General features: G+C 38.8%; 46 protein-coding genes, 2 pseudogenes and 2 riboswitches. Of the genes and pseudogenes, 31 read left to right on the top strand and 17 right to left on the bottom strand.

All coding sequences use genetic code 11. From position 1 onward, the window contains the following. The first annotated feature begins 480 nt into the window (after positions 1–480). The 4 genes from guaA (at position 481) to BT1A1_RS02905 (ending at position 4,196) form a co-directional block, all read left to right on the top strand. Entirely contained in the window at positions 481–2,001 is a 1,521-nt protein-coding gene (gene guaA / locus BT1A1_RS02890) for a glutamine-hydrolyzing GMP synthase (RefSeq protein WP_034768072.1), read from the top strand. Between the two features lie 279 nt (positions 2,002–2,280). After that, positions 2,281–2,472 carry a hypothetical protein gene (locus tag BT1A1_RS02895; RefSeq protein WP_034767930.1) on the top strand — a complete coding sequence of 64 codons (192 nt, stop codon included), beginning with the start codon at positions 2,281–2,283 and terminating at the stop codon, positions 2,470–2,472. A gap of 720 nt (positions 2,473–3,192) precedes the next feature. Then, a complete protein-coding gene (locus BT1A1_RS02900; protein WP_034767931.1) occupies positions 3,193–3,651 on the top strand; it encodes an AraC family transcriptional regulator in 459 nt (152 codons plus the stop codon). A 185-nt stretch (positions 3,652–3,836) separates the two neighbouring features. Then, complete coding sequence (locus BT1A1_RS02905) at positions 3,837–4,196, top strand: VOC family protein (protein ID WP_034767932.1); 360 nt, start codon at positions 3,837–3,839, stop codon at positions 4,194–4,196. 1,053 nt (positions 4,197–5,249) lie between these two features. Here BT1A1_RS02905 and BT1A1_RS02910 read toward each other — a convergent pair. After that, positions 5,250–6,362 carry an alpha/beta fold hydrolase gene (locus tag BT1A1_RS02910; RefSeq protein ID WP_034767933.1) on the bottom strand — a complete coding sequence of 371 codons (1,113 nt, stop codon included), beginning with the start codon at positions 6,360–6,362 and terminating at the stop codon, positions 5,250–5,252. A 130-nt stretch (positions 6,363–6,492) separates the two neighbouring features. On the opposite strand from BT1A1_RS02910, the gene BT1A1_RS02915 reads away from it, so the two are divergent. Beyond that, positions 6,493–7,041, top strand: a complete 549-nt coding sequence (locus BT1A1_RS02915) for a TetR/AcrR family transcriptional regulator (protein ID WP_034767934.1) — start codon at positions 6,493–6,495, stop codon at positions 7,039–7,041. Between the two features lie 310 nt (positions 7,042–7,351). After that, the gene (locus tag BT1A1_RS02920; RefSeq protein WP_034767935.1) at positions 7,352–7,555 is read left to right on the top strand and encodes a helix-turn-helix transcriptional regulator; all 204 of its coding nucleotides are present in this window, start codon (positions 7,352–7,354) and stop codon (positions 7,553–7,555) included. A gap of 987 nt (positions 7,556–8,542) precedes the next feature. Here the strand turns inward: BT1A1_RS02920 and BT1A1_RS19010 are convergent. The 3 genes from BT1A1_RS19010 to BT1A1_RS17710 form a co-directional block, all read right to left on the bottom strand. Further along, on the bottom strand, positions 8,543–8,791 hold the full coding sequence (locus BT1A1_RS19010) for an RDD family protein (RefSeq protein ID WP_197057065.1): 249 nt from the start codon (positions 8,789–8,791) through the stop codon (positions 8,543–8,545). Between the two features lie 457 nt (positions 8,792–9,248). Continuing rightward, a complete protein-coding gene (locus tag BT1A1_RS19210) occupies positions 9,249–9,455 on the bottom strand; it encodes a hypothetical protein (protein ID WP_231553274.1) in 207 nt (68 codons plus the stop codon). Positions 9,456–9,711: 256 nt separating this feature from the next. Continuing rightward, the gene (locus tag BT1A1_RS17710) at positions 9,712–9,867 is read right to left on the bottom strand and encodes a hypothetical protein (protein ID WP_231553275.1); all 156 of its coding nucleotides are present in this window, start codon (positions 9,865–9,867) and stop codon (positions 9,712–9,714) included. A gap of 190 nt (positions 9,868–10,057) precedes the next feature. Beyond that, positions 10,058–10,159: riboswitch (purine riboswitch) on the top strand. Between the two features lie 292 nt (positions 10,160–10,451). On the opposite strand from BT1A1_RS17710, the gene BT1A1_RS02940 reads away from it, so the two are divergent. From BT1A1_RS02940 to purB, 6 genes are all read left to right on the top strand, one after another. Beyond that, positions 10,452–11,756 carry an NCS2 family permease gene (locus BT1A1_RS02940; protein WP_034767937.1) on the top strand — a complete coding sequence of 435 codons (1,305 nt, stop codon included), beginning with the start codon at positions 10,452–10,454 and terminating at the stop codon, positions 11,754–11,756. Positions 11,757–11,940: 184 nt separating this feature from the next. After that, on the top strand, positions 11,941–12,789 hold the full coding sequence (glcT, locus tag BT1A1_RS02945) for a glucose PTS transporter transcription antiterminator GlcT (RefSeq protein WP_034767938.1): 849 nt from the start codon (positions 11,941–11,943) through the stop codon (positions 12,787–12,789). A gap of 304 nt (positions 12,790–13,093) precedes the next feature. Then, on the top strand, positions 13,094–15,157 hold the full coding sequence (ptsG, locus tag BT1A1_RS02950; RefSeq protein ID WP_034767940.1) for a glucose-specific PTS transporter subunit IIBC: 2,064 nt from the start codon (positions 13,094–13,096) through the stop codon (positions 15,155–15,157). A gap of 269 nt (positions 15,158–15,426) precedes the next feature. Continuing rightward, on the top strand, positions 15,427–15,693 hold the full coding sequence (locus BT1A1_RS02955; protein WP_034767942.1) for a phosphocarrier protein HPr: 267 nt from the start codon (positions 15,427–15,429) through the stop codon (positions 15,691–15,693). Beyond that, the gene (ptsP, locus tag BT1A1_RS02960) at positions 15,693–17,408 is read left to right on the top strand and encodes a phosphoenolpyruvate--protein phosphotransferase (protein ID WP_034767944.1); all 1,716 of its coding nucleotides are present in this window, start codon (positions 15,693–15,695) and stop codon (positions 17,406–17,408) included. The genes BT1A1_RS02955 and ptsP overlap by 1 nt, the downstream gene beginning before the upstream one ends. 280 nt (positions 17,409–17,688) lie before the next feature. Then, a complete protein-coding gene (purB, locus tag BT1A1_RS02965; RefSeq protein WP_034767946.1) occupies positions 17,689–18,981 on the top strand; it encodes an adenylosuccinate lyase in 1,293 nt (430 codons plus the stop codon). Positions 18,982–19,042: 61 nt separating this feature from the next. Here purB and BT1A1_RS18145 read toward each other — a convergent pair whose 3' ends face one another. Further along, positions 19,043–19,432: a YgaP family membrane protein gene (locus BT1A1_RS18145; protein ID WP_081912251.1), complete on the bottom strand. Its 390-nt coding sequence runs from the start codon at positions 19,430–19,432 to the stop codon at positions 19,043–19,045. Positions 19,433–19,570: 138 nt separating this feature from the next. Between BT1A1_RS18145 and BT1A1_RS02975 the strand changes: the two genes are divergently transcribed. From BT1A1_RS02975 to BT1A1_RS03005, 7 genes are all read left to right on the top strand, one after another. Then, positions 19,571–21,313, top strand: coding sequence for an adenine deaminase C-terminal domain-containing protein (locus BT1A1_RS02975; RefSeq protein ID WP_034767948.1), 1,743 nt, complete (start codon positions 19,571–19,573; stop codon positions 21,311–21,313). Between the two features lie 46 nt (positions 21,314–21,359). After that, positions 21,360–22,379 (top strand): DUF3048 domain-containing protein, encoded by a 1,020-nt coding sequence (locus tag BT1A1_RS02980; RefSeq protein ID WP_034767950.1) that lies wholly within the window; start codon positions 21,360–21,362, stop codon positions 22,377–22,379. 173 nt (positions 22,380–22,552) lie between these two features. Next, positions 22,553–22,888, top strand: a complete 336-nt coding sequence (locus tag BT1A1_RS02985) for a YerC/YecD family TrpR-related protein (protein WP_034767951.1) — start codon at positions 22,553–22,555, stop codon at positions 22,886–22,888. Positions 22,889–23,005: 117 nt separating this feature from the next. Next, complete coding sequence (locus BT1A1_RS02990; protein WP_034767953.1) at positions 23,006–23,695, top strand: heptaprenylglyceryl phosphate synthase; 690 nt, start codon at positions 23,006–23,008, stop codon at positions 23,693–23,695. A 71-nt stretch (positions 23,696–23,766) separates the two neighbouring features. Then, positions 23,767–25,965 (top strand): DNA helicase PcrA, encoded by a 2,199-nt coding sequence (gene pcrA / locus BT1A1_RS02995; RefSeq protein ID WP_034767955.1) that lies wholly within the window; start codon positions 23,767–23,769, stop codon positions 25,963–25,965. Between the two features lie 131 nt (positions 25,966–26,096). Continuing rightward, positions 26,097–28,109 carry an NAD-dependent DNA ligase LigA gene (gene ligA / locus BT1A1_RS03000; protein WP_034767958.1) on the top strand — a complete coding sequence of 671 codons (2,013 nt, stop codon included), beginning with the start codon at positions 26,097–26,099 and terminating at the stop codon, positions 28,107–28,109. Between the two features lie 26 nt (positions 28,110–28,135). Beyond that, positions 28,136–29,278 (top strand): CamS family sex pheromone protein, encoded by a 1,143-nt coding sequence (locus BT1A1_RS03005; protein WP_034767960.1) that lies wholly within the window; start codon positions 28,136–28,138, stop codon positions 29,276–29,278. A 177-nt stretch (positions 29,279–29,455) separates the two neighbouring features. Here BT1A1_RS03005 and purD read toward each other — a convergent pair whose 3' ends face one another. The 11 genes from purD to purE all read right to left on the bottom strand — a co-directional run bounded on the left by purD (position 29,456) and on the right by purE (position 41,401). After that, complete coding sequence (gene purD / locus BT1A1_RS03010; protein ID WP_034767962.1) at positions 29,456–30,730, bottom strand: phosphoribosylamine--glycine ligase; 1,275 nt, start codon at positions 30,728–30,730, stop codon at positions 29,456–29,458. A 51-nt stretch (positions 30,731–30,781) separates the two neighbouring features. Continuing rightward, entirely contained in the window at positions 30,782–32,320 is a 1,539-nt protein-coding gene (purH, locus tag BT1A1_RS03015) for a bifunctional phosphoribosylaminoimidazolecarboxamide formyltransferase/IMP cyclohydrolase (protein WP_034767965.1), read from the bottom strand. A gap of 1 nt (position 32,321) precedes the next feature. Next, entirely contained in the window at positions 32,322–32,927 is a 606-nt protein-coding gene (gene purN, locus BT1A1_RS03020; RefSeq protein WP_051988978.1) for a phosphoribosylglycinamide formyltransferase, read from the bottom strand. Then, positions 32,924–33,967, bottom strand: coding sequence for a phosphoribosylformylglycinamidine cyclo-ligase (gene purM / locus BT1A1_RS03025; RefSeq protein WP_034767967.1), 1,044 nt, complete (start codon positions 33,965–33,967; stop codon positions 32,924–32,926). The genes purN and purM overlap by 4 nt, the downstream gene beginning before the upstream one ends. A gap of 407 nt (positions 33,968–34,374) precedes the next feature. Next, positions 34,375–35,793 (bottom strand): amidophosphoribosyltransferase, encoded by a 1,419-nt coding sequence (gene purF / locus BT1A1_RS03030; protein ID WP_051988979.1) that lies wholly within the window; start codon positions 35,791–35,793, stop codon positions 34,375–34,377. After that, positions 35,778–37,994 (bottom strand): phosphoribosylformylglycinamidine synthase subunit PurL, encoded by a 2,217-nt coding sequence (purL, locus tag BT1A1_RS03035; RefSeq protein ID WP_034767969.1) that lies wholly within the window; start codon positions 37,992–37,994, stop codon positions 35,778–35,780. Before purL ends, purF begins: the two co-directional genes overlap by 16 nt. Further along, a complete protein-coding gene (gene purQ, locus BT1A1_RS03040; protein ID WP_034767977.1) occupies positions 37,978–38,664 on the bottom strand; it encodes a phosphoribosylformylglycinamidine synthase subunit PurQ in 687 nt (228 codons plus the stop codon). Before purQ ends, purL begins: the two co-directional genes overlap by 17 nt. Beyond that, positions 38,661–38,915 carry a phosphoribosylformylglycinamidine synthase subunit PurS gene (gene purS / locus BT1A1_RS03045; RefSeq protein WP_034767979.1) on the bottom strand — a complete coding sequence of 85 codons (255 nt, stop codon included), beginning with the start codon at positions 38,913–38,915 and terminating at the stop codon, positions 38,661–38,663. Before purS ends, purQ begins: the two co-directional genes overlap by 4 nt. Beyond that, a complete protein-coding gene (gene purC, locus BT1A1_RS03050; RefSeq protein ID WP_034767982.1) occupies positions 38,908–39,627 on the bottom strand; it encodes a phosphoribosylaminoimidazolesuccinocarboxamide synthase in 720 nt (239 codons plus the stop codon). Before purC ends, purS begins: the two co-directional genes overlap by 8 nt. Before the next feature lie 174 nt (positions 39,628–39,801). Continuing rightward, a complete protein-coding gene (gene purK / locus BT1A1_RS03055) occupies positions 39,802–40,929 on the bottom strand; it encodes a 5-(carboxyamino)imidazole ribonucleotide synthase (RefSeq protein ID WP_034767984.1) in 1,128 nt (375 codons plus the stop codon). Then, complete coding sequence (gene purE, locus BT1A1_RS03060; protein ID WP_034767987.1) at positions 40,913–41,401, bottom strand: 5-(carboxyamino)imidazole ribonucleotide mutase; 489 nt, start codon at positions 41,399–41,401, stop codon at positions 40,913–40,915. Before purE ends, purK begins: the two co-directional genes overlap by 17 nt. 141 nt (positions 41,402–41,542) lie before the next feature. After that, positions 41,543–41,644, bottom strand: a riboswitch (purine riboswitch). 425 nt (positions 41,645–42,069) lie between these two features. On the opposite strand from purE, the gene BT1A1_RS03065 reads away from it, so the two are divergent. The 11 genes and pseudogenes from BT1A1_RS03065 to alr all read left to right on the top strand — a co-directional run bounded on the left by BT1A1_RS03065 (position 42,070) and on the right by alr (position 54,454). Further along, on the top strand, positions 42,070–42,885 hold the full coding sequence (locus BT1A1_RS03065; protein WP_034768082.1) for a pyruvate, water dikinase regulatory protein: 816 nt from the start codon (positions 42,070–42,072) through the stop codon (positions 42,883–42,885). Between the two features lies 1 nt (position 42,886). Further along, the gene (gene ppdK, locus BT1A1_RS03070) at positions 42,887–45,550 is read left to right on the top strand and encodes a pyruvate, phosphate dikinase (RefSeq protein WP_034767989.1); all 2,664 of its coding nucleotides are present in this window, start codon (positions 42,887–42,889) and stop codon (positions 45,548–45,550) included. Positions 45,551–45,628: 78 nt separating this feature from the next. Further along, positions 45,629–45,783, top strand: a pseudogene (locus BT1A1_RS18450) (IS1595 family transposase); the annotation flags it as partial. A 203-nt stretch (positions 45,784–45,986) separates the two neighbouring features. After that, positions 45,987–46,496 carry a helix-turn-helix domain-containing protein gene (locus tag BT1A1_RS03075; RefSeq protein ID WP_034767992.1) on the top strand — a complete coding sequence of 170 codons (510 nt, stop codon included), beginning with the start codon at positions 45,987–45,989 and terminating at the stop codon, positions 46,494–46,496. 265 nt (positions 46,497–46,761) lie between these two features. Next, positions 46,762–47,214: a YueI family protein gene (locus BT1A1_RS03080; RefSeq protein WP_034767994.1), complete on the top strand. Its 453-nt coding sequence runs from the start codon at positions 46,762–46,764 to the stop codon at positions 47,212–47,214. Positions 47,215–47,827: 613 nt separating this feature from the next. Then, the gene (gene gatC / locus BT1A1_RS03085; RefSeq protein WP_034767996.1) at positions 47,828–48,118 is read left to right on the top strand and encodes an Asp-tRNA(Asn)/Glu-tRNA(Gln) amidotransferase subunit GatC; all 291 of its coding nucleotides are present in this window, start codon (positions 47,828–47,830) and stop codon (positions 48,116–48,118) included. Between the two features lie 12 nt (positions 48,119–48,130). Continuing rightward, positions 48,131–49,588 (top strand): Asp-tRNA(Asn)/Glu-tRNA(Gln) amidotransferase subunit GatA, encoded by a 1,458-nt coding sequence (gatA, locus tag BT1A1_RS03090; protein WP_034767999.1) that lies wholly within the window; start codon positions 48,131–48,133, stop codon positions 49,586–49,588. Between the two features lie 12 nt (positions 49,589–49,600). Then, positions 49,601–51,031: an Asp-tRNA(Asn)/Glu-tRNA(Gln) amidotransferase subunit GatB gene (gene gatB / locus BT1A1_RS03095; RefSeq protein ID WP_034768001.1), complete on the top strand. Its 1,431-nt coding sequence runs from the start codon at positions 49,601–49,603 to the stop codon at positions 51,029–51,031. A gap of 305 nt (positions 51,032–51,336) precedes the next feature. After that, on the top strand, positions 51,337–51,891 hold the full coding sequence (locus BT1A1_RS03100) for a thioredoxin family protein (protein WP_330939311.1): 555 nt from the start codon (positions 51,337–51,339) through the stop codon (positions 51,889–51,891). A gap of 218 nt (positions 51,892–52,109) precedes the next feature. Next, positions 52,110–52,934, top strand: a complete 825-nt coding sequence (locus BT1A1_RS03105) for an aldo/keto reductase (protein WP_034768004.1) — start codon at positions 52,110–52,112, stop codon at positions 52,932–52,934. A 341-nt stretch (positions 52,935–53,275) separates the two neighbouring features. Further along, positions 53,276–54,454, top strand: a complete 1,179-nt coding sequence (gene alr / locus BT1A1_RS03110; RefSeq protein ID WP_034768006.1) for an alanine racemase — start codon at positions 53,276–53,278, stop codon at positions 54,452–54,454. A 168-nt stretch (positions 54,455–54,622) separates the two neighbouring features. Here alr and BT1A1_RS03115 read toward each other — a convergent pair. Next, positions 54,623–55,834 (bottom strand): annotated as a pseudogene (locus BT1A1_RS03115) (NAD-dependent succinate-semialdehyde dehydrogenase); the annotation flags it as partial. Positions 55,835–55,989: 155 nt separating this feature from the next. Between BT1A1_RS03115 and BT1A1_RS03120 the strand changes: the two are divergent. Next, on the top strand, positions 55,990–57,246 hold the full coding sequence (locus tag BT1A1_RS03120; RefSeq protein WP_034768008.1) for an IS4 family transposase: 1,257 nt from the start codon (positions 55,990–55,992) through the stop codon (positions 57,244–57,246). The last annotated feature ends 425 nt before the right edge of the window (positions 57,247–57,671 follow it).

Consider the following 57,671-nt stretch of genomic DNA (forward strand, 5'->3'; position numbering starts at 1 on the left):
AGTTTTATTGTCTAGCTCCGAGCGCCAGCGACTGAGAAACTAGCTCCCCTTTAATGTGCTCCTGCGCCATAGCCTATTCGAGGAAGTGGATGTTCAGCTCGTCGCAAAGCTTCATGAAGTATTTCATGGAAGATTACTCATGAAGTTCGCTCAAGTAGTAGCTTCACTACGATAAGTCAACATCGGCTCGTCACTCGCCGTGTTTCCTTTTCCTCGAAAATGCATTCGCATTTTCTTCGTGCGATGCCTATTCGGGGAAGCAAATCTGTTCTCATTGCGGGGCGCTCCAGTTTGTACGTCGCTAAGCGGGCGCTCTGCGCTTTTCTTATATGTTTATTTCCTTTTATATTGAAGCCGTAGAGGATTTGTGCAATTTCACGCTGGATGTGACGATGGATATATTCATTGGAACGGGTATACTGATATAAACAATAGATTGAAGAGGTGGACAGATTGGTTAATACAACAAAAGAGCGGGAAATGATTATTGTCTTGGATTTTGGCAGTCAATATAATCAATTAATTACAAGGAGAATCCGAGAATTTGGCGTGTATAGTGAACTGCATCCACATACAATAACGGCTGAGGAAATAAAGAAGATGAATGTAAAAGGCATCATTTTCTCCGGTGGTCCGAATAGTGTGTATGATGAGTCGGCTTTCACTTGTGATGAAAAGATTTTTGAGCTGGGAGTCCCCGTTTTAGGGATTTGTTACGGAATGCAGTTAATGGCCAAACATTTTGGCGGGAAAGTGGAAAAGGCTGAAACCCGTGAATACGGGAAAGCGGAAATTCAAGTAAGTACGAATAAAGTTTTGTTTCAAAGTTTGCCCGAACAACAAGTTGTGTGGATGAGTCATGGTGATCTGGTGAAAGAAGTACCAAGTGGATTCACTGTTGACGCAGAAAGTTCATCCTGCCCAATTGCTGCGATGAGTAATGAAGAAAAAAAACTTTATGGCGTTCAATTCCATCCTGAAGTTCGCCATTCGGTTTACGGTAATGATTTGCTAAAGAATTTTGTATTCGGTATTTGTGGCAGTGAAGCAAATTGGTCGATGGATCAATTTATCGAAATGGAAATCGAAAAAATTCGTGAAACCGTTGGCGATAAAAAAGTTCTTTGTGCATTAAGCGGCGGAGTTGACTCTTCCGTTGTTGCGGTTTTAATCCATAAAGCAATCGGCGACCAGTTAACATGTATCTTTGTTGATCATGGGTTACTTCGGAAAGGAGAAGCCGAAAGTGTTATGGAAACATTCGGCGATAAATTCCATATGCATGTAATCAAAGTTGATGCCCAAAAACGCTTCCTGGATAAACTGAGAGGTGTCAGTGATCCGGAACAAAAGCGGAAAATTATCGGCAATGAATTTATTTATGTTTTTGATGACGAGGCTCATAAATTACAAGGTATTGAATTTTTAGCTCAAGGGACATTGTATACGGATATTATTGAAAGCGGAACGGCTACTGCACAAACAATTAAATCCCACCATAATGTCGGCGGTCTTCCGGAAGATATGAATTTTAAATTAATCGAACCGTTAAACACGTTATTTAAAGATGAAGTTCGTGCCCTCGGAACTGCTCTTGGAATTCCGGATGAAATTGTATGGCGCCAACCATTCCCGGGTCCGGGTCTGGGGATTCGGGTCTTGGGTGAAGTAACCGAAGAAAAATTGGAGATTGTCCGGGAATCAGATTGGATTTTACGGGATGAAATTAAGAAGGCTGGCTTGGATCGCGATATATGGCAATATTTTACCGTCCTACCCAATATTCGCAGTGTCGGTGTCATGGGGGATGCTAGAACCTATGATTACACGATTGGCATTCGTGCAGTCACATCGATTGACGGTATGACTTCAGATTGGGCGCGGATTCCGTGGGAAGTACTGGGAAAAATTTCAACGCGAATCGTTAATGAAGTTCCTCATGTAAATCGGGTTGTCTATGACATCACAAGCAAACCACCGGCAACGATTGAGTGGGAATAAGAGGCTAACTTGATTTGAAGAGGGAACACCTATTTATAATGGCTTTTCCTAATCTAATATGGATAAAATGATTTAAAAAAGATAGTTCCCTGCCAAAAATAAAATTTGGCAGGGAATTTTTCAGCATTTATTGTGGCTTTGAAATAAATTTTATATTTTATAATAAAGATTAATCATTTGGAACAAAGTTTGATACAATTAATTTAATGAGTGAGAGCAAGATAATCCAACAATCGAGTCGTTTTGTAGAAGAAAATCATTCAAAAGGAAGGTGTACAAATGGCAAAACCAATTTGTCCAAAGTGTAAGAGCGAAGATATTAAAAAAGGTGTAATGGGCGCTTCTTTCGGACAGGTTCAGATGTTTCCTGAAAATATAAGAGGAAAGTCTTCACCTATTTCAGCAGAGTATTGCAATGAATGCGGATATATTATAGCTCTTTACGTGGAAAATCCAAAGAATGTAGGATAACTGTGACTTTGAAATAAAGTTAAGACGTTTGAAAAAAGTTGCGGTGTTTATAAAAAATATGGGAAATTTTACCCCTCTGGATTATACGTTGTCCAAAGGGCGTTTTTATGTTAAAAATAGGCTGTTTTCGTAAACTTTGTTGCTTTCTAAGGCGAAAAATAAACATTGTAATAAAATTATATAGATATTCAATTTATATTATTGAAAGGACCATTCCTTATGATGGGATATTCTTATATCCGCTATATTTTCTCAGGAATAGAACATACGGAAGTATCGGATAAGCAGTACTATATTAAAAGAAGACGAATGGTTGTTAATCGTTCTTTGTTAGCAGGCGTGACCTTTTTATTATATTTCTAATCGTTAAAGGAATTCCGAGTAATTGGGAAGAGGGATTAGACTTGATTGCATTGCCGATACTTTTCACGATTTTTTATTTGACTACATTTCACTAAAGCGTTCTTACAAAAAGAATAAGGATCTGACAGATGACTAACGGTAATCTATGCAGAGGAAAAATATTTGTAAAAAGCAATGGCTATCAAACGGTAGTGCGGTAGGGGTTAACAAGCCAATTTTATGTGCCAACAAACAAAGCGTACATACTTTGTTTATGCTCACTTTTTTAAAAATGTTGATGAATTCCATTTTAAAGCATGTTATCGTTATTTGTGAGGAGCTACTGGCCAGTCTCCAATATACTTTTAGGAGGAAATAATGAACTATAAGATTGAAATTTTAAATGAAAATAAAATGGTTTATATGAGAAACACTGGTGCGTATGGTAGCCGTAAAAATTTTGATATGATGAAAGATTTTAAGAGTTGGATTGCCCAAAATGATTTAACAAAAACTTTATTAGAAAACGGGATTTATGGTATTGCTCAAGATAATCCAGAAATAATACCACCTGAAAAGTGCAGATATGATCTAGTTTTAATTACTGATGAAGATTTCTCCCAAGACAACAAGGTTAAGACTGGATATTTTAGGGGCGGAAAATATGCAGTTTTTACGGTCAGACATACTACAGAAGCAGTTCAGCAGTTTTGGAAGGAATTGCCCGAATATATAAGAGAAAATGATTTAAATATCTGTGAAGAACCGATAATAGAACGATATAAAGAAGAGGAAGGTGAAGACAAAATCTGTGAGTTTTTAATTCCTATTAAATAAATTTATAGCAAAAGGAGTTGTTTGAAATAGAATATAGTAAAAACTGATATGTTTGGTAAAGAAGAGGCAAACAAGTATGAGATGGAAATTTGAATCTCTGTTGTTTAATTTAGGCTTTAGTTGCACGGGAATAAAGATGTTTTTTTAAAAAGTGTAGTTTATGAATTGAAATGGGGTAATATTTTATGTGGAAAAAAATAGAATGTCTTGCAGTTTTTACGGAGGACATTGAAAAGTCAGTGAATTTCTATCGATCGCTAGGTCTAACCAAGGCGTGGGAAACTTATCAAGACGAAGAGAAACAATGGACTCTTGTTGGAATGAGATTTCCTGATGGTAATTCAGAGTTAGTATTAAAAAATAATCCTAATTTAAATTTTGCTGAAACCGAGATTGTTGTTGAAGATGTTATAGCATTTTATGAAACATTAAAGAATAATTCTGAAGTTCAGTGGATTCGCACTCCATTTGCTAACTCTTTAGGTGGACACGTTGCGGTAATGAAAGCCCCGGATGAAAATGTTTTTGTTTTAGTAGGTAAATAAATTGAAAGATACTTCAAGTAACGGGTGCTTTACTTGAATAAGTTCCACAATCAAAAGACCCTTAAAAATACGCCATTTTATACATGGTGTGTATTTTTAAGGTCTTTTGATAAACATACATGAATTAAATGTTAAATAGACTGGTCCTCATTACTATCCTCTTGATTGATTTTAATTTATAAATAGAATTAAGCATTAAGTTGTTGTAATTTTTATATTTGTAGCTGATTTCTAAAATGAATTAATCATATACTAATTAACGAGTAAACTTCAGTATTCCAGAATAGAGCGCTTTAGCAGAATAACGATTCATTTATCGGAGCATTTAGTTGAATGATGACATAACAGATATTCAAATTAATTGATATTAAGTTAAAAACAGGATTTTGAGCAAAGTAATAGTAATAATACGATGGAGTGGAAAAATTATAGGAGAGCTGGAAACCTTTATATTTACTAAGTCCCTACACGAAAGTGCTGTTTGTTGCATTTTTAGTAAAAGTTTTTTGAATAACATTTTCGGCAAACAAAAAAACACATGGGCAGATGGCTCAATCTGTTTATGTGTTTTCATAATTCTTTCTATATGTTCTGAAAAACCACATTGATGGATATTCTTATCCAATGTGAATGGATAATCTTTTTTGATAAAGCTTCAAAAAGCAAATATTGCTGCTTAACAATATATTGCATGACGATTACCTCCTAGAAGCCTTCATCTCATTAAAAAATAAAGATTAGTACATTATCTATAAATTCTGTACAAACATAGAGACGGCGTTTTAAACCATCGTTTGGAAACTAAGGTAAACTTTTAGCATGAAAAGGGTTCAAAACGTAGATGGATAGAAAACAGACGAATTACTTTTCAGAAAAATAGCTAATATTAATAGAATCTTTGGTAAGTTGCATTAAGAAATCTAATGAGATGAAGGTATAATTCTCTCTCTGTCTCTATAAATTTATTTTCTTTCTTGTTTGTATGAACGGAAACAGCAATGACATATTCGTACCATACTGTGCTTAATAAACTAATTTGTAAAAATGAAATCATCATGCTTTGAGAAATTTGATAATTTCATTGAAAGCTAAATCCATTCTTCCAACTTGGCAATGTTGTTCTCCACCTGTTTCTTTTGTAAATAGCTTCGTTTGAATGTTCTTAGAATTGGTCAAACCTTTTTGAATGGTGTATAAACGCTTGTATGGTACGTATTGATCCTCTTTACCAGCTAAAAGCAAACAGTCTTGATTGATTAGTCTTAAAATTGATTTGGCATTGTGTCTCTTCAAATTGTTTATCAAATCATATGGATTATTTTCTCCAGTGAGTTGATACCCATTATTTAATTTCCACATCATATCTATATCTTTTGTTGCTATCTTGTTAATTACTTTATTAATCAAAGATTCAGCTTTCATTCTTAATAGAATAGAAAGGCAAGTAAATTTCAAAAAGCCCAAATTCATTCTTACCGTATCCATTGGAGAATAAAAGATATCCATGGTAATCACTTTATTTATCCTTTTTTCAAATGCAGCTGCACGTAATACTAGATAACCTCCCCATGAAAGCCCAATCGCATCAACTTCATTTAAAGAAAAATAATTCAATATTTTAGATACAGGTTTCTCGAAGTTAGGAATAAATGCAAGTCCTTGTGATGAGGTATTCCCTTGACCAGGACCATCAAATAAAAGAATGTTGTAGTCCGTATTTTTCATATATTTAAAGAAAGAAGCGACCTCCTCCAAATATCCATCAAAGCCCCCTAGAACCAACAATGTCCTTTGAGCATTGGGATTCTTCAAGAGTAGTGTTGGTAGATACGACCCTTCATATGGTACTTCTTTACGTTCAAAATCAAAATCATCATAACTTTTATAAAAATTACGAATAAAGCTGTCATACAGCATTTGTTTTTCTGGATCATCCTTTTTCAAATAAAACATCGCTGCTTTGTAATAGTTTGCAGCTATTTTAAATTCGTTATTTTGTTCATATTCTTTTGCCTTATTCGACCACCAATAAAACCAAGTATGAAAATCGTTTATAAATGAACCAATTTCTTTTCTGTCTTGACGTACACATGGATTATCTAAAAAAGGAGAAGTGAAACGATCAATTTGAAAATCGAATTGTTTGTTACCAGTAAATATAGCCATTATGAACACATCCTTTATCCTTATCTCAGTATTCATAATACTTAATAGCTGTAAAATGTTAAGAGTATATTTGACAATATGTTCGAAAACCTACAAAATTATCATAAATGTACAGAAAGTTGGTGGTATTGTGGTTGATATACGTGTTGTAAAGACCAAAGAAAATATTGTGAAATCTTTTTTTGAACTCTTAGAGATAGAAAGGTATCAAAATATTACAGTGGAACAAATCTGCCAATATGCCCGATGTAGTCGATCCACTTTCTATTCACATTATGATAGTAAAGAAAATGTCCTTAAAGAGATAATCGATGGGTATATGAATCAATTTAACGCTTATGCTAAGAAACGTTTTAAGGAAAATACAGATTTCAAAAATTTGTTAGTAAGGTTAATTAACGAATTAATTATTCCTGAAAAGAAACGTATACAAAAGCTCTTTCAGATAGAATTAGGCGGTTTTGGGTTAGCTAACAGATTTGAAAATTTTTGCAAAGAAGTATTCATAACACATTATTCAGATATACCATCAAGAAATTTAATTAGTGAACTATATGCAGCATGTGTTGTCAAAGTATTGGAGGCTATCGTTGAAGAGAGGTTGGAAGAAAACGATTTAAGGATAATTAATGAAATGCAAAAAAAATTGTTTAATTCATCTATTTTTAAAGGATATTAATCTTAGACAGAAAGCCCCCATTCAAACAACAAAACTACAGCACCTCATGTTAAGACCGACATATCAATCAAAGGAGGTGCTACCGCCCATATCTGAATCCCTCTTAATGAAGACGATACAGGTAATCTTTACGGACAAGTATCTACATTGACAGGTTGAAGTTCATCTGTCGAATTATTGTGTTGAATTACGTTTATAAAATTTTTAAAGCAAAAAGGTGTAAAAAACATTTGACATCCTTTTTGTCTTATTTTATTATAAATGTGTAAAAGATGTTTTACACTTCTTTAGATTTGAAGGTGGTATACGTATGAAAAATAAAATCAAAGAGTATCGAGAAAGAAAAAATCTTTCTCAAGGAAAGGTGGCGGAATTATGCAATGTTAGCAGACAGACAATTAATGCAATTGAGAATGATAAGTACGATCCAAGTTTACAATTAGCATTTGATTTAGCAAAGGTTTTAGACGCTAAAGTTGATGAATTATTTTTAGGGGAAAGGAAAGATGAATAATGAAATTTTTTATAACATTTATAATAGTTCCTCTTGTATTTATAGTTATTGTTAGCTATTCCACAGGGAGTAAAGATTTTATTATAGGACCTAATGATGATGAACGGAAAAAGTTAATAAAGCAAAAATCTATTGTTCAAAGTTGGATGACCATATTACTCTTCTTACTAACAAATTTCTTTTATGATTTATTTAATTTGTATGATGAACGCATATCTGATTCATCCTTTGTGTTTCCAGAACTTTTTTATTTAATTATTTTAGTAGTGAGTTACTTCATTTTTCTGCTAATAAACAATAGAAAAATGAGTGCATAGTAATAATATCATCTAACTCCTATCTAACTGTACGCTAAACTAAAGTATACCGATTCCTTCAATAAGTATTAATTTATTTTAAAATTGGGCGATTTTTGAAGAGAATGTAAATGCTGGATATGAAAGAAAGCAAAAATAATTAAAGATTCTTAGTTGAGTCTACTGCACAATCTTCTATACATTGTACATAGTGTGGTACTGTTGCTAACACTTAAATAACGGTAAGAAACAACAACTATTTTTAGTATCCAGATCATGTGGAGTTAAAATTAATTCAGCAGAAGTTTTTAAACCGAGATTTATTGATTATCTAATAGATCTCGGTTTTTATTTGTGGTTACAGTCGATGCTTTTAATTTTACTTGACACTAACGCAGCGTAATACCTTAGACTTTTTTCCAAATCCGTAATCGCAAGTAATTCTTCATATTGTTCCACTGTATCGATTACCTTATAAGTCATACACATTTTAATCACCTTTTATACATTAGGCGGAATTATCGGAATTGCAATTTACCTTGTACTCCGCAGATTATTTAAAACCAAAATAAATAAAGTCTTAAATGTTTTAGCCTCAATTTGTACAGCTTGCTTTATAGCATTACTTGTATTATTAATTTTAGTCAATTCTTAATTATTTTAAATAGATTTAATTAGCCAGTAGAATTTGTTATTGTAATACTATTTTTGTACCTGCTATTAAATCACCTAGATGTCGTTTATCTTTTCTAAACAATCCCATAAACAATAATACTAACCCAAGGAAAGTTCCGCTACTAGCGATCATGATTGCTATCATATCAAAATCACTATATATCCCATGGATAACACCCACATGTCCCAATTGCCACGGTAAAAACTTTATTATATTTCTTAATAAACTTGAGCTAAAACTTTGGTTTGTGTAAGTCAATTTCATCCGGATACCCTTTTCCCAATAGACCCATTTTTAAAATAATCCAAGTATGAAAATATCAGGATAATTGGTATCACAGATGTAAACGTTGCGATTAGTTGCGCTTGCATTTCAGTATATTTTGGCATCCCCTTAAAAATAAAAAGGATGATTCCCAAGTTGACAATTAATAACAGAACCAAATACACAATGATTATTAAATAGTCAATAAGTAATTCTATTAATCTATTTTTAATCGGGATATTGTTCATATAGCACCTCTGAATATTTCGATTTGTTCCATTATATCAGTTTTACATAAGCTTGTTACTTGCTTCCCATATTCGGGTCGTGTGGACCAAACGGTTTTAATGCTTAAAATGGAGACAATCGCTGCTGGAGTTAGTTGATCAGGCTTCGTGCGAATATGCCGCAAATCAGTCTGTTTTTCAGGCCCATCCACAAACCAAATATCCAGCTCCTATTTGTTACCGGTGTTGGATTCGTGAGTGATACCTAGAAAATAACCGTCAGGATAGGTTGGATCTGTATTCCAATTGCCTGTATCATTGATGAAATTCAAATCACGGACTTGAGGACAGGACACCAATTGTGAAGCTATTCCGGAAATTGTAGCGATATTTAACTTCGAACAAACAACAGTAATATCGAGGTCTCTCCAAGCCATTAAATTTAGAGCCGCACTCCCTACTTTTACAGGTGTACCGGCTTTTGTCAGCATTGCTTAAGGTGTATTTCTTCAAAAATTGTATCTGCTTCAGTTTGTAGCTGCAGTTGACGGGCAAGCAGTTCTTCCTGTTTTATCATTTTCAACACTCCTCGTATTATATATTTCAAATACAAAAATTATTAACAATTAATATTTGCGATTCCTTTGACTTCTTTCATTCTATATTTTTATAAAGTTAAGTTTCGTGAAACGTCTAATTCATATCGCCATCTATTCTTGAGTTTGAAGGGCTAAAATCAGTCATAATACCGTTTGTTCTCCCACTTTTAATCGTTTGAGAAATTGTAATAATCACTGCAGGACCCGGGACTAAAAATAAAAGAAACACAACGACTATAAATGAAAACATGTTGTCACTCCACCTTTCTTCTATAAAAAATCATAACATTTTTATTATATTATCATATTTAAATGGGAGAACCACAGGCCTATCATGAATTTTGGTGGAACCAGTATAACACGAACAAAAATATAATTATATTAATAAATATTCGTATTTTACGTTGACAGTTTCATTGAATACTGATAATATAAATTTGTAAAAACTAATAACAAATACTCGTATAATTTCGGGAATATGGCCCGAGAGTTTCTACCGAGCTACCACAAATAGCTTGACTACGAGGTATGAATCATGGATTGGAGAATACGAATAAAACATTCATGTTCTAAAAGCATATCACTGTGAATGGAAAAGATTCACATCATGTGAGCATGATTGAATCACGCACATCCGTATCGAAAAATTCTTCTAATAGTATTTTTGTCTCAACATGCTATGAAACTATTTTTTATGAAACGAACCGGTGTGGATTTATCGTATTACGATGATTTCTTACCTTTTGTCAAGCTCCGAGTATCGCTCGCGAGCTTTATTTATTTGAGTTTTTGTGTGAATAATCAGAAAACTAACAAAAGAAAGGTAAGGGGAGTATGAAAAATTATTTTGAGTTTGATAAATTGGGAACAAATTTTAGGACAGAGTTTATTGCCGGCTTAACTACCTTTTTAGCGATGGCTTATATATTGTTCGTCAATCCGCATACTCTGTCGGCAACGGGAATGGACCAAGGTGCCCTTTTTACAGCAACGGCTTTGGCTGCAGCAATCGGTTCTTTCGTTATGGGAATCGTGGCAAAATATCCGGTCGCACTAGCTCCGGGTATGGGGTTGAATGCGTTTTTTGCTTATACGGTTGTTTTAGGCTATGGAATTCCTTGGGAAACAGCGTTGTCGGGAGTTCTTGTTTCAGGTGTTGTTCTTGTTATATTAACAATGACCGGAATTCGTGAAATGATTATCAATGCCATTCCTGAAAGTTTAAAATATGCGGTTAGCGCCGGGATTGGTTTATTTATTGCTTTTGTCGGATTGATTAATGCGGGATTTGTTGTTAATAATGATGCTACATTGGTTGGGATTGGCGATTTGACATCTCCAACTGTATTGCTTGCTATTTTCGGACTTCTTATTTCTTCTATTTTATTGACAATAGGTATTAAAGCAGGTATTTTCTATGGAATGATTATTACTTCTATTGTCGGGATGATTTTCGGACTTGTTCCCCACCCGACAGGACTTAATGATATAATCGGACCGGTGCCAAGTTTAGAACCGGCATTTGGTCAAGCCCTTTTCCATTTGCAAGATATTTTTTCTATACAAATGCTTGTAGTTATTTTAACTTTCATGTTTGTTGATTTCTTTGATACTGCAGGTACATTAATGGCTGTTGCAACACAGGCAGGAATCATGGAAAACGGGAAATTACCCCGGGCAGGACGTGCATTGACTGCTGACTCATCCGGGACTGTTTTTGGGGCAATTTTAGGTACATCAAGTACGACCTCTTATGTTGAATCGACAGCAGGTGTGGCTGTAGGAGGAAAATCCGGATTAACAGCGGTTGTCACTGCGGTATTTTTCCTGTTAGCATTAGTATTTTCACCATTATTGGAAATTGTTACTTCTCAAGTGACTGCACCAGCTTTGATCATTGTCGGGGTATTAATGGCATCCAATTTAAAATTTGTTGAATGGGATCAAATTGAAATTGCCATCCCTGCATTTTTTACGGTGTTAATGATGCCATTAACATACAGTATTGCAACCGGAATTGCAGTCGGGTTTATTTTCTATCCGATAACGATGCTTGTTAAAGGTCGGGTCAAAGAAATTCACCCGATTATGTATATATTAGCGGTTATTTTCATCCTTTATTTTACTTTTTTGAGTTGAAAAGAATGATAGATTGGCTCGGGATATTCGCCCGGGCCTTTTTAGTATTCAATAATTGTGTGAGCGTAGAACATTATAATTTCCAATATATAATTTTTTGTACATTGTATGAAATTGTTGACCATCGTCTATAGGGTACGTCATAATTAATAAATAAGATTCATTTTTAGAATGGAGTAATGCTATGGCGTTGTTCATTGTCAAAAAAATATTAAACAATAATGTTTTGATTGCGGAAAATGAGGAATTTAAAGAGGTTGTCCTAATCGGGAAAGGAATTGGTTTTAATAAGAAACGAGGGGATCAACTGAGTGAAGAATTTGCTGAAAAAATCTTTGTTTTAAAAGATAAAGAGAAACAGGAGCAGTATAAAAGTTTATTACCGCAAATGGAAGCAAAAACGTTCGATGCAATCATTGATGCCTTAAACTATATAAAAAACCAAACCCACACCAGCTTGGATGAACACACACAAGTTGCCTTAACAGACCATTTAATGTTCTCTATTTACCGGACGATGAAAGGGATTTCAATCAAAAATCCGTTTTTATTTGAAACAAAATCCATTTATCCGATGGAGTTTAAAATTGCTTCGGAAGTTGTAAAAATTGTCAATGAAGCGGTGAAAATTCAATTGCCCGTGGACGAAATCGGTTTTATCGCTCTTCATATTCACAGCGCCATCATGCATAAAAATGTACTGGAAATCAATAAAGATTCCCAACTGATTAGCCAATTGGTCAATGTGATTGAAGAAGCTTTCCAGGCAAAAATTGATAAACATTCAATCGATTATATCCGTCTTATTAGACATTTGCGCTTTGCCATTGACAGGGTACATGTAGGAGATGAATTAGGGGAAATATCAAAATTAACCTACACATTGCAACATGAATATCCTTTTTGTTATAATCTCTCATGGAAGCTGATTAAAATTATGCAAAATGCTTTAAAGAAACCGGTTGGAAATGCAGAGGCTGTCTATCTAACCATGCATTTGCAAAGAATTTATAGTAAAATTTTGACTAACTAAAAAGAAGAGTCCATATTTTACGTGTTACTGATTCGATCAGGCATGAGTAAAAAGAAGATGAGATACACAAAATACGTAAATAATGGTGCTTTGTGTAACTTATCCTTTTTCCCATGCCTTTAAATTTTCGTGTGTGTTCTAAGAGGAGAACAAAAAGTTTGCGGAAACGTATTCTCTAAAATTCAGAGCGTTTGCTTCAAGTACATAAAAAGTGAGCAGCAAGTTGATCGATAAATTCGAAAAAACTGTTCCCGGACTTTTTCACCATCCTCTTTTACATTTTTTATAGGAAGTGAACGCACCTGTGTTGAAAAAACTTTTTGGTGTTTTACAGAAAGCCGGTAAAGCACTTATGCTTCCTGTTGCACTATTGCCGGCTGCCGGGTTACTTCTGGGTATCGGTAATGCAATTGGTCAAGAGAATATGATTGACGTTCTCCCGTTTTTACAGGCTGATTGGATTCAGCTTATCGGTAATGTAATAGAAGATGCAGGAAATATTATTTTCTCCAACCTTGCCTTATTATTTGCTGCAGGGGTTGCCATTGGTTTGGCAGGAGACGGTGTAGCGGCACTGGCAGCGATAGTTGGTTATCTGGTTATGAACCAGGTAATGGGTTCTTGGATCGGTTTAACAGCTGAGAATATCGGAACGAATCCAGGCACTGCATCTGTATTAGGGATTCCTACCTTACAAACCGGTGTATTTGGTGGTATTATTGTTGGTCTCGTTGCGGCCTATTGTTACAATAAGTACCATGATATCAACATGCCAACATTCCTCGGTTTCTTTGCCGGAAAACGTTTTGTACCAATTGTAACAGCGGCGTTTTCATTGATTGCCGGATTAATTCTATTGGTTGTATGGCCGCCGATTCAAAGCGGCCTGAATTCCGCTTCCATATGGTTAATTGATGAAGGTCCTTATATTGCAGTATTTATGTTTGGTTTTATTAAGAGATTACTTATACCATTTGGATTACATCATATCTATCACGCGCCATTCTGGTATGAATTTGGCTCTTATACGACGGCTGCCGGTGATGTTGTTCGTGGAGATATGACTATCTTCTTTGCTCAGTTGCGTGATGGAGTTGAACTAACAGCCGGTCACTTCATGGCAGGGGAGTTCCCGATTATGATGTTTGGCTTACCGGCTGCAGCACTTGCCATGTACCATACGGCAAAACCGGAAAAGAAAAAAATGGTGGCAGGTTTGCTTGTTAGTGCTGCACTAACTTCATTTTTAACTGGGATTACAGAACCCATTGAATTCACATTCTTGTTTCTATCACCGGTATTATTTCTTATCCACGCATTGTTAGATGGTTTCTCCTTCGTTATCATGACATGGTTGGATGTAAATATCGGTTATACATTCTCAGGTGGTGCCATTGACTTTTTCTTATTCGGTATATTACCTGGAAGAGAACCGTGGTGGCTCACGATTATCGTCGGCTTCGTATTTGCAGTTCTTTACTACTTTATTTTCCGCTTTTTTATCTTGAAATGGGATTTAAAAACACCGGGTCGTGAAGAGATTGAAACTGTCGAGGAAGAAGATCGTACAGAGGAAACAAACAAAGGAGAACTTCCATTTCAAGTTATTGAGGCAATGGGTGGACAGGAAAATATCATTCACTTGGATGCGTGTATTACTCGCTTGCGTTTTCAAGTAAAGGATATGAAAAATGTTGATAAAGAAAAGTTGAAAAAATTAGGTGCGTCCGGTTTCCTCGAGGTAGGAAATAATATTCAAGCAATTTTTGGCCCTAAATCAGACACCTTAAAGAGTCAAATGCAGAATATCTTGAACGGGAAAAAACCTCATGCTGTAAAAACGGTTAAGCAACAGGGGTATATACAACAAATGGAGGAAATACACCCGGAAGTACAAGAAAATGATATGGATACAAATGACACATTTATTGCACCAATAAAAGGTACTTTAAAACCAATCACAGAAGTACCGGATTATGTATTCTCCGCTAAATTGATGGGGGATGGTTTTGCCATCGAACCGGAAGAAGGACTTGTTGTTGCTCCGGCAGACGGTACAGTTATAAATGTATTACCGACAAAACATGCCCTTTCCTTCCAAACAATAAGCGGACGTGAAATGTTCATTCACTTTGGTATAGATACATTCAACCTAAAGGGTGAAGGTTTTGAGGTATTGGTAAATGACGGTGAACAAGTGAAAGCCGGACAACCATTATTACGTGCGGATTTAGATTTCATTAAAGAACGAGTTCCTTCTATTATCACACCAATTGTTTTCACGAATTTAGATGTTGATGAAAAAGTTGTCATAGAAAAAATGGGTTCTGTCCAATTAGAAGAAAAAGGAATTATATCAATTAGGTAAACAAACGGCATCCAAGGGAAAAATGATGTTGAAAATAAACTTGTTAATTTGTTAACATAGAAAAAGATAAAGAGTAAAATAATAAGTAGTATCCAATTTTACGCGAGATTTGCATGAACAATAGTTAGGACAGGACAAGTTTTATATTGGGCGTGCAAGTTTTAGAAAATGAACTTTTCAGGTGTTCAACATATTGAATAATCTGAACTATATTACCGTTAATACCTTTTTTATCATGGAAAATCTAATTAAATTGAGGAGTGTTTACAATGGCAGAAAAAACTTATAAAATTATTGAGGAAACTGGTATTCATGCAAGACCGGCTACATTAATCGTCCGTGAAGCAGGGAAATTTAATTCCAATATAGAACTCGAATATAACGGAAAAACAGTAAACTTAAAATCAATTATGGGAATCATGTCCCTTGGTATTGGAAAAAATGCTGTAATAAAAATTAAAGCTAACGGTACCGATGAAAATGAAGCGATGAACGCAATCGATGAATTAATGAAAAAAGAAGGGTTGGCTGAGTAATGAGTACATGGATTACAGGAATTGCCGCCTCAAGTGGTATTGCCATCGGTAAGGCATATCGTCTTGTAGAACCGGATTTATCCTTTCAAAAAACGACCGTTGAAGACAGTGAAAAAGAAATTTCCAGATTTCGTGACAGCTTAAGAATAGCTAAATCCCAACTTGAAGCAATTCGTGATCATGCTCGGGAAGCTTTAGGTCCGGACAAGGCAGAGATTTTTGAAGCTCATTTGTTAATTTTGAATGACCCGGAAATTGTTGCACCTATTGAGGATAAAATAAAAAATGAAAAGATGAATGCCGAAGCTGCTTTACAGGAAACGACCGATATGTTTATTGGCATTTTTGAACAAATGGATAATGAATATATGCGGGAACGGGCGGCAGATATCCGTGATGTCCGTAAAAGAGTTTTAGCCGGTTTATTGAATGTAACTATTCCTAATCCAAGTATGATTTCAGAAGAAGTGATTATCGTAGCCGAAGATTTAACTCCATCTGATACCGCACAGTTAAATCGGAAGTTTGTTAAAGGGTTTACCACTGATATTGGAGGGCGGACTTCCCATTCAGCAATCATGGCCAGATCCTTAGAAATTCCTGCAGTTGTAGGAACAAAAACAGCAACAAAAGATATCCAAAATGGCGATTTCTTGATTTTGGACGGATTGTCCGGTGAAGTACATATTAACCCGACAGAAGAATTAATTGAGGAATATAAGAAAAAACAAGCAGATTATGAAGCACAATTGGCGGAGTGGGCAAAATTGGTTAATGAGCCTTCTATCTCTAAAGATGGTGTCCAAGTAGAATTAGTTGCTAATATCGGTACGCCAAAAGATGTAGAAGGTGCGCTTCACAACGGTGCAGAAGGTGTCGGCTTATTCCGGACAGAATTTTTATATATGGGCCGTGATGAGTTGCCAAGTGAAGAAGATCAATTTGCAGCTTATAAGGCCGTTTTAGAAGGCATGGAAGGCAGACCGGTCGTGGTTCGGACATTGGATATCGGCGGCGATAAAAAGTTATCCTACTTACCGCTGCCGGAAGAAATGAATCCATTTCTGGGACACCGTGCAATTCGGCTTTGCTTGGATCGGACAGATATTTTCCGGACCCAATTACGTGCTCTCCTTCGCGCAAGTGTCTATGGGAAATTAAAAGTAATGTTCCCAATGATTGCCACATTAAATGAATTCCGGGAAGCGAAAAAGTTATTCCTGGAAGAAAAAGATAATTTAGCAAAGGAAGGCATCCCAACTGCCGATCATATCGAACTCGGAATTATGGTTGAAATTCCTTCGACCGCTGTGTTAGCTGATCAGTTTGCCAAAGAAGTAGACTTTTTCAGTATTGGGACAAATGACTTGATTCAATATACAATGGCTGCAGACCGGATGAATGAACAAGTTTCCTATCTGTATCAACCGTACAATCCATCAATTTTACGTTTAGTTAAAATGGTAATTGATGCATCTCATAAAGAAGGAAAATGGACAGGCATGTGCGGTGAGATGGCCGGTGATGAAACAGCTGTTCCGTTATTATTAGGTCTTGGCCTTGATGAATTCTCAATGAGTGCGACCTCTATCTTGAAAGCTCGTTCCTTAATCCGCAAATTATCGAAAGCGGAAATGGAAAAATTGGCACAAGAGGCACTCCAAAAGAGCACAGTTGAAGAAGTAATCGAACTTGTAAAAAATGCTGTAAAATAAAATAGTTTTTCTTAACCCCACAGAATTTAGTATCTGTGGGGTTTTTAGGCCTTCTTAAATATTTGTTCTACTTGTTTATCGAGCAATCATATTACCATTTCGGTCTTGTGCTGCCAGATAAAAGTTTTTAATAAACTAAAATACGAACGTTTATAGGCGGTTTATTAATTAACGTTCGAATTTACCTTGACTTGTCTTTTTTCTATTTGTTAAGATGAAACTAGATCATGATGGAAAAATAAGAAAAAAATCAAGTTTGAAATAAAGTGGAGGGTAAAATATGATCGACCGGTACACAAGACCAGAAATGGGTGCGATTTGGACAGAGGAAAACAAGTTTCATGCCTGGCTTGAAGTAGAGATTTTAGCATGTGAGGCATGGGCGGAATTAGGAGAAATTCCGAAAGAGGATGTTCAAAAAATCCGTGAAAAAGCGACATTCTCTGTTAATCGGATTAAAGAAATTGAAGAAGAAACACGACATGATGTGGTTGCTTTTACAAGAACTGTTTCAGAAAGTCTTGGTGAGGAAAAGAAATGGGTGCACTACGGCCTTACGTCAACAGATGTCGTTGATACGGCACTATCTTATTTATTAAAACAAGCCAATACCATTTTGATAAAAGATATCGAAAACTTCATAGCGATTTTGAAACATAAGGCACAGGAACATAAGTATACTGTGATGATGGGACGGACCCACGGTGTTCACGCGGAACCGACCACTTTCGGACTGAAGTTGGCACTTTGGTATGAAGAAATGAAACGGAACCTTGAACGTTTCAAACAAGCCGCCCAAGGTGTCGAATTCGGGAAAATTTCCGGTGCAGTTGGTACATATGCAAATATTGATCCGTTTGTAGAAAAATATGTATGTGAAAAACTTGGCCTTACTCCTGCGCCAATTTCAACACAAACCTTACAGCGGGACCGCCATGCTTATTATTTGGCTACCCTTGCTCTTATTGCTACATCCATTGAAAAATTTGCCACAGAAATCCGAGGCTTACAAAAAAGTGAAGTAAGAGAGGTTGAGGAATTTTTTGCGAAAGGTCAAAAAGGTTCTTCCGCTATGCCGCATAAACGGAATCCAATCGGCTCGGAAAATATGACCGGAATGGCGAGGGTGATTCGCGGATATATGCTTACGGCTTACGAAAATGTATCCCTTTGGCATGAACGGGATATTTCTCATTCATCGGCTGAACGGATTATCTTGCCGGATGCGACGATCGCTTTAAATTATATGTTGAATCGTTTCTCCAATATTGTGAAAAACTTGACGGTTTTCCCGGAAAATATGAAACGAAACATGGACCGGACATTAGGGTTAATCTACTCGCAACGGGTGCTTCTCTCATTGATTGAAAAAGGTTGGGTCCGCGAAACCGCTTATGACACGGTTCAACCGCTGGCTATGAAAGCATGGGAACAACAAGTTCCTTTTCGCTCCTTAGTTGAAAGTAACGAAAAAATTATGGCGACCCTTTCAAAAGAAGAGTTGGCTGACTGTTTCGATTACCATTACCATTTAAAACATGTGGACACCATATTTGAACGTCTGGGGTTATAAAATTTTTAAAGAGAACTCGGGTACTCGAGTTCTCTTTAAACTGTAAAAGATGGGATTTTTGCTAACTTTGGCTATTTTCCTGTTCATGATGGTGACTGCCTTGTTGGTGCTGATTATTATTTGTTCCGTTTGATGATTGTTCTTTTTGTTTCGGGACAAACATATCCATCATTTGTTTTAAGTCCGATTTATTTTGGGACTCATTTCCGTTTTTATTTGAATCGCTATCTGAACCATTCATTTGATTCATTTGATTTTGAATAACATCTGTCATCGGGCAATATTTAACAATCCCTTCCCCAACTTTCATGGCAGCAAGAAAAGCAATCAACAAATAGGAATTTCTCCAGGGTCTTTTTACAAGTTTGGCGGTTGCCCAAGAAAGCATCGTCAACCCCACAGTGATTCGAATCAATGCATTCATAATACCGATATTTTGCTTTACGTTCATTCTATTTTCCTCCGTTAACAAAATGTTAATGTTTTCTTTAATGCATGAACTGATAAATCGTGATATAATACTGTTACATTTAAATTTTTTTTGAATAGAAAAATACAAGATAAAAACAATGAATAAAAGGTGGATAAAATGGTTGAATCAAAATATAGATGGAGAAACCGGGAACTTAGAGAACATGTAGAAGTACTTGACGGGAAAAGGTCTCCCACAAAAGTTTTCTTTAATGCAACCTATTTACATGGAATACTTAAGCAATGGATGACAGGCAATATATGGATTTATCAAGATCGAATTGTTTATGTAGGTGAACGGGAACCTGATTTTATAGATAGTAAATGCGAACAAGTTGATTGTAAACATTATTTTCTTGTTCCGGGATATATTGAGCCGCATGTTCATCCGTTTCAATTATATAATCCCCTATCTTTTGCACAGTATGCATTAAAATTTGGAACGAGCGTTTTAATCAATGATAACTTACCGCTTATATTATTATTAAATAAAAAGAAAGCGTTTTCTTTTATAGAAGCTCTTCAAACTGTTCCGTCAACCTTATATTGGTGGGCACGGTATGACAGTCAATCAGAATTAATCGATGAAGAACGAATATTTTCCAATGCATTAGTAAAAAATTGGATCAATCATGAATTCGTTATTCAAGGCGGGGAATTAACCGGTTGGCCGAAATTATTGGCCGGAGATGATCTGACGCTTCATTGGATTCAAGAAACGAAGCGGTTAAATAAGAAAGTGGAAGGACATTTTCCTGGTGCCTCAGAAAAAACATTAGCCAAACTGAAACTGCTTGGAGCTGATTCTGACCATGAGGCTATGACCGGGGAAGAAGTGATGAGGCGGTTGCTTCAAGGTTATATGGTGACATTAAGGTACTCATCGATTCGTCCGGATTTACCGAATCTACTCGATGATCTTAACCGAATGGGGATCCAAAATTACGATCATTTTATGTTAACAACAGATGGTTCACCTCCGTCCTTTTATGAACAAGGTGTGATAGACTGTTTAATTAAAATCGCTATCGAAAAAGGAGTTCCACCAATCGACGCTTATTTAATGGCAACCTATAATCCGGCAAAATATTATCAGTTTGATCACTTACACGGGTTAATTGCTACCGGTCGCACAGCAGATATTAATTTTCTTGAAAAAATAGATCAACCAACACCTGTATCGGTATTAGCAAAGGGAGTCTGGGTGAAAAGAGATAGCAAACCGGTTGAAAATGAACAAAATATTTCCCTTGATCATTTTGGTTTTCAGCCGTTACAAATTGATTGGGATTTAACCATGACAGATTTACAGTTTTCCATGCCATTTGGTATCCAACTGGAAAATTCAGTTATTACAAAACCATATTCAATATCGATTGATGTCGATCGGGACGAAATTGACGATCCGCAAGATGAATGCTTTTTTATGACTGTTGATGAGAAAGGAACGCAAAGGATTAATACATTATTGAAAGGATTTGCGCGTATAGGTGGGTTAGCCTCTTCTTTTACTTATACGGGTGATATTCTTCTTATTGGAAAAAATAAACAAGACATGTTAATAGCGTTTAACAGAATGAAAGAAATTGGCGGTGGAATCGTTGTTGTCGAAAAGGGAGAAATCATTTATGAATTGGATTTACCATTATCGGGCATCTCCAGTCGACTTTCTTTTGAACGTTTAATTATAAAAGAAAAAGAGTTTAAAAAAATAATGAAGGAAAAAGGGTACCAATTTGATGATCCTATTTATACGCTACTCTTTTTCACATCTACGCATTTACCTTATATTCGTATGACGCCAAAAGGAGTTTATGATGTCATGCAAAAAAAAGTTTTGTTTCCTTCTATATTGCGTTAAAATAATAAAGGGATACACTAATTACAACTTAAAGGGGTTAGACCGAGTGAAAAAACGAGTAAATTGGTTACTATTCATTGTCGCATTATTTTTATTAATGAGTTGCAGCAAAAATGAAGTCCCGTCAAGTAAACAAACGGACACCAAAGATTTGGAAAAAACTGAAACGAAAGAAGAGGAAAGTAAATATACGTACCCGCTAACGGGCTTACCAACTGATAAGAAACCTGAAAACCGTGCTGTCACGGTTATGGTCAATAATCATCCGGAAGGCCGCCCGCAATCGGGGTTAACGAAAGCGGATCTTGTTTTTGAGATACTGGCTGAGGGTGGAGTTACCCGGTTTCTCGCTGTGTTTCAAAGTGAGAAACCGGAAATGATTGGTCCGGTTAGGAGTGCGAGGCCTTATTATGTAGAGGTGGCAAAAGGGTTAGATGCACTTTATGTTCATCATGGTTGGAGTGAAAAAGCGCAAAAAATGCTGGAGAGCGGCTATGTTGATTCATTAAACGGACTTTTTTATGATGGAACTTTATTTGAGCGATCATCGAAACGGAAAGCACCGCATAATTCTTATATAACTTACGACCATATTGAAGAAGGTGCAGAGGAAGAAAATTTTTCCATGGTTGGGGCACCGGAACCGTATGTATTTTTAAAAGAGGATGAAGAAGTGGGAGGAACGGAGCAGTCCTCGGCAAAGATCTCCTATTCTACAAAAACATTTGAAGTCCGTTATGAATATGACCCGGCATCAAGTACGTACAAACGTTTTTCTGCCGGCGTCCAAACCGTTGACAATGAAACCGGCGATCCGGTCCTTTTAAATAATATATTCATTGTTGAAACAAATCACCGGACAATTGACAGCTATGGGTTACTGGATATTGATTTAACTTCCGGCGGCCGTGCATTTCTTTTACAAAAAGGGAAATTACAAGAGATCCAATGGGAAAATCAAGATGGGAGAATTGTCCCTTATTTGAATGGAAAAGAAGTGCCCCTTGTGCCGGGTAAAACATGGATTAATATTGTCCCTGATTTAGATAAAATGGTTCAGTTTTAGGTACTATCCCACTCTTAAAGCCTCTACCAAATTTTTATCCAACGAGGAAGGTTGGTGGGAGGCTTGCCGGAAGCGTCAGATTTGTTCTACTATCAAATTTGTGGGAAATATAGATTTCTTCCATTTTTCTATTAGCAAGGAAGAAGGTTATTTTGTAGGAGGAGGCATGATTTGTGCAGATAGATAAATTACGAGGAAAGGCGTTGGATCAATTATTCGATGCGATTTTAACATTGAAAAACAAAGAGGAATGCTATCGATTTTTCGATGATTTGTGCACCATTAATGAAATCCAATCCTTATCTCAGCGGTTAGAAGTTGCAAGACTTTTACAAGAAGGCAGTAAATACCATGAAATTGAAAAAGAAACAGGTGCTTCCACTGCAACGATATCTCGCGTCAAGCGTTGTTTAAATTACGGAAACGATGCGTATAAGATGGTTCTGGATCGCTTGGCTGATAAACAAAATAATAATGAGCGGGAAGAAGAAAAAGGGACTGGTTTGTAAGTCCCTTTTTCTATGGCACTGATTCCTTCTTGGTTTTAATAAGAAGATTTCATTATTTTTTATATAGCAAAGGAATGGTATAATGTTGGAATGGAGCGAATAATGGAGGAAAATCATATGTACGATTTACGGACTTGGAGACATGTATTTAAACTTGATCCGAATAAAGAAATTGATGATCTGTCATTAGAGAAAATTTGCGAATCAGGTACGGATTGTATTATGATCGGTGGCACGGACGGGGTAACGCTGGAAAATGTTCTTAACTTAATGGCGAGAGTTCGGCGTTATCCTGTACCATGTGCGTTGGAAATTTCCAATATTGACTCGATTTCCCCCGGATTTGATTTATACTTTATTCCAACGGTGCTAAACAGCCAAGATCCGAATTGGATTATCGGACATCATCATCAGGCTATTAAAGAATACGGGCATTTCATCGATTGGAAGGAAATGGTCGTTGAAGGCTATTGTATTTTAAATGAAAATAGTAAAGTAGCGAAATTAACCGGTGCGAAAACGGATTTGAGTTTGGATGACATTGAAGCGTATGCAGTAATGGCGGAAAAAATGTTGCGCTTACCCGTGTTTTATCTGGAGTATAGCGGAACTTACGGAGATCCGGAAGTCGTTCAATGTGTAAAAGAACAGTTGGAAGAATCGGTCCTTTTCTATGGCGGTGGAATAACAACTGCTGAACTTGCCCGGGAAGTGATCACGCATGCAGATGTAATTGTGGTAGGAAATGTGATTTATGATAATTTACAGGAAGCGTTGAAAACCGTCAAAGCGGCAAAAGAATTGTAATACAAGTTGCATTCCAGTACGATTTCTTGTAAAATAAGAACAAATATTCGGATTTGAAAAGGGTGATTGTTGTGCAATATTTAAAGGATCGTCTTCTTGCAGGATTAAATAAGGAGCAGCAACAGGCGGTCAAGACCACGGAAGGTCCGCTCCTCATTATGGCCGGGGCAGGCAGTGGAAAAACAAGAGTACTAACGCACCGAATCGCTTATATTTTATTGGAAAAAGGAGTCAATCCTTATAATATATTAGCGATTACCTTTACGAATAAAGCGGCTCGGGAAATGAAAGAGCGGATTAACGGAATTCTTGGCGGTGCCGCAGATGAAATTTGGATTTCCACTTTCCACTCGATGTGTGTCCGGATTTTACGAAGAGATATTGACCGGATTGGTATTAACCGGAATTTTACCATTTTAGATACGACGGATCAGCTATCGGTCATAAAGGGAATTTTAAAAGATAAAAATATTGATTCGAAAAAATTTGACCCGCGGGGCATTTTAAGTGCCATCAGCAGTGCGAAAAACGAGTTGATTGATGCGAAACAATATGGAAAATATACAGGCAATTATTTTGAAAATATCGTAAGCGACGTCTTTGAACAATATGAAAAACGGCTTCTCAAAAATCATTCCCTCGATTTTGATGACTTGATCATGAAAACAATTCAATTATTCAAACGGGTTCCTGAGGTTTTAGAGTACTATCAAAGGAAATTTCAATACATTCATGTGGACGAATATCAAGATACGAATAAGGCGCAATATCAACTTGTGCACTTATTGGCAGCGAAATTTCAAAATCTTTGTGTGGTCGGTGATTCGGATCAGTCGATATACGGATGGAGAGGTGCCGATATTGCCAATATTCTTTCGTTTGAAAAGGACTATCCGAATGCAAAAGTGATCCTACTTGAACAAAATTATCGGTCAACGAAAAATATTTTACAAGTGGCTAATCATGTTATCTCAAATAATGTGAAAAGAAAACCGAAAAATCTTTGGACAGATAATGAAAAAGGGGAAAAAATCCAATATTATCGAGCTGACACAGAACAAGGAGAAGCATTGTTTGTCACCGGTAAAATAAAAGAACTGGTTGAAACGAAACAAAGAAAGTTTAGTGATTTTGCCATTCTATATCGGACAAATGCACAATCGCGGGCAATGGAAGAAATGTTGGTGAAGGCGAATATTCCTTATACGATTGTTGGCGGGACAAAATTCTATGACCGGAAAGAAATTAAGGATTTACTCGCTTATTTACGTCTTGTTGCAAACTTGGATGATGATATTAGTTTTGTTCGTATCATTAACGTGCCAAAGCGCGGGATTGGAGCTACTTCCCTTGATCGCATCGCGCAATATGCCCTTCAAAACGAGATGTCTATGTTTCGTGCATTAGGAGAAGTGGAACGGATCGGCTTATCGGCAAAAGCTATGAAAGCCTGCCGTGAATTTTATCAAATGCTCTCCGGATTGAATCAGATGCAAGAATATTTGTCCGTGATGGAGTTAACCGAAGAAATCATTAAACGAACAGAATATCGGGAAATGTTACAGGCTGAAAAAACATTAGAAGCAGAAAGCCGCCTCGAAAACATCGATGAATTTCTGTCAGTGACGAAAAATTTTGAGGAATCCAGTGAAGACCAAACACTGATTGCTTTTTTAACTGATTTAGCCTTAGTAGCTGATATCGATCAACTGGATAAAGAAGAAAATGTAAAAGATGCTGTCGTACTAATGACACTGCACTCAGCAAAGGGACTTGAATTTCCCGTTGTTTTCCTAATCGGTTTAGAAGAAGGAGTTTTTCCACATTCACGAAGTCTCATGGAAGAAAATGATATGGAAGAAGAAAGACGTCTCATGTATGTCGGAATTACCCGGGCAGAGGAAGAATTATATATTACAAATGCCCAAATCCGAACGCTTTACGGTCATACTAATATAAATCCCGCTTCCAGATTCATTGAAGAAATTCCCGATGAATTTATCGATAGGTTAAATGAACAGAAACGAAATGTTCATGTTCGTGATCAGCATCAGGTTCGTCCGGTATTTCGACCTGCGCAATCAACCACAGGCGGTGAAGATATTCGCTGGAGAGCGGGTGACAAGGCGATTCATAAAAAATGGGGCGTCGGTACGGTTGTTAGTGTGAAAGGCGAGGGGGATCATATGGAATTGGATATTGCCTTTCCAATACCAGTCGGCATAAAGCGTCTGTTAGCCAAATTTGCCCCTATTGAAAAACAAAAATAATGTGATTTTTTCACAAAAAATATAAAAAAGATTTATGGATCATTTAAAATAACAAATAAAACCCAAAAGCTCTTTCAGGAAATCGCGCTTTGCTTAATCAGTACATTACATACAAAGGTGGAGGGTTGTCTATGCGTTTAGAAGATGCCAAAAAAAGGGTAGATGAATTGCATAAGTTATTGAACCAATATGGATATGAATATTACGTATTGGATAAGCCATCTGTTCCTGACAGTGAATATGATAAACGAATGCAAGAATTAATTGCTCTGGAAACGGAATTCCCCCAATTAAAGACACCGAACTCTCCAACGCAGCGGGTAGGCGGTGAAGTGTTGGAAGGTTTTCAAAAAGTAAGACACCGAATTCCGATGCTTAGTCTTGCCAATGCTTTTAATGAGGGTGATCTTCGCGATTTTGACCGCAGAGTGAGACAAACGGTAGGAGACATTGCTTATGTTTGCGAATTGAAAATTGATGGGCTAGCGGTTTCCCTTCGATATGAAAACGGTGTGTTCGTCCAAGGTTCTACCCGTGGTGATGGAACAGTCGGAGAAGATATTACAGCTAATCTACGAACCGTCCGCTCGATTCCTTTACAGTTAACCGAGAAGGTAACGATTGAAGTTCGTGGGGAAGTATTTATGCCGAAAAAATCTTTTGCTAAACTGAATAAGGAGCGGGAAGAAAACGGAGAAATCTTGTTTGCCAATCCAAGGAATGCAGCGGCCGGTTCCTTGAGACAGCTGGATCCGAAAATTGCAGCTTCCAGGAATCTCGATGTGTTTCTCTATGCCATCGGTGAGAATCATTTAGAATTAATCGAAAGACATAGTGAAGGATTAAATTATTTGGACCGGCTCGGTTTAAAAACAAATCAGGAAAGAAGACTTTGTTCGACGATTGATGACGTCTTGGAATATATTAAGGAATGGCAAGAAAAGCGACCTGATTTGCCTTATGAAATTGACGGGATTGTGGTCAAAGTCGACCGTTATGACCAGCAGGAAAAGCTTGGAACGACGGTGAAAAGTCCACGCTGGGCGATTGCTTATAAATTCCCGGCAGAAGAAGTCATGACCAAATTAATTGGTATTGATCTCAGTGTCGGTCGGACCGGTGTCGTGACGCCAACAGGAATACTGGAACCGGTACGCGTTGCCGGAACAACGGTACAGCGGGCATCCTTGCATAATGAAGACTTGATTAAAGAGAAAGATATTCGAATTGGTGATTATGTTATCGTTAAAAAGGCGGGCGACATCATCCCGGAAGTCGTGCGGTCTGTTCCTGAAAAACGAACCGGTAAAGAAAATCCTTTTGCGATGCCAACTCATTGCCCTGCTTGCGGAAGTGAACTGGTCCGTTTGGAAGGGGAAGTAGCTTTGCGTTGCATAAACCCGAAATGCCCGGCACAAATTCGTGAAGGTTTGATTCATTTTGTCTCAAGAAATGCCATGAATATCGATGGCTTGGGTGAAAAAGTAATTACCCAATTGTTCCAAGAAAATTTAGTCGCAGATGTAGCTGATATTTATAAATTAACCAAAGAGCAATTGATTCAACTGGAAAGAATGGGTGAAAAATCCGTTCAAAATTTATTAACTGCCATTGAAGCCTCAAAAGAAAATTCATTAGAACGGTTATTATTCGGTCTTGGCATTCGTCATGTCGGTGCAAAAGCAGCCAAAATTTTAGCACAAACATATGAACACATCGATCGGCTTATGGAGGCAAAAGAAGAAGAATTACAAGCAATTACTGATATTGGGGAAAAAATGGCAAATTCGATTGTTACTTATTTTCAGGCTCCGGAAGTAAAAGAATTAATTGATGAATTGAAATCCCTGGGTGTGAATGTCACTTATAAAGGGGAAAGACCGGAAAATATCGCGGATATAGAATCTCCTGTAGTCGGGAAAACGATCGTTTTAACAGGAAAGTTAACGAATTTGTCCAGAAATGAAGCAAAGGAAAGACTAGAACAATTAGGGGCAACTGTAACCGGAAGTGTCAGTAAAAAGACCGATATTGTTATCGCCGGGGCTGATGCCGGATCAAAATTGGAAAAAGCACAAAGTCTCGACATTGAAATATGGAGCGAAGAACAGTTCCTTGAAATATTAAACGAAAATGAACAGTAGTCTTTTTTTAAAGAGGTGTCCAAAAAATGAGGAAATACATGATTTTATCCTTCCTTCTCGTTTTTGTTTTATCCGGTTGTCTGCCAAATGTTGATGATCAGGATGAAGTAGTTAAAAAAAATAATAAAACAGAGGAGAAAGCGATTATCCCAAAATATCAAATATCTGAATCTTATTATCGGACGTTGACGCCATTCAAACCTTCCAGTGTACGCGGGATGGTTGTCAGCAATTTAAATAATCGTTTTGACAGCGATGAATTTGAAGAAGGATTATTACGAATATCTCAACGGAATTTTCCTACTGACACCTATATTTTTCAAGAAGGCCAATATATTAATAAAAAGACGATCACCGGTTGGCTGAGAAGGAAAATGACAAGTGGACAATTACAAGAAAAAGGTTTAAAGGAAAATGAAAACATCGGTCTAAATCCATTATTAGAAAATGAAGCTGACCAAGAAAAAAATCCAATTTACTTAGCTCATATTCTTGAACACGATTATTTAGTTAAGTCAGAAGGTGATACGGTAAAACTGGGCGGTGTGTCCATTGGGTTGGCATTAAACTCTGTCTATTATTACAAATTGGATGGGGCAGAGAAAAAAGTTGAGATCCCCAATAATGTCATTGAAAGCGAAGGAAAGCGAATCGCTGAGGAATTGATTGGTCAGTTAAGAAAGATCAAAGGTTTAGAGTCTGTTCCGATTACAATCGGGTTATTTAAACAACAAGATAAAACATCCATTGTCCCCGGAAACTACTTTGCTTATGGAACGGCGGAAAGTGGAACATCATTGGAATGGAATAAGGTAGAAGAGGAATATGTGCTTTTCCCTTCAACTGAAGCAACGGAAAAACATCGTGACGATGCCCAACAGTTTGATACGTTTAAAAATAATGTCGGTCAGTATTTTTCCAACTATAACGGGATTGTCGGCAGGGCTCTATATATTAATAATGAATTAAATAAAATATCCATTGATGTAACCATGCAATTTTATGGAAAAACGGAAGTCATCGGTTTTTCACAATATATTGCAAGCTTAATTGTTGAGAGCTTTCCGAAATATGCAACGACGGAAGTAAATGTCAATTCAGTAACCAATCAAGAAGCATTAATTTTAAAAGAACCGGATATGGATGAGCCGTTTGTTCATATTTATTAAAATATCATTGAATACCAATATTCGATGCTGAATAGAAGGCTCGAAAATTTCCCCAAGAATGTTCATTTTCCTGCATTCTTGGGTTTTATTATTTTGAGACATTGTCCGGACAGCTCTTTTTGTTTCATGAAAAAAGGGTATCAAAAAAGGTCGCCCTTCTTTATACACCCCGATCTCTTATTTTACAACAGAATGGTTAATGGCGCGATTGCCGATATCTTTTCGATAGAAGCAATTCTCCCAGTTCAGTTTTTCCAATTCCTTATAAACATTTGATTGAGCATCAGCTAACGTTTTTCCTCTAGCCGCTGCCAACAGGAGACGGCCTCCGTTGGCAAGCAGTTCTCCTTTATCATTTTTTACTGTACCGGCATGGAAGAGGAGGACATTTTGATCAATGGACTCACATGCAGGAAGAACAAAACCTTTTTGATAGGATTCCGGATAACCATTTGCTGCGATCACAACACCGAGTACTGCTTCATCATCCCATTCAATGATTGGTGTCTCGCCATTTAATAATTGCAAAATTACTTCCACAAGATCGGATTCCATTCGCGGCAAAACGACTTGGGTTTCCGGATCGCCAAAACGGGCATTGAATTCAATAACCTTGGGGCCGGAAGCGGTATGGATTAATCCGGCATAAAGGATTCCTGTAAAACTTCTATTTTCCAAAACTAATGCTTCCGTAACCGGCTTTAAAATCGTTTCATAAGCTTGATGAATCGTGTCTTGACTGATAAAAGGGACGGGTGAATATGCGCCCATTCCGCCGGTGTTCGGTCCTTGATCCCCGTCAAAAGCCCGTTTATGGTCTTGGGCAATTTCCAAAGGGACGAGATTTGTTCCGTTGACAAAGGCCATGAACGAAAATTCTTCCCCTTCCAAAAACTCCTCAACGACGACTTTTGCAGAAGAGGAACCAAATTTATTTTGTAATAAAAATTCTTCCAGTGTGGAAACAGCTTCTTCTATTGTATTAGCAACGACAACCCCTTTTCCGGCGGCTAAACCGTCAGCTTTAATAACGATAGGCGCTCCTTTTTCCAAAACATAGTCTTTTGCTTGATCAAATTCAGTGAAAACTTCATATTCTGCAGTAGGGATTTGGTACTTTTTCATCAAGGATTTGGCAAATGATTTACTGCCTTCAATTTCTGCTGCTTCTTTGTTGGGTCCAAAAACTAAGAGTGATTCAGCGCGGAATCGATTCGCCAACCCTTCTAAAAGCGGTACTTCCGGTCCTATGATTGTTAAGCCGATATCGTTTTGTTTGGCAAACTCGACTAATTGATCTTGTTCATGTTCGTTAATCTCAATACATGTGGCACAATCACTCATCCCGGCATTTCCCGGTGCCGCGAAAACTTGTTCAACCAAGGGACTTTCACTGACTTTTCGGCAAATGGCATGTTCACGACCGCCTCTGCCAATAACTAGAACATTCATTTGTCAACCTCCAAATATGGTTCAGATTCAGAATGATAAAGGAACGAAAGATTAATGTTTAAAATGACGGATACCGGTAAATACCATCGCGATTCCGTACTCATCCGCCTTTTTGATGGAGTCGGCGTCCTTCACCGATCCCCCCGGTTGAATAATCGCTGTAATCCCTGCTTGACCGGCTGCTTCTACTGTATCATCCATCGGGAAAAAGGCATCGGAAGCTAAGACGGCTCCTTGTGCTTTCTTTCCTGCCTGGTCAAGGGCAATTTTGGCAGCACCGACGCGATTCATTTGACCGGCGCCAACACCGAGCGTTGAATCTTTAGAAGTGACGACGATGGCATTCGACTTCACATGTTTAACCACTTTCCAGCCAAGTTTTAATGCTTCCCATTCTTCCTCGGTTGGTTTACGTTTTGTTGGAATTGTAATCGTAGCCTCGTCCAAGCCGGCCCGGTCATAATCTTGAACAAGCAAACCGCCTTCAATGGATGTAAGCCTGAATTCATTTTTATTTTCTTTTGTAAAAGGTACGGTTAACAGGCGAATATTCTTTTTCGTTGTTAAGATGTTTAATGCTTCTTTACTAAATGAAGGAGCAATAATGATTTCCAGGAAAATTTCATGAAGTTTCTTGGCCGTTTGTTCATCGACTTCCCGGTTTAAGGCGACTATACCGCCAAAAATGGAAACCGGATCGGCTTCAAATGCTTTTGCATAAGCGTCAAATATCGTTTTACCAATCCCGACACCGCACGGATTCATATGTTTAACGGCAACCGCAGCCGGCTCGTTAAATTCCTCAACAATGGATAAGGCACTGGCGGCATCATTAATATTATTGTAAGAAAGTTCTTTCCCGTGTAACTGTGACGCATTGGCAATGGAAAAACTGGATCCAAGTGGTTTTTTATAAAAAGCTGCATGTTGATGAGGATTTTCCCCATATCGTAACGATTGTTGTAGTTCGTATGTAACTGTTAATTTTTCAGGGAACACTTCCCCGGTTAAATTGGTCATATATTCGGCAATCAAGGCATCGTAACCGGCTGTATGACGGAATACTTTTGCCGCAAGTCTTCTGCGTGTTGATATTTGTGTTTCACCGTTCTTTTTTAATTCATCAAGGACAACAGTGTAATCGGTCGGATCAACAACAACCGTTACATGTTGATGGTTTTTTGCCGCTGACCGTAACATCGATGGACCGCCAATATCAATATTTTCAATTGCTTCTTCAACCGAAACATTTGGTTTGGAAATGGTCTCTTTAAATGGATATAAGTTTACGCAAACAAGGTGGATTGGTGAAATCCCATGTTCTTCAATTTGGTTAACATGTTCCGCTTCGTCCAATTTGGCCAGCAATCCGCCATGAATCGCCGGGTGTAAAGTTTTTACACGACCGTCAAGAATTTCCGGAAAGCCGGTGATGTCACTAATTCCGATTACAGGAATACCGGCTTCTATTAAAGCGTTGCTCGTTCCCCCGGTTGAAATGATTTCAAAGCCGAGTTCAACAAGTTCTTTTGCAAAATCGACGATACCAGTTTTGTCGGATACAGAGATGAGTGCACGTTTTTTTGACATATTATTTAGCCTCCAATTGTGTTCTTGTAGAAAAGGATGATGAAAAGTTTAACAGTTTTTGTAAAGTAGCCGGGTATAATTGATGTTCAACGGCCTGAATCTTAACTTGTAATGACTCCCTTGTTTCATCAACGGAAATGGGAACCGCTTGTTGGACGATTATTTTTCCGGTATCCATTCCTTCATCGACATAATGGATTGTTACACCGGTTTGTTTTACACCTGCTTGTAAACTTTGTCCGATCGCATCCAGTCCGGGAAAAGCCGGCAACAGGGAAGGATGTATATTAACGATTTTTCCTTCGTAATGCTTTAAGATTGTTGGACCAATGAGTCGCATGTAACCGGCCAATGCAATAAATTCAATGTTCATTTCGACGAGTTTTGCTAGAATGATTGTTTCATATGCAGCTTTATGTTGATATTGTTTCGGATTAAATAAAAATACGGGAATATGTTCCGCTTCTGCTCTTTCAATTACATAAGCACCCGGCCGGTCACAAACGAGAAGCGCAATATTTGCCTGAAGCGTTCCTACTTTAACGGCATCAACCAATGCTTGGAAATTACTGCCGTTACCGGATGCAAAGATGGCAATATTTTTCATTGTCCGCCCTCATTTCTCAAAATTTGGATACCGGGCTTGTCAGTTACCGTTCCAATTAGAAATGGTTTTTCACCTAGGATTTTGAAATGGCTTAATAGTGCATCCGCTTCTTCAGGATGTACGGCAATGACCATGCCAATTCCCATGTTAAAGACATTATACATTTCAGCCCGGTCCAGTTTACCGATTGATTCCATGAGTGTAAATATTGGCGGGATTTCCCAGCTGCCTTCACGGATAATGCAACCGCAGCCGTCCGGGAGCATCCTCGGTATATTTTCAATAAAGCCACCACCGGTTATATGGGCCATTCCTTTCATATGGAATTTTTTTAATGCGGCTAAAATTGGTTTGACATAAATTCTTGTCGGTTTCAGTAATTCTTCGCCAAGTGTCGATTGTAATTCAGGGAACCAATCATTTAAGCTGAATTTCTTTTCTTCCAAAAACAATTTGCGAACGAGGGAATAGCCGTTGCTGTGAATACCGTTTGCTGCCAGACCGATAAGGACGTCGCCGCTTTTAATGGTGGAATCGGTGATAAGATTTGCTTTTTCAACGGCACCGACGGCAAAACCGGCAATATCATATTCACTTTCATCGTACAAACCGGGCATTTCAGCAGTTTCTCCGCCAATTAACGCACAGCCGGCAGCCACACAACCATCGGCCACTCCTTTTACAATGGCTTCAATTCGTTCAGGTATTGCTTTCCCACAGGCGATATAGTCTAGAAAGTAAAGCGGTTCGGCCCCTTGAACAACAATATCATTGACACACATCGCCACGGCATCAATTCCGATTGTATCGTGTTTATCAAGAAGAAACGCCAACTTCAATTTTGTTCCGACCCCGTCCGTTCCTGAAACTAAAATTGGTTCCTTCATGTTCAGGACGGACAGATCGAACATGGCTCCAAAACTGCCGATTGACCCGAGTAATCCCGAGCGGTTTGTCCTTGATACATGTTTTTTTATTCGCTTTAACGATTCATAGCCGGCTTCAATATCCACTCCGGCCGCTTTATAGGCTTTTACCATGAATGAAACCCCCGTTATTTTTTAGCTAATGGGAAAGTATAAATTTTTTCAATTTCTACTTTCCTAACGCATAAGTGCATAAGGAATGCTTTACTGGAATACATCGCAGCCGAAAAAATGTTATATTTTTTCGGTGACTAGAGATAGAGAAGCCTCGGTAGCATTACCTCGCAAGCGAAAACGTATTTTCGCTGACTACGGCTCTGCTCTCGCCTAAAGGCTCGGACGCCCGAGTTTTCTTTACCGGTTTATCATAAACCGAATCATCTAATTGTTGAAAGTGAGCGTACGAATTTGTTCATTTCCTTTACAAAATTTCCTGCAGGGTTGAGTTTGCAGACTTGCCGGAAATCTATGTGTTACTAGATAAATCAGGACTCATTGTAAGGATACATTCTAAATTTTCATTAAAAATCAAATCCTCTTGTTGTTCCAACGGCAAATGTCTCGCGTTCTGTCGGGTATTTACCGGTAAAGCAGGCAAGACAGCTCCCTTTCATGCCACCGCTTTGCTCTCTTCCCAGTGCTTTCAACATGCCTTCCACACTTAGAAAAGTTAAAGAATCCGCACCGATGATTTGCCTGATTTCTTCCACCGATTTATCGCCGGCAATCAATTCTTCCCGAGAGGAGGTATCAATCCCATAGAAACAAGGATGCTTGATTGGTGGGGAGCTGATGACGACATGAACTTCCCGGGCGCCGGCTTCTTTGAGCATCCGCACAATCCGTCGACTGGTCGTCCCGCGAACGATTGAATCATCAACCATAATGACCCGTTTTCCTTCGACAACCCCACGGACCGGGGATAATTTCATTTTTACTCCTTGTTCGCGGAGTTGCTGGGTCGGTTGGATAAATGTTCGCCCAACATAGCGATTTTTGATGAGACCTAATTCATACGGAATGCCGGATTCTTCCGCATACCCGATGGCGGCAGAAATGCTTGAATCAGGAACACCGGTGACGACATCCGCATCAATGGGCGCTTCAAGTGCCAATTGCTTTCCTAAGTTTTTTCTTGCAGTATGGACATTCATTCCTTGCAAATCACTGTCCGGTCGGGAAAAATAAACATATTCCATCGTACATAAGGACATTTGCGTCTGCGTCGTAAATATTTCAGAACGGATTCCATCATGATTAATAATCAGCATTTCACCCGGTTGGACATCCCGGATATAGTCAGCGCCAACAATATCAAAAGCACAAGTTTCCGAAGCTACAACATAGGAATCCCCCAGTCTTCCGATTGATAAAGGTCTTAAACCATAAGGATCAAGAGCGACAATTAATTCTGTTTCGGTCATAAGTAAGTAGGCATACGCACCTTGCAGCATGTTCAAGGCAGCTTTCATTTGATCGATGAATTGCGTTCGTTTGCTTCTTTTAATTAAATGGGCAAGTACTTCTGTATCGGAAGTCGTTTGAAAAATACTGCCTTCCGCTTCCAATAAAGATCTTAGCACTGTTGCGTTGGTCAAATTCCCGTTATGGGCCAGAGCAAGGCTGCCGGTTTGTGATTTGAACAGGAGCGGCTGGACATTTTCCGGTCCACTGCCGCCTGCTGTTGCATATCGAACATGTCCAATGGCACCTGTTCCCTGCAAATCATCCATATCATTTTTAGAAAAAACTTCAGTAACTAAGCCCTCACCCTTTTTTATATGAATTTGTTTTCCGTCGGTAACAGCGATTCCTGTCCCTTCTTGACCGCGGTGCTGGAGACTTTGCAAGCCGTAATAGGTGATATGAGCGGCATTATGATGTCCCCAAACCCCAAAAACTCCACATTCTTCATTTAATCCCCTTAGTTCAGCAAGCATGGGATCGCCCCTTTCCATGCTTTTTTGATTTTTTCTGCCTCTACTTTGACGACCGTTTCATTATTAACGGAAATTTGTAAAATAGGTTCGGCTGTAACTCTGCCGATAAGTTTGGCAGATACGAAACGTTCGAATTGCTCCCGGTTTTCTTCTTTTACCGATAAAATAAACCGTGATTGCGATTCACTGAATAATTGAGTGACGGCTTCACCTTGGAGTTCAACATCAGCTCCAATTCCGTCTGCCCCAACGATACATTCACTAAGCGCCACTGCAACTCCGCCTTCACTGACATCATGGCAAGAGGCAACAAGTCCGGCACGTATCGCTGTAAGTATTTGCTCTTGGTATAAAGCCTCCACATCTAAGTCAAGTAACGGGGATTTTCCAAATATTTCTCTATAGATAAGTTTTTGCAATTCACTACCACCAAATTCCGGTTTTGTTTCTCCAAGGAGATAGATTAAATCTCCCGGCTGTTTAAATTGTTGGGTAGTAATATGATCGAGATCTTGAATTAATCCCACCATACCAATAACCGGTGTCGGATAAATCGCAGTGTCGTTCGTCTCATTGTAAAGAGATACGTTCCCGCTAATCACCGGTGTTTTTAAAACACGACAAGCTTCACTGATTCCGTCGGCAGCCTTTTCTAATTGCCAAAAAATTTCCGGATTTTCCGGACTGCCGAAATTTAAACAATCGGTAATGGCGAGCGGTTCGCCACCGGAGCAAACGATATTTCTTGCTGCTTCACTGACAGCAATTTTTCCGCCGGTTTCCGGGTCTAAATAAATGTACCGGGAATTACAATCTGTCGTCATGGCCAATGCTTTTCTTGTGCCGCGAATACGAACAACGGCAGCATCGGAACCGGGAGCTACAACGGTATTTGTCCGTACCATGTAATCGTATTGGTTATAAACCCATTCTTTGCTGGCAATGGTTGGTTGTTGTAATAACTGTAACAATGTTTCCTCGATATTTTCTACTTTCGGAATTCGGTTTTCCATTTTTTGAAACGTCCGATAATAAGCCGGTTCTATTGATGGTTTGTAGTAAACCGGTGCATCTTCACTTAAGGCATCGGCGGGTACTTCGGCAACAACTTCTCCGTGATGAAGAAGGCGTAACATTTTATCATCTGTGACTCGTCCGATGGCCACAGCTTCCAACCCATATCTTTTAAAAATATCGATAATTTCTTGCTCTCTTCCATTTTTTACGACAAGGAGCATACGTTCTTGGGATTCAGAGAGCATCATTTCGTATGGTGTCATTCCGGTTTCACGTTGAGGAACCAGGTCTAAATTCATCTCGATTCCGGATCCGGCTTTACTGGCCATTTCCGCGCTCGAACTGGTAAGACCGGCTGCACCCATGTCTTGAATACCAACGAGTGCATCGGATTTAATCACTTCTAAACAAGCTTCAAGTAACAATTTTTCCATGAACGGATCACCGACTTGTACGGCCGGGCGTTTTTCTTCGGATGCTTCCGTTAACTCTTCTGAAGCAAAAGTGGCCCCGTGGATACCGTCACGACCGGTTTTGGCACCGACATACATGACCGTGTTTCCGACACCATGTGCTTGCCCTTTTTTTATATCTTCATGATTGAGTATGCCGACGCACATCGCATTAACAAGCGGATTCCCCTCATAGCAAGCATCAAATTGGATTTCCCCGCCAACTGTTGGAATCCCAATACAATTTCCATAGCCGGCAATTCCGGCAACCACTTCTTCAAATAAATATTTTCCGCGTGCATTCTTCAATTCGCCAAAACGTAAGGAGTTGAGGATGGCAATTGGACGGGCGCCCATCGAGAAAACATCACGGATAATCCCGCCGACACCGGTGGCCGCTCCTTGATACGGTTCGATGGCCGATGGATGATTATGGCTTTCAATTTTAAAAACAACGGCCTGATTATCGCCAATATCGACAACCCCTGCGCCTTCCCCGGGTCCTTGTAAAACGTGCGGACCGGTAACAGGGAATTTCTTTAAGATCGGTTTCGAGTTTTTATAACTGCAATGTTCCGACCACATAACAGAAAAGAGTCCAACCTCGGTGTAGTTTGGCAACCGTCCGAGAATCTTTTCAATCCGGGAGAATTCTTCATCGGTCAAGCCCATTTGACTGTAAACTTTTTCTGCCTTTATTTGTTCCGGACTCGGTTCAAGCTTTAATTGCATGGGATTCCCTCCATTGATTAACAATTGATTGGAAAAGCTTCAATCCGTCATGACTACCTAAAAGATTCGCCACCGCCCGTTCTGGATGGGGCATCATACCAAGAACATTTCCTTGCTTATTCATAATCCCGGCAATGTTTTCGATACTGCCGTTTGGATTTTCGTTGTGATAGGTAAAAACAATCTGGTTATTGGCTTTTAGTTTTGCTAATGTTGTTTCGTCACAGTAATAATTTCCTTCCCCGTGAGCGATTGGAATTTCGATTATTTCTCCGGGAGCATATTGATTCGTGAACATGGTGTTCGAATTTTTTACTTCAAGGAGAACGGGCCGACAAATGAATTTCAGGCTATCGTTGCGTCGCATGGCTCCCGGAAGAAGACCGGCTTCAAGCAAAATTTGGAACCCATTGCAGACACCTAAGACCGGTTTTCCAAGTTCAGCAGCTTTGACGACTTCATTCATTACGGGACTGAAGCGGGCGATGGCACCGGTCCGCAAATAATCGCCGAATGAAAAGCCACCCGGGAGGAGAATGGCATCAAAGCGGTCTAAATTTGTTTCATCATGCCAGACATATTCCGCTTCTTCACCGAGTTCATCAATAACCGCATGGTACATATCAACGTCACAATTAGAGCCGGGGAATACAATCACGGCAAATTTCATTGGGGCACACACTCCTCAATTTCATATCGATAATCTTCAATAACAGGATTGGCAAGCAATTTTGAACAAATTTCTTCAATCATTGCGTCTAATTGATCTGCCGTTTCCCCAATCGTTAGTTCCATATATTTTCCGATCCGAACATCATTGACATCGTCGTAACCCATCATACGGAGCGATTTTTTGACAGCAGTCCCTTGAGGGTCGAGTACACTTTCCTTCAACGTAACATAGACCTTTACCTTATACATGTTGTTTTCCTCCCAGTCTTTGTAAAATCGTTTCATAGGCGTCAATTAAATTGCCGAGGTCTTGACGAAATAGATCTTTATCTAACTTTTCATTTGTATCGATATCCCAAAGCCGGCATGTATCCGGGGAAATTTCGTCGGCAAGCAAAATATTGCCGTCCGCATCTACGCCAAATTCCAATTTAAAATCGACCAGCTTTAAACGGCATTCTTTAAAAAACTCGGTTAATATGTCATTGATTTTCAAGGCTGAGGTTTTTAAAGTTTCGATAACATCTGTGCTTGCAATTTCCAACACTTCAATTTGGTCATCGGTAATCGGCGGGTCACCGAGTTCATCATTTTTTAGGCAGAACTCGACAATCGGGCGTTTCAACCTTTTCCCTTCATCGACTCCGAAACGTTTTGAAAAACTCCCGGCCGCATAGTTTCTGACGATGACTTCAAGTGGGATGATTTTTACCCGTTTGACTAATTGTTCGTGGTCGGAAACTTTTTTTATAAAATGATTGGCAATTCCTTTTGCTGTTAACAGGAAAAAAAGCAAACTGGTAATCTCGTTATTTAAACGACCCTTTCCGGTGATTTCGGCTTTTTTTACACCGTTAAAAGCGGTGGCAGAATCTTTATACTCAACCCAAACAATATTTTCGTCATCGGTGGCATAAATTCGTTTAGCTTTTCCTTCATATAAGGCCTGTTTTTTGATCATTTTATTTCCCCCGTATTTATTTTCTTCCGGCAGCTATGTTCTTGAAGTAGGTGATACAAATGGTGGATGCACCGAGAAGTTTAGCTGTTACAAGTGAATGGATTTACCAAGTAATGTTTTCCTCCAGTTCTTGTCAGAAATGACTTTTTCCCGGTCCCGGGTCCCCGTTAGGATTCACCAAATATTGTTTTCTTCCAGTTCTTGTAAGGCTTCATCTGTATCGTTACATAGACGGGTGAGATGCCCCATTTTTCGTCCCGGTTTTGCTTCGTTTTTTCCGTATAAATGAATCTTCCAATGTTTAAAATGATGAAGATTTTCCAGCAATGGGTCGAGATGTTCGCCTAAAATATTCACCATGACAGCCGGTTTCAAAAGTGCCGTTGAACCGAGCGGCAAATTACAAATGGCCCGAATATGTTGCTCGAATTGGGATGTCATGCAGGCTTCAATCGAATAATGACCGGAGTTGTGGGGTCTTGGTGCGAGTTCGTTTATATAGATCTCTCCATCTTCCGTAACAAACATTTCTACCGCCAATGTGCCGATTAAATGAAGAAAATCAGCAATTTTTTTGGCAGCCACCATCGCTCTTTCTTCCGTTTCTTTATCAATTCGTGCCGGAACGATGGTTTGATGTAAAATATTGTTGCAATGAATATTTTCAGCGACAGGAAAGACCGCCGTTTCCCCATCCGGATTTTTTGTAACAATGACCGAAATTTCTTTTGTAAACGAAATCCATTTTTCTAACACACAAGGTCCGGTCGAAAGTAAGGAAGCTGCAAAAATCCGGTCATGTTCCGTTTTTATGACCAACTGCCCTTTGCCGTCATATCCGCCTGTAGCCGTTTTTAAAACTGCAGGGTATCCTAGATTTTCCAGTCCGTGTTCGAGTTCCGTTTGATTGAGAATGACCTCGTATGGGACAACAGGGACCCCCGCCTTCTGAATGGTCGCTTTTTCATAAATTCGGTTTTGGGTTACCCGTAAAATTTCCGTTCCTTGGGGGACATATGCATGTTTTGTTAACCAACTCAGTGCATTCGCGTCAATATTTTCAAATTCATAGGTGATGACGTCACTTTTTTCAGCCAGTATTTTAACGGCCGCTAAATCATTGTAAGCTGCCACAATTTGTTCATCAGCTACTTGGCCGCATGGACTATTTGGCGTCGGATCAAGGACGATGACGCGAAAACCTATTGATTTTGCCGCTAATGTCATCATTTGTCCGAGTTGACCTCCGCCGATCACACCAATTGTTTGTCCGGGTAAAATCGTTTTAAACAAGCTGATCACTACTTTCTAGGACACTGTTTTTTGCTTCTTCCCGCAAATGATGAAGTTTTGCGGCGATTTCGTTGTCAAAGGCAGATAAAATTTGTGCCGCAAGCAGTCCGGCGTTCTTTGCACCGGCAACACCGATTGCGACCGTTGCGACAGGGACTCCGGCAGGCATTTGGACAATTGATAATAGCGAATCCAATCCATTTAATGCCTTTGATTGAACAGGTACGCCAATAACGGGAAGTGTCGTTTTGGCGGCAACCATACCGGGTAGATGGGCAGCTCCACCGGCTCCGGCAATAATCACTTTCAAGCCTTCATCTCTTGCCGTTTCTGCAAAAGAGAACATGAGGTCCGGTGTTCTGTGAGCCGAGACCACTTTTTTTATATAAGGAATTTCCAATTGTTCAAGTACATCACATGTATGTTTCATTGTTTCCCAGTCCGATGTGCTTCCCATAATGACTCCGACAAGTGGCTTCACAAGTGTTCCCCTCGATTCTTTAAATAGATAAATAGAAAAACCCGGTATTGACAACCTCCCTCACTAAGAGAAAGCAGTCAATACCGGGTCAGGAAAGAGGACATACGGCAAAAATATGCACAACATGTCCGGGATAATCCGTTTTGAACTACTTTCTCTCATAGTCCAATGATTTACGGTCATTGGGTAGAGACTTATGGGCCATATTCCCATCATTATATGAGAGAAAACATATTTATTTTGAATTCAAGTATATCTTAACAATTACAGAAGGACTTTGTCAACGGAATTATCGAACATTAAAAATTAATTTGGCATAAATGTTCGGTTTTTGTGATTAAAAATGATCTTTTCTTTCTGTTTATAAAAAGAAGGAAACGAACCTATGCTGTTTGTGGCACTTTCTTAAGATAAAGGTGAACAAGTTAATTTGTATTCATAGACCAGAAGGAAGTTTTGCCGGCTATTTTGGTGGAACTTTATTATTTTGCAAAAAGGACAACTGATTTTTTGACAAATATGATATACTAATTATAAAATATAGTATCACATTTATATGATGAATCAAAAAAATGATGGAAAATAATAAAAAACATGTGATATAATGTGACCTGTAGTTAAATAAAGTTAGCTTGTTCACTAGACTTTTAATAAAGGGGGAGAAAGTTATTACCCGACAAAAAGTAGTTCATGTTGTATCAGATTCAGTCGGCGAAACAGCGGAGTTAGTCGTAAAAGCTGTTGCCAGTCAATTTAACGGAGGTCATGTGGAAATTAATCGGCATTCGTTTATTGAATCTACTCAAGACATTGATGAAGCAATAAATTCAGTTGATGAATTGAATTCACTGATTGCTTACACTCTTGTTATCCCTGAGCTAAAGGAATATTTAGATCGCCGTTCGGCTGAAAAAGGTATTTTTTCTGTTGACTTGCTTAGCCCGCTCCTTCATGTATTTGAGGACTTTTTTAAACAGGAAGCAAAACATCAGCCAAAATTAATTAGACGAATGGATGAAGCGTATTTTAAAAAAATTGAGGCCATCGAGTTTTCGGTCAAATATGATGACGGGAAAGACCCTCGTGGTTTAAAATGGGCTGATTTGGTTTTAATTGGTGTTTCCCGTACATCGAAAACACCGCTTGCCATGTATCTGGCCCACCACGGATATCGGGTGGCCAATGTTCCGATCGTTCCGGAAGTCGCGCCGCCAAAAGAAATTTTTGAAATTCCGAGAAGCAAATGTGTCGGTTTAACAATTAGCCCGGAAAAGTTAAATGAAGTCCGTAAAGAACGATTGAAATCCATGGGGTTAAATGCAGAGTCAAACTATGCAAGTATGGAACGAATTTTTGAAGAATTGGATTATGCCGACAGGATCATGAAACGGATTGGCTGCCCAATTATTGATGTTTCGAATAAAGCAATTGAAGAGACAGCCAATTTAATCATACATACTTTGAAAAGAGGAAGGGGACTGTAGAATGGAGAAATATGTCTACTTGTTCAATGAAGGAAACAGTGATATGCGCAACATCCTTGGAGGAAAAGGTGCTAACTTGGCTGAAATGACCAATATCGGTTTACCGGTTCCATTCGGTTTTACCATTTCAACACAAGCTTGCAATGATTATTATAAAGCGGGTAAAAAAATATCGGATACGGTTGAACAACAGATTTTAGTTGCACTCGAACAACTTGAAGAAAAAACCGGGAAAAAATTAGGAGACGTGACGAACCCGCTGCTTGTTTCCGTCCGATCCGGTTCCGTCTTCTCCATGCCGGGGATGATGGATACGGTGTTGAATCTCGGCATGAATGATGAAACGGTTAAAGCGGTGGCAAGACTGACAAATAATGAACGATTTGCGTACGATTCATACCGTCGCTTTATTCAAATGTTTAGTAATGTGGTGTTAGGAATTGACCTTTTTTATTTTGAACAATTTTTAGAAGAAACAAGGGAGAAAAAAGGGTATAAGGTTGATCCGGAATTAACGGCGGAAGATTGGCAAGAAGTAATTGCCGGCTACAAAGCGATTGTGAAAAGGCAGAAAAAGATTGAATTCCCGCAAAATCCGCAAGAACAATTGTTTTTAGCAATCCGTGCCGTATTCGATTCTTGGAACAATCAACGAGCCATTGTTTACCGTCGTATTCATAAAATCCCGGACAGTTTGGGAACAGCTGTAAATGTACAAAGCATGGTTTTCGGAAATATGGGAAATGACTCCGGTACCGGGGTGGCCTTTACCCGTAATCCATCTACCGGTGAGCATCAACTATACGGTGAATATTTAATGAATGCTCAAGGGGAAGATGTTGTGGCCGGCATCAGGACGCCTGAAGCGATTCATGTTTTAGAAAAAGAGATGCCGGATGTATATAAAAAACTGTTGGCAACTTGCCAATTATTAGAAAAACATTATCAAGATATGCAAGATATTGAGTTTACTATAGAACGCGGTGAATTATTTATTTTACAAACAAGAAACGGAAAACGGACGGCACAAGCGGCTGTTCAAATTGGCGTTGATATGGTTCGGGAAGGGATTATTGATAAGGAAACGGCAATTTTACGGGTTGATCCCGAACAGCTAAATCAGTTACTGCATCGACGAATTGATCAAACGGCTAAGCGAGTACCACTGACAAAAGGACTTCCGGCGTCACCGGGTGCAGCAACGGGAGCGGTTGTCTTTGATGCAGATGAGGCGGAACAACTTGGGAAAGAAGGGAAAAAGGTGATTCTCGTTCGTCCGGAAACAACGCCGGATGATATTCACGGAATTGTCGCAGCCGAGGCTGTTGTCACGAGTCGCGGCGGGATGACGAGTCATGCTGCTGTTGTGGCGAGAGGAATGGGGAAAGCTTGTATTTGCGGCTGTGAATCTTTGAAAATAGATTTGAAGAATAAGCTGTTTACGGTTGGCGATACCGTTGTTAAATACGGAGATATAATTACGATTGACGGTTCGACCGGGGAAATTATGCTTGGCGGAGTAGCAATGATTGAACCGCAATTGTCTGAAGAATTTAAGTTGTTACTTTCCTGGGCGGATCAAGTTCGAGAAATTGGTGTCCGTGCCAATGCCGATAACCCGGTAGATGCCCGGAAAGCTTTCGAATTCGGAGCCGGCGGGATAGGGTTATGCCGTACCGAGCATATGTTTATGGACCCGAAACGCATCCCGATAGTGCAAAGTATGATTTTGGCTGAAAACTATGAGGATCGTACGGTTTTCCTTGATCAGTTGCTTATCATGCAACAAGGCGATTTTGAAGGAATCTTTGAAGCGATGGAAGGTCATCCGGTTACCATTCGCCTGTTGGACCCGCCAATGCATGAATTTTTACCGGATAAAGAGGAGTTATTGGTTGAAGTGACCAAATTGCAATTAACTGCACCGGATTCACCGGAGTTAGCCGAGAAAGAGCGGCTGTTGAAAAAGGTGAATCAATTGTCTGAATTTAATCCGATGCTTGGTCACCGCGGTTGTCGTTTGGGCATTATTTACCCGGAAATATATGAAATGCAAGTTCGGGCTATTATTAATGCAGCAGTGAAAGTAACGGAAAAAGGAATACCGGTCAAACCGGAAATCATGATTCCACTTGTTGGTCATGTCAATGAATTAAAGCGGATGCGCCAACTTGTTGAGGAGACGGCAGAACAAGTGATGAGTGCTACAGGTGTTTATTTTGATTATTTAGTTGGAACGATGATTGAAGTGCCGCGAGCCGCATTAACTGCCGATCGAATTGCCGAGCAAGCGGATTTCTTCTCTTTTGGGACGAACGATTTGACGCAAACAACATTCGGTTTTAGCCGCGATGATGCAGAAGGAAAATTTTTACAAACATATATTGAACAAAAAGTACTGCCGGAAAATCCGTTTGCCATATTGGATCGGGAAGGTGTCGGCAAGCTGATTGAAATGGGGGTCACGCTCGGTCGAAAAACGAAGAGTAACTTGAAAACCGGAATATGTGGCGAACATGGCGGTGAAAAGAGCTCGATTGAATTTTGCTATTTAGCCGGTCTCGATTATGTCAGTTGCTCACCATACCGCGTTCCGTTAGCTCGTCTTGCCGCGGCACAAGCGACGATTCAACATCGAGGGAGCATTGTGGAAGCAGTTAGATAATATACGAAGGAATGAAGTTGGAAGCCTTGTAGCAGGGGCTTCCTTTTTTAAAAGGCTATGTCACAACATATGGTTTGCAACTATCTTGTATGGAACAACCTTGTAAACTATGCCAAGCCAAGGAAAGTGATATAGAGAAAAGGAACATCTTTTTGACTTTCGTGTTGGCCAAATTGAAAACAGATAAATGTAGAGATTTATCAAACAGACCAGCAGTTCCACTGGTCGCATAAGAATTATACAAATCATAATTTGTCTTTTTGTTGGATAAATAGAAGATATATAGAACAATTTTACGAGCTTTAGTTCTTCCTCACTAATATACCCAACAGCTTACCACGACTATAAATCTTGAATGTTAATATGCGTTGCTTGTAGCAACGGGCAGTTCCTCATACAATAGTGGTAACGACTGAAAGAAAGGAGGTTATCCCTAATGTTAAGCGAAAACATTAAAGCAATCAGAAAATCAAAAGGACTTTCGCAAGAAGAACTTGCTATCAAGCTGAATGTGGTGCGACAAACAATCTCTAAATGGGAGCGAGGATTGTCAGTTCCCGATTCTGATATGTTAATCTCCATATCGGAAGTGCTTGAAACACCGGTAAGCACTTTGCTTGGGGAAACTGTTATTGAGTCGAAAGTTGATGACTTAAAAGCGATTTCCGAAAAACTGGAGATTATAAACTTACAACTTGCACAAAGGAAAACCACGAGAAGAAAAATACTTCATTGGCTACTTATCTCATTGTGTACGGTCATAGTAACAATTTCTGCGGTCTTAATAGTATTAAATAGTCCTTACTTAGGTTGGAATTATAATGACCCTGAAACCACCGTTATCGGAGTAATTTTTCACGCATTTGAATGGCTGTTTGTCAGATTAGCACCGATTATCCTTATAGGGGCAATCGTTGGAATTTTCTTGACACGGAAGAAAGTATAAAACTTCTCTATTTTTGGGTACAGTTCAGACTTCAAAATCCCAGATTGTAGGAGAGTTTTAATGCTCTCATACAAAAAAATCTCATTTATCAACTATTTGTTGTGACATAGCCTTTTAAAAAATAATTGGTATTGAGGGATTTTGGGAATAGAGGGCACATCAACCATTATCTTAATAATAATAAAAACCTCAGAACATGTAAATTTCTGCACAATTTATTATATAATAACTGGTAGAGGCGAAAAAAATAATAAGGGTGAACTTCATGCAGAATGGACCAAACTTAGAAGATTACTTAAACCAAGGAATATATGGGAAAAAGGAAATAAACCCCGAGGAGAAAAAGAAATTTCTTGGTACGTTCCGGGAGCGAATTGTTGTTGCCTTAACTGTAAGCCAAGTGTATAAATCAACCATATACAAAGAAGTTGAACAAGAAATGAAAAAGAACGCAAAAGCAAAGCTATTACTGAACGGTTCAGTCGACTACGAATATTTAAGTAAGTATGTGAAAATTGCAAATAAGTACAATATTCCTTTTACCATCGTTGAAAATAAGGAACATGATACCGACATAGGTCTTGTCCTTGCCCACGATTATGCGGTAGATAAAGAGAATATCTTTGTTTCGGATGAGTCTGAATCTGTAACGATTAAAGACAATTTGGACACAACTGAGAATGGCGTAAAGGGATTTTTCAAAAAATTATTTTCCTAACTTGTCATATTGAAGATTCTTCAAGCACTTATTTGTGCGTAAGGCACAGTAGTTTGTCCCATAGACCGTGAATCCGGGAATTCTATGGGACATTTTATTTTACTTTTCAACTAAATTTGTCCCATACAGCTGTTCTATGAGACATTTCTGTTTCAAATTCCGTCGTTTTTGTCCCATAGACCGTGAATCCGGTACATCTATGGGACATTTCAGCTTATTTTTCAACTAATTTTGTCCCATAGAGCTGTTCTATGAGACATTTCTGTTTCAAATTCCGTCGTTTTTGTCCCATAGACCGTGAATCCGGGAATTCTATGGGACATTTTATTTTACTTTTCAACTAAATTTGTCCCATAGAGCTGTTCTATGAGACACTTCTGTTTCAAATTCCGTCGTTTTTGTCTCATAGACCCTCATGTAGCGCTAGGCTCACCACAGAGTTTTTTATTGTAGACCGCAATTCCGCCACATATAAAAAGAATTTTTCCCTTCTATTTCGGAAATCTTGTAAAACATGGTAAAATAGTAGATAGTTTTGCAAAATGCATTGCGAAATACGATTGCATTTGCTTCTATTGGATCATTTTTTTCTGAAAAATGTGGAGGTGAAATCATGTCCAGAATTTCAAAAGAACAAGTAAAGCATGTGGCTGATTTAGCCAGATTGTCATTCAGTGAGGAAGAAATCGAAAAGTTCACGACTCAATTGGACGCCATTATCGGTTTTGCCGAACAGTTGAACGAACTTGACACAACCAATGTAGAACCAACATCCCACGTTCTTGATATTAAAAATGTATTGCGTGAAGATGTGGCTGTTCCCGGTTTACCAAGGGAAGAAGTTTTAAAAAATGCACCAGACCATAAAGATGGACTTTTCCGTGTACCATCTATTCTTGAGTAAGGAGGGATATCCATGTCACTATTTGACCATAAAATGAGAGATTTACATGAGCTTTTACAAAAAAAGGAAGTTTCCGTTTCGGACTTAGTTGATGAGTCATTTAAACGAATTTCGGAAGTGGAAGGTAAAGTCCAAGCCTTTTTAACCTTAGATGAAGAAAATGCTCGGAATAAAGCAAAACAGTTAGATGAAAAACTTGCTGGCGGCGATTCAACCGGTATTTTATTTGGTATGCCGATCGGAATTAAGGACAATATCGTGACAAAAGGTGTTCGTACCACTTGTGCGAGCAAAATTCTCGAAAACTTTGACCCGATTTACGATGCAACGGTTATGCAAAAATTACATAATGCCGAAACAGTCATGATTGGAAAATTGAATATGGATGAATTTGCCATGGGTGGATCGACCGAAACTTCCCACTATCAAAGAACATACAATCCTTGGAATTTAGACTATGTTCCGGGTGGGTCTTCCGGTGGTTCGGCTGCTGCGGTTGCTGCCGGAGAAGTTCCATTCACATTAGGTTCTGACACCGGTGGATCGATTCGTCAGCCGGCTGCTTATTGTGGTGTCGTTGGATTAAAACCTACATACGGTCGCGTTTCCCGATTTGGATTGGTTGCTTTTGCGTCTTCCCTAGATCAAATCGGACCAATCACGAGGAATGTTGAAGATAATGCGTATTTACTTCAAGCGATTTCCGGTGTTGATCCATATGACTCAACTTCCGCCAATCTTCCGGTTCCAAACTATGTAGAACAACTGACCGGAGATGTAAAGGGATTACGGATTGCCGTCCCTAAAGAATATTTGGGGGAAGGTGTCCAAGCATCCGTACGTAACGCCATTTTAGAAGCACTGAAAGTTTTAGAAAAATTAGGTGCGACATGGGAAGAAGTGTCCCTTCCGCATTCGAAATATGGTGTAGCAACCTATTATTTACTTGCTTCTTCTGAGGCGTCATCCAACTTGGCTCGTTTTGACGGGATTCGTTACGGTTACCGGGCACAAGGAGCTGAAAACTTAATTGATTTATACAAAAAGACCCGTTCTGAAGGATTTGGTGATGAAGTTAAACGACGGATTATGCTTGGAACGTTTGCCCTAAGTTCCGGTTATTATGATGCCTATTATAAAAAAGCGCAACAAGTACGGACATTAATCAAGCAAGATTTTGATAAAGTGTTTGAAAAATATGATGTGATTCTTGGACCGACAGCACCAACACCGGCATTTAAAATTGGCGCCCAAATTGATGACCCGTTAACGATGTATGCGAATGATCTTTTAACGATACCTGTTAATTTGGCAGGCGTACCGGGGATTTCCGTTCCATGCGGTTTTGACAACGGACTTCCAATTGGTTTACAAATTATCGGTAAACATTTTGATGAAGCGACTGTTTATCGTGTTGCACATGCATTTGAACAAGCTACTGACTATCATAAACAAAAACCACAACTGTAAGGGGTGAAAAGGATGAATTTCGAAGCTGTTATCGGTTTAGAAGTGCATGTTGAGTTAAAAACCCAATCGAAAGTTTTCTCGCCTGCACCGGCCCATTTTGGCGCAGAACCAAATACAAATACGAATGTGATTGACTTAGGTTATCCCGGCGTACTGCCTGTATTAAATAAAGAAGCGGTTAACTATGCAATGAAAGCAGCAATGGCTCTTAATTGCCAGATCGCAACCGAAACAAAATTTGACCGAAAAAACTATTTTTATCCGGACAATCCGAAAGCCTACCAAATTTCCCAATATGACAAACCAATCGGCGAACATGGCTGGATTGAAATTGAAGTCGACGGGAAAAAGAAAAAAATTGGAATTACTCGTCTTCATTTAGAGGAAGATGCAGGAAAATTATTCCACGGAAACGATGGTTATTCATTAGTCGATTTTAACCGTCAAGGAACGCCGCTCATTGAAATTGTGTCTGAGCCGGATATCCGTACACCGGAAGAAGCGTATGCTTATTTGGAAAAATTGAAATCGATTATCCAATACACCGGCGTTTCTGATGTCCGTATGGAAGAAGGTTCCTTACGTTGTGACGCCAATGTTTCCATCCGCCCAATCGGACAAGAGGAGTTTGGCACGAAAACCGAATTGAAAAACTTAAACTCGTTTAACTTTGTTCGAAAAGGTCTTGAATACGAAATTAAGCGGCAAGAAAAAGTTCTTTTATCCGGCGGGGTCGTCCGTCAAGAAACGCGCCGTTACGATGAGGCAACCGGTGAAACGATTTTGATGCGGGTAAAAGAAGGTTCTGAAGATTATCGTTACTTCCCGGAACCGGATCTTGTTGATTTATATATTGATGAGGAATGGAAAGAACGCGTTCGGCGGGAGATTCCGGAACTTCCGGATGCACGAAAAAAACGTTATGTGGAGGAACTTGGTCTTCCTGCATATGACGCAATGGTCTTGACATTAACGAAAGAAATGTCGGATTTCTTTGAAGCAACAGTTGCAGCCGGGGCAGGCGCAAAACAAGCCTCCAACTGGCTCATGGGTGAAGTTAGTGCTTATTTGAACGCTGAACAAAAAGAACTTCACGATATTGCTTTAACACCGGAAAGTTTAGCTGGTATGATCAAATTGATTGAAAAAGGCACTTTATCATCTAAATTAGCGAAAAAAGTATTTAAAGAGCTCGTCGAAAAAGGCGGCGATCCGGAAAAAATCGTGAAAGAAAAAGGACTCGTCCAAATTTCTGATGAAGCAACATTGTTGAAATTCGTCACCGAGGCTTTGGATGCCAATCCGCAATCTATTGAGGACTATAAAAACGGGAAAGACCGGGCAATCGGCTTCCTTGTTGGTCAAATCATGAAGGTAACAAAAGGACAAGCCAACCCGCAGCTATTGAACAAGATTTTACTAGAAGAAATTAAAAAACGATAATATGAGATGAGGGAACCGTTTCGTTAGGCGGTTCCTTTTTTTCAGAAAAAAGTACAGGTAAAAATTCAAGCTCTTGAGGGCGAATTTAGCGGTGGTAGCCGGAAAAGTGTCCCTGAGCCCAAGTTCTCGCGACCAAATTCAGTCCGAAAAGAATAATAGTGTTTTTGTTCATTCAGTCACAAGCCAAAAAACTATATTAAAATAAAATATATTTGCTCATAAAATCACAAATCAAAAGAATGTAAATTCCATCTCAAAAACTTTATAATTATAAGTACATTCAATATTTACGGTGAGGTGGTTATGTGGCAACACTTATCCAGTGGTATGAAAAAGGAATGACTTATCGACAGTATATTGATCAAATGACTGTCAATAAAGAAGAAATGCTTTCCATATACGAACGGTTTCAACTAAGTCCAGGGAACGTCGAAACTTTAAAAAATTTAAAAGGAAAGAACTTAAGAGCAATTGTAATAACCGAGGATTGGTGCGGTGATGCCATGCTTAACAACCCAATATTCATGAAGATTGCTGAAACCGCTGGAGTGGAAGTTCGGTTTCTTCTCCGTGATCAAAATCTTGAGCTGATGGATCAATATTTAACGAATGGGACGTCCAGATCAATTCCTATATACATATTTATTGATGAAAAAGGAGAGGAATATGCCGTATGGGGACCAAGGGCACCGGAAGTTCAGGAATATGTTGAACGTGAGCGTGCCAAATTACCAAACAAAGAAGCACCGGAATTCTCTGAAAAACAAAAGGAAATGTATAAAGCCATGAAAAAACATTTCTTGGAAGATGAACAAGTATGGAAACTAGTTGCCACGAGCATAATAGGGAAAATAAAGTGAAACTTCCATCGGCGGGTTCTCTTCCCACTGATGGTTAGTTGAACTAATCGGACGCTTGGGGGCAGTTCGTACCACAATTATCCTTTGTAAAACTTGAAAATCTTGAGGTGTAAGGTTGTAGGACTAACTGCCCGTTAAGGTGAAAAATAGTTAATAATACGGATTTTAATCCGAGCATGGTATATTAGATGATCATTCATGGAAGGGAAGGATAATAAATGGACTATATCACATTAAACAATGGTTTAAAAATGCCACAGTTAGGCTTTGGTGTTTGGCAAGTATCCGACGAACAAGCAACACCTGCTGTAAAAAAAGCGTTGGAAGTTGGCTATCGTTCCATTGATACGGCAATGATTTACGGAAATGAAAAAGGGGTTGGTCGGGCCATAAAGGAAAGCAATGTTCCCCGTGAAGAACTTTTTATTACAACAAAAGTATGGAATGCAGACCACGGGTATGAAAATACATTAAAAGCATTTGATGCAAGCTTGGAACGTCTTGGCCTTGATTATATCGATTTATATCTAATCCATTGGCCGACACCAAAATATGACCAATATGTCGATACATACAAAGCAATGGAAAAAATTTATAAAGACGGGCGTGCCAAAGCAATAGGTGTTTGCAATTTTGATATCGAGCACTTAGAACGCTTGCTTAATGAATGTGAAGTTGTCCCGGTTGTTAATCAAGTGGAACGTCACCCGTATTTCCAACAGAGGGAGCTCCAAGATTTTTGTGAAAAACATCATATTATCATTGAAGCCTACAGTCCGTTAATGAATGGAAAAGATGTATTAAATGATTCCGTTGTGAAAGAAATTGCGAAAGCCCATGGAAAAACAGCAGCTCAAGTCATTCTTCGCTGGCACTTGCAAACGGGGGTTATCACGATTCCGAAATCGGTCACACCTTCACGTATCGAGGAAAACTTTGATGTATTTGATTTTGAATTAACAGCGGAAGATATGGAAAAAATGACGGCATTGGACAGAAATTTGCGAATCGGTGCTGTACCGAGCGAATTCAACAAGAGATAAATAAATGATTTAAAGACAGTTTGCGTGACTGTCCGATTCCAAATGATCACTTATGGTCTTCATACCTGCGATGGAGACCGTTTTTTGTTAGCCGTGAGCTTGACGCATGAAACATTAAATATTTGTTAACATGCATATTAATGGTATCTATTTTTTGGTTAGTAACTCGACCCATAAAACACTCCAACTTTTTTCATGCTTATCGTATTTTCCCCTTTGTCATTTCTTAAGAATTTATTTTTAGAATCCGATTGTTGGGTTGTCTTTCATTTTCAAGGGGCGTATACTGATAATATTAATATTTATACACCATTTTAAAGTGCCATACTAGGAGGATCTAAATGAGTTATGGTAGTTATCGTGATGCATGGGCTGAAATATCTTTAGATGCCGTTCAACATAATGTAAAAACATTTCTTAAACATTTAAAACCTGACACGAAATTTTGTGCAGTTGTAAAAGCAGATGGTTATGGTCATGGCGCCATTGAAGTCGCTCAAGCGGCATTAGATGCAGGTGCAGCTTACTTGGCGGTTGCATTTTTAGACGAGGCAATCGAACTGCGTAACGCCGGTATTACTGCACCAATATTAATTCTTGGGTTTACACAGAAAGAGGCAGTAAAAGAAGCGATTTTAAATGATATTACCTTAACCGTTTTTACCCGGGATGTTTTGGAGAAGATTTCTCAAGTTGCCGAAGAGTCTAAAAAACTTGCCCGTGTTCATATAAAAATCGATACTGGAATGACTCGAATCGGTGTTAATCATAAGGTAGAAGCATTGGAACTTGTTACGTCCATCCATTCTGATTTTGTGGAGTTGGAAGGGATTTTTACTCATTTTGCCGACGCTGATTCGACAGATCCGACTTATACTTACCAACAGTACAAAAAATTTACTGAAGTGATCAATTTATTTGAAGAAAATCAAATTCACATTCCGATCAAGCATTGTTGTAACAGTGCGGCAACCATCGCCTTTCCGGAAATGCATATGGATATGGTTCGTGTCGGTATTAGTCTTTACGGTTTGTACCCGGCAGAACACTTGAAAGAAAAACTTCCTTCATTAAAACAAGTGATGAGCTTAAAAACGAAACCGGTATTTGTAAAAACGGTAGATGCCGGTCAACCGATTAGTTACGGATGTACATTTGCACCGGAACGTAAATCAATCATTGCCACAATTCCGATCGGTTATGCAGACGGTTTTTCCCGGTCACTTTCGAATAAAGGCCATGTGACTGTGAAAGGTGAGAGGGCGCCGATTGTTGGGCGGATTTGCATGGACCAGTCGATGATTGATGTAACGGATATTCGAGATGTTCATACGGATGACGTTGTGACGATATTTGGTGACGTGAACGACGGCTTTATTTCTTTGGATGAAGTGGCCGAGCAGATGGGGACGATACACTATGAAACGACTTGCTTGATTGGAAAACGAATTCCAAGGGTATTTATCAAAAACGGTGTTATCCAAGGGGTTAAAAGTCTACTAAATGCAGAAAATCGATAATTTGGCTAAGTTCGATACAACGATTTGATCATTCAACATTCTTCTTAAAAAAGCATAAATCATACGCGAGGGGCTATCAGGAAAGTCAATTTTTCGACTTTTGGCTGCCCCTTTCATGTTTGAAAAGTTTGATACAATGACTAGATTGCCACTTTTGGACAATCCTTTTTAGATTTTAATAGAAACATATTTCACTTCTAAAAATTCTTCAATCCCGTGGTGGCCACCTTCTCGTCCGATACCGCTTTCTTTAATTCCTCCGAATGGAGCCTGGGCAACAGAGGGAAGTCCGTCATTGATACCGACAATGCCGTATTCCAGTCGATCGGAAACGGTAATGGCTGTTTGTAAATCCCTCGTAAAAATATAGGCGGCAAGTCCATACGGTGTGTTGTTCGCACGCTCAATCACATCCTCAACGTCTTGAAAGGAAATAACCGGGGCGACCGGACCGAATGTTTCCTCTTGCATAATTTTCATATCTTCTGTAACACCACTGATAATCGTCGGTTGCACAAAATAGCCGTCATGCAATTCAATGACTCGACCGCCACCATATTCAATTTTACCGCCTTTCAAAAGGGCATCTTCAATATGACTTTCCACTTTTTTAAAAGCGGCCTCATCAATAAGCGGTCCGATTTGTGTTTCCGGATTTAGACCATCACCAATAACTAATTTCTTTGTCTCTGCACAGAATTTTTCTACAAACTCATCCAAAATTGACTCATGAACATAGATTCTGTTGGCACAGACACAAGTTTGCCCATTATTCCGGAATTTTGAAACCATTACCCCTTCTATTGCTTCATCCAGGTCAGCATCAGGGAAAACAATAAATGGTGCATGCCCGCCTAACTCTAATGACACTTTTTTCACCGTATCTGCGGAGCCACGCATTAACAGCTTGCCGACTTCAGTTGAACCGGTAAAAGTCAATTTTCGAACCCGTGAGTCTTTTAACCAAGCATCACCAATCTCTGCAGCATCCCCGGTGACAAAATTAATGACCCCTTTTGGAATCCCGGCCTTTTCCGCGGCTTCAGCAAGTTTCAAGGCCGTCAACGGTGTTTGTTCCGCAGGTTTGATAACCACCGTACATCCGGCAGCAAGTGCAGGAGCTACTTTTCGCGTAATCATCGCAGCCGGAAAATTCCATGGCGTAATCGCACAGACAACACCGACTGGCTGTTTCAAGACAAGTATCCGCTTATTGACAGCTGAAGCGGGAATCGTTTCACCGTAAATTCGTTTTGCTTCTTCAGCATACCAAGTAACAAAACTTGCCCCATATGTAATCTCGCCCAATGCTTCTTTCATCGGTTTTCCCTGCTCAAGCGTCAATGTTTCGGCTATTTCTGTTTTATTATCCATTATCAGTAGCTTTGCATTAAATTAATTTTTAAAAGTCAAGCCTTTTTATAAAAAATATTTCCTGATTTTGTAAAATCTTTGTCCATGGGCAATAAAAAAATCTCCTTATAATTAGGTTAGGTAGTCCTTGTCCAAAACCTAATTAAAAGGAGAATCAAACTATGGACAAGGATAAGGATAGCATAAAATTCACGATAAAGGAACTACTTGAGGTAATTAATGAGGAAAAGTTCTATGATTTAATCAATGTCAAGGATATTGATAAGTACGTCAAGAAATTTACGGCCTACAAATTCTTTCAATTAATGATTGTTGCCCAAATCGATCAAATGGAAAGTCTGAACCGTATTTCGCAAAAATTGAAGAATAAGGAAGAAATGCAGGAAAGCTTTCTTCTTAAAGAAATCAGCACCTCGCAAATTTCACGAAAACAGCGAATCCTAACTCCTGAGATGTTTGAAAGGATCTTTCATTATCTCGTAAGAGTAATACTTGCTCGTACGAAAAAAAAATCGATTATACGCAATATAGGCAAGCTGTACGTCATTGACTCATCTACGATGAGTATGTGTCTTTCTCAATATCCCTGGGCGTCATTTCGCAAAACGAAGGCTGGTGTTCGACTTCATTTACGAGTAGTGGTCACGAAAAATGAGATCATACCGGATAAAGCGATTATACTGCCTGCCAAACATGCCGATCGTACACAAATGGATGAATTGGTGGAAATCGAACCCGATGCCATCTATCTTTTTGACAGAGGGTATGTCGATTATAAGAAGTTTGACCACTACTGTTTGAAAAACCTTCGGTTTATCACCCGTTTAAAGAAAAACGCTGAAATCGAAGTGTTAAATCAACAAGCACCCGATCCAGAAAAGCTTATTTTTAAAGATGCCGAAGTTTACCTTGGTAACCATGTCAATGGAACAAAGATGCAACACCCCCTTCGTTTAATCGAAACAAAAGACCAGGATGGAAAAACAGTAACGATCGTGACGAATTGTTTCGATCTAACAGCGAAAGAGATTGCCGATTTATATCGGTATCGCTGGAAAATTGAAATCTTCTTCAAATGGATGAAGCAGCATTTAAAGATTAAAACCTTTTACGGTAAAAGTGAAAATGCTGTATATAACCAGATTTGGATTGCACTCATCACCTACTGCCTGCAAGTGCTGATGAAACTGAAATACCATTATGAAGGCAGCCTTCTTAATGTCCAGCGATGTTTGGTTGACTGCCTCTTCAAAGGCTTGAATGTATTCATCATATCATTATTCCGAAAACCAAAACGAACTTCAAAAGGCCGAAGGCCTTTCCACTGGGATAGAGAATTCGATTTCATTGTCCAGCAATTTGAAGTAGGCGAGGTGTCGCACTTAGACGACTTGACGTACGATCCGTTGTTCCTATAGGTCATTTAAATAGTCTGAAAATTCGTGGATAAGGACTACCTTTAGTTCCTTATCAACCATTTTAATTTTGGACGGGCAGTCATGTTCGGAATATTCGGTAAATAATTCGTCAGTCAAATTTTTGTTACTTGACAATTCGTTTAAACTTTTTATGCAATGCTACTGATTTGGTTATAAAAATGCGACCAAGTCGAATGTGTTGCATAATTAAAGGTGCAGAAATACCCCCAAAGTATACATTTTCCACAAATGTCCGGATCTCGTGAAAAAATTTCCGATTTCCGGGCATTTTTTTAATCAGGATAAGCGTTTCCCTTTTCAACTCTTACAATTTTCAAAAAGAACACATTGAATGATTTGGAAATCGCTGAAGCTCCGGAGATTCCTTGAATATTTGTTTGTAACTCGTAAACGGTTGACATCGC

Source organism: Caldibacillus thermoamylovorans (genome assembly GCF_000751775.1).
GTDB lineage: Bacteria > Bacillota > Bacilli > Bacillales > Caldibacillaceae > Caldifermentibacillus > Caldifermentibacillus hisashii.

Bases quoted from the DNA above. Each gene is read 5' to 3' on its own strand.
- BT1A1_RS02990 (WP_034767953.1), top strand. From the start codon at position 23,006: ATGTACGATTTACGGACTTGGAGACATGTATTTAAACTTGATCCGAAT.
- purL (WP_034767969.1), bottom strand. From the start codon at position 37,994: ATGCAATTAAAGCTTGAACCGAGTCCGGAACAAATAAAGGCAGAAAAA.
- BT1A1_RS03075 (WP_034767992.1), top strand. From the start codon at position 45,987: ATGTTAAGCGAAAACATTAAAGCAATCAGAAAATCAAAAGGACTTTCG.
- BT1A1_RS02975 (WP_034767948.1), top strand. From the start codon at position 19,571: ATGGTTGAATCAAAATATAGATGGAGAAACCGGGAACTTAGAGAACAT.
- ligA (WP_034767958.1), top strand. From the start codon at position 26,097: ATGCGTTTAGAAGATGCCAAAAAAAGGGTAGATGAATTGCATAAGTTA.
- alr (WP_034768006.1), top strand. From the start codon at position 53,276: ATGAGTTATGGTAGTTATCGTGATGCATGGGCTGAAATATCTTTAGAT.
- ppdK (WP_034767989.1), top strand. From the start codon at position 42,887: ATGGAGAAATATGTCTACTTGTTCAATGAAGGAAACAGTGATATGCGC.
- purF (WP_051988979.1), bottom strand. From the start codon at position 35,793: ATGCTTGCTGAACTAAGGGGATTAAATGAAGAATGTGGAGTTTTTGGG.
- purB (WP_034767946.1), top strand. From the start codon at position 17,689: ATGATCGACCGGTACACAAGACCAGAAATGGGTGCGATTTGGACAGAG.
- BT1A1_RS03005 (WP_034767960.1), top strand. From the start codon at position 28,136: ATGAGGAAATACATGATTTTATCCTTCCTTCTCGTTTTTGTTTTATCC.
- BT1A1_RS02920 (WP_034767935.1), top strand. From the start codon at position 7,352: ATGAAAAATAAAATCAAAGAGTATCGAGAAAGAAAAAATCTTTCTCAA.
- purD (WP_034767962.1), bottom strand. From the start codon at position 30,730: ATGAATGTTCTAGTTATTGGCAGAGGCGGTCGTGAACATGCCATTTGC.
- BT1A1_RS02955 (WP_034767942.1), top strand. From the start codon at position 15,427: ATGGCAGAAAAAACTTATAAAATTATTGAGGAAACTGGTATTCATGCA.
- BT1A1_RS03080 (WP_034767994.1), top strand. From the start codon at position 46,762: ATGCAGAATGGACCAAACTTAGAAGATTACTTAAACCAAGGAATATAT.
- BT1A1_RS02895 (WP_034767930.1), top strand. From the start codon at position 2,281: ATGGCAAAACCAATTTGTCCAAAGTGTAAGAGCGAAGATATTAAAAAA.
- purS (WP_034767979.1), bottom strand. From the start codon at position 38,915: ATGTATAAGGTAAAGGTCTATGTTACGTTGAAGGAAAGTGTACTCGAC.
- gatC (WP_034767996.1), top strand. From the start codon at position 47,828: ATGTCCAGAATTTCAAAAGAACAAGTAAAGCATGTGGCTGATTTAGCC.
- BT1A1_RS02905 (WP_034767932.1), top strand. From the start codon at position 3,837: ATGTGGAAAAAAATAGAATGTCTTGCAGTTTTTACGGAGGACATTGAA.
- gatA (WP_034767999.1), top strand. From the start codon at position 48,131: ATGTCACTATTTGACCATAAAATGAGAGATTTACATGAGCTTTTACAA.
- BT1A1_RS02900 (WP_034767931.1), top strand. From the start codon at position 3,193: ATGAACTATAAGATTGAAATTTTAAATGAAAATAAAATGGTTTATATG.
- BT1A1_RS18145 (WP_081912251.1), bottom strand. From the start codon at position 19,432: ATGAACGTAAAGCAAAATATCGGTATTATGAATGCATTGATTCGAATC.
- guaA (WP_034768072.1), top strand. From the start codon at position 481: ATGATTATTGTCTTGGATTTTGGCAGTCAATATAATCAATTAATTACA.
- BT1A1_RS02910 (WP_034767933.1), bottom strand. From the start codon at position 6,362: ATGGCTATATTTACTGGTAACAAACAATTCGATTTTCAAATTGATCGT.
- BT1A1_RS19010 (WP_197057065.1), bottom strand. From the start codon at position 8,791: ATGAAATTGACTTACACAAACCAAAGTTTTAGCTCAAGTTTATTAAGA.
- purC (WP_034767982.1), bottom strand. From the start codon at position 39,627: ATGATCAAAAAACAGGCCTTATATGAAGGAAAAGCTAAACGAATTTAT.
- ptsP (WP_034767944.1), top strand. From the start codon at position 15,693: ATGAGTACATGGATTACAGGAATTGCCGCCTCAAGTGGTATTGCCATC.
- purH (WP_034767965.1), bottom strand. From the start codon at position 32,320: ATGTCAAAAAAACGTGCACTCATCTCTGTATCCGACAAAACTGGTATC.
- glcT (WP_034767938.1), top strand. From the start codon at position 11,941: ATGGCGTTGTTCATTGTCAAAAAAATATTAAACAATAATGTTTTGATT.
- purN (WP_051988978.1), bottom strand. From the start codon at position 32,927: ATGAAAAATATTGCCATCTTTGCATCCGGTAACGGCAGTAATTTCCAA.
- BT1A1_RS03120 (WP_034768008.1), top strand. From the start codon at position 55,990: ATGGACAAGGATAAGGATAGCATAAAATTCACGATAAAGGAACTACTT.
- BT1A1_RS19210 (WP_231553274.1), bottom strand. From the start codon at position 9,455: ATGGCTTGGAGAGACCTCGATATTACTGTTGTTTGTTCGAAGTTAAAT.
- BT1A1_RS17710 (WP_231553275.1), bottom strand. From the start codon at position 9,867: ATGTTTTCATTTATAGTCGTTGTGTTTCTTTTATTTTTAGTCCCGGGT.
- BT1A1_RS03105 (WP_034768004.1), top strand. From the start codon at position 52,110: ATGGACTATATCACATTAAACAATGGTTTAAAAATGCCACAGTTAGGC.
- gatB (WP_034768001.1), top strand. From the start codon at position 49,601: ATGAATTTCGAAGCTGTTATCGGTTTAGAAGTGCATGTTGAGTTAAAA.
- purQ (WP_034767977.1), bottom strand. From the start codon at position 38,664: ATGAAATTTGCCGTGATTGTATTCCCCGGCTCTAATTGTGACGTTGAT.
- BT1A1_RS02940 (WP_034767937.1), top strand. From the start codon at position 10,452: ATGAAAAATTATTTTGAGTTTGATAAATTGGGAACAAATTTTAGGACA.
- purM (WP_034767967.1), bottom strand. From the start codon at position 33,967: ATGGTAAAAGCCTATAAAGCGGCCGGAGTGGATATTGAAGCCGGCTAT.